A 57,671-nucleotide genomic window follows, 5' to 3' on the forward strand; every position below is an offset into this window, starting at 1 on the left:
GTCGCGTGGCCGATCGCGGTGGCCGCGGGCAGCGCCTGCGCATCGAATTCGCCCAGTCCGCGCGCGCGGCCGACGCAGAAGATGCGGTAACGCTCCGCATCGCCATCGCCGTGCGTGATGCCGTCGAGGTAGTTCCACACGCGCAGCAGGTGCGGGTAGCCGCGTGCGGCGGTGAATGCGCGAAGCCGCGCGTAGGCGGCGGTCGCCGCGGCCTCGATGCCGTGGTCGTGCTCTTCCACTTCAATCGCGCCGAACTGCAACGCGCCGTCTTCGGAACAGGCCACGCCATTCTCGCGGCCGCGCGACACCGGTCCGTGCGCGCGCCAGTGCTCGAACACCGCCGCGCCTTGCGGCTGCAATGCCACGCGCAGGTAACGCGGATCATCGCTGCGCGGCGCATCGCCACCGAAGCCGATCACCGCCAGCGTGTCCTTCGCCGCGAGCAATGCGTCCAGCGGCGCGTCGCTGTAATCGACATGCAGGCGTGCCGGCAACACCAGGGATTCCACCGCGCTCATGGACTTTCCTGTTGCAGCGTGTCGCCACTGAAGTCCTCGCGCGCCGCGCGGCGCTGGCGCAGCCAGCCGCGCACGGCGGCGGGCAAGCGCGTCAGTGCGGTCAGCGCATAGATGACGCGGAATAAACGCAGGCGCCGGATCACGGCGGGATTGTCGAAGACGTCGCCGGCCAGCATCGAGATCACCGCCTGTTCCACCTGCCACGCATTGCGCGGGTTGGCGAACAGGTGCTTCATCACCGGCGTGTTGAAGCGATAGATGAACCACGTGAACCAGCGCAGGCCACGATCCATGCGCCTGGCCATTGCCGCCTGCAGCGTGGCTTCGCGCGCTGGTTCGCGCAGAGCGCCGTCGACGACGTTCGCGGCCTGCTCGGCGCTGTCCATCGCCAGGTACACGCCGGAGGAAAAGATCGGATCGACGAAGGCGTACGCATCGCCCGCCATCACCCAGCCTGAACCGTACATCTTCGTGCAGCTGTAGGCGTAGTTGCCGGTCACGTGCACCGGCGCGACGCGCGTGGCGCCCTGCATGCGCGCGGCGATCTGCGGTTCGGCGAGCAGTGTGTTCATCAGGAAGCCATCGTTCTCGCCGCGCCGCTGCTTCAGGTACGACGGGAAACACACCGCGCCGATGCTCATCACGTCGCGCGGCAGCGGGATCAGCCACATCCAGCCGTGCGCGAAACGCTGCACGGTGATGTTGCCGTTGTCGTCGCCGGGCCGCCGCGAAACGCCATCGAAGTGGCTGAAGATTGCCGCCGACTGGTGCTGCGCGTTCTTGCGCTTCAGCTTGAAACGATTGCCGAAGAAGGTGTCGCGGCCGCTGGCATCGATGACGTAGCGCATCCGCACGTCTATCGCCGCGCCGGTGGCGTCGCGTGCGTGCGCGGCGACCGGCCGGTTGTCGGGGCCGAATTCGACCCGTTCCACCTTCACGCCTTCGCGCGCGTCCACCCCACTGTCGCGGGCATGCGCGAACAGCAACTGGTCGAACTCCGCGCGATGCACCTGGTAGGCATGCGGAAACTTTGCATCCAGCGCGCGTGCGAAGCGGAAGGTGTTGTAGTCCCCGCTGCCGGTCTTTCCCGGCGTCGGGAAATCCGCGCCCGCCTTGTACAGCCCGATCGCCGCGACCTGCTCGAGCACCCCCAGGCGCTGCAGGATCGGCAGGTTCATCGGCAGCAGCGATTCGCCGATGTGGAAGCGCGGGTGGTGGTCTTTTTCCAGCAGCAGCACCTTCCAGCCCTTGCGGGCCAGGAAAGCGGCGGCCGTGGTGCCGGCGGGGCCGCCGCCGATCACCAGCACATCGGTTTCGATCGTGGTGCTGGCGGGCGCTTGCGAAGCGTCGGGTGTGGCGCGGTCGCCGGGCAAATGCGGTTCGGTCATCCCGCAATGATAGTCGGAGGCCGCCGCTCGCACGCTGGCCGTCGGTACGCTTGCGCGGCGGCGCCCGATGCAGGATCGTTGCGGCCCCGTATCGATGCTGTCCGGAAGTCCGATGTCTGAACAAAGCGTGGCCCTGCAGAATGCCGCCGAAGCCGAACTCGCCCAGTTGCTGGTCGAGAGCCTGAACCTCGAAGGCGTGGAGCCCGCCGGCATCGACCCGGAGGCGCGGCTGTTCGGCGAAGGCCTGGGCCTGGATTCGATCGACGCGCTGGAACTGGCGCTGGCGATCTCGAAGAAATACGGCTTCCAGCTGCGTTCGGACAGCGACGAGAACCGTCGCATCTTCGGTTCACTGCGTGCGCTGTCGGCGCATATCGAACAGAACAAGACCGCCTGATGCCGCGCGGCGTCGCATCGGCGCTCAACGCATGAACTCCCGGATGTCCAAATTCGCCGTCGTGGCGCGGGTGTTGTTCGCGCTCGCATATCCGCCCCTGGCGTACTGGGCCACGCGCAATGGCAGCGGCATCGCGGCGGCCCTGGCGATCGGCGATCTGTGCCTGGTGTTTCTGATCGACCCGCTGCTGCGCCTGCGCGGATGGGCTTGGCTGCTCACCGCGTTGCTGGCCCTCGCGCTGTCTGCGCTGGCGCAGACCGAAGTCGCGCAGATCCTGCTGCTGGTGCCGCCGGTGCTGTTCCTCGGCCTGCTGTCGTGGTTGTTCGGCCGCAGCCTGCGCGGGCCGCGCCCGGCACTGATCACCCGAATCGTCAGCGCATTGCATGGCCTGCCGGTGGACCAGCTTCCCGCCGACCTGCTGCGCTACACGCGCCGGCTCACCGCGGCATGGGCCTTGCTGCTGGCAATGCTGGCGCTGGTGAACGGCGTGCTCGCCTTCGCCGAAGTACCGGGCGGCGTGCTCGCGCGGCTCGGCCACGCGCCGGCGTGGGGCATTGCCCGCGAAACTGGTTCGCTGCTCGCCAACCTGGTCAACTATGGCGTGGTCGGCGGCTTCTTCATCGGCGAATACCTGTTGCGCGGACGCATCTTCAAGGATCGGCCGTACCGCCACTTCTTCGACTTCGTGCATCGCATGGGCAAGCTGGGGCCGGCGTTCTGGCGCGACGTGCTGCGCTGAAACGTGCCGTAGGCGCCCGCGTGACGCATGCCCGCCGCGTCCCCTCATAATCCGCGCATGCACTTCGTGATCGAACCCGACCATCCCAGCCTGCCCGGGCATTTTCCGGGTCGACCGCTGGTGCCCGGCGTGGTGCTGCTCGATCGCGTGATTGCGGTGATCGAGGCCACCCACGGCCCACTCGGTCCGTTGCGCCTGCCGCAGGTGAAGTTCATGCAGCCGCTGTTGCCGGGCGAAGACGCGCGTGTCGAACTCGAAGGCGACGTGCCGCGCTGGCGCTTCCGAGTCCTGCGTGGCGAAACGCTGTTGGCCAGTGGCGAAGTGGTCGCCGACCGCGCGGGCGCTCCCGCATGAAACCGGCGACCTGGAAGCAGCGTCCCGAAGGTGGCGGTTTTTTCGCCATCTGGCTGATCCGCACCATCGCGCGTCGCGGCGGACGCATGGCGGCGCGCAGCCTGCTGTGGCCGATCACCTTCTACTTCCTGTTGATGCGCGGACCCGAACGCCGCGCCTCGCTCGCCTGGCTGCAACGCGTGTTGCCGGTGCGGCCGAACCTGCTGCACGCCGCACGGCACATCCACACCTTCGCATCGACCATTCTTGATCGCGTGTTCCTGCTCAGCGGCCAGCTCGAGCGCTTCGATATCGAAGTGCGGGGCCTGTCTGGCCTGGAAGCGCAACTCGATCTCGGTCGCGGCGTGTTGCTGGCGGGCTCGCACCTGGGCAGCTTCGATGCGCTGCGTGCGCTCGCCTCGCGGCGTCCCGACGTCCGCGTGCGCGTGTTGCTGGACAAGGCGCACAACCCGGCGATGCAGCAGTTGCTCGATGCACTCAATCCGCAACTCGCGCGCGACATCATCGACGCGGGACAGCCGGGAACGGCGATCGTGCTGGCGATGAAGGAAGCGCTCGAAAAAGGCGAACTCGTCGCGATGCTGGCCGACCGTGCGCTGCCGCACGAACCCGCGGTGGCGGTGGAGTTCATGGGCGGGACGGCGCGCTTTCCTACCGCGCCCTGGCAGATCGCCGGGGTGCTGGGAGTGCCGGTTACGCTGGTGTTCGGCCTGTACCGTGGCGGCAACCGCTATGAGCTGGTGTTCGAGGCGCTCAGCGATGGCGTTTCCCTGCCGCGTCATGAACGCAGGCAGGCGCTGGCCGGGCTCGTGCAGACTTATGCGGCGCGGCTGCAGCATCATGCGCGGCGCGCGCCGTACAACTGGTTCAACTTCTTCGACTTCTGGCATACCGATGACGCGACTGCCGTCCGCGACGAAAACCCCGGTTCCGACCCCGTGGCTGGCCGCGTCGATGCTGGCCGCGGCAATCCTGGCATCGTTCGCGATGCCGCTGCGCGCCGCGCCTTCTGACGCCGCCAACGATCCGTCGCGCGTCGACAGCGACTGGATCCTGTCGAAGCTGGTACAGCCCGCGCCCGCGCGCACGTCCTTCGTCGAACTGCGCGGCTCGAAGCTGCTGAAGAAGCCGCTGCGCCTGCAGGGCGAATACCTGCGCCCCGATGCCGACACGCTTGTGCGCAAGGTCGCCGCGCCATACGCGGAAACCACGACGATCCGCGCCGGCGAAGTCGAGATCGCACGCGCCGGCAAATCGCCACGCCGCTTCTCGCTGTCGCGCGTGCCGGAAATGGCCGGCTTGCAGTCGAGCTTCGGCGCGTTGCTTTCCGGCGACCGCCGCGCCCTCGAACAGCGCTATGACCTGCACACCCAGGGCACGCGCCAGCGCTGGACGATGACGCTGACGCCGAAGGACGCGGCGATGCGGCAGAAGATCCAGACGATCACTTTGTACGGACGCGGTTCGGAACTGCGCTGCATCGAGACGCAGCCCACGGAAGGTGATGCCCAGCGCACGCTGCTTGCGGGTGCCGCGCGCGCAGCGGAAGGCGTGACCGGTGCGGGCGCCCTGGCGACGTTGTGCTATGGCGGCGCGAAGCCGGTCGCTCCCACGGCGAACGAAGCCGCGACGCAAACGCCCTCTCGTCCATGAGCCGGCGAAGCCGAAGCAAACGCGATCCGAAGCCAGGCGGCAGTCCATCGCGGCATGTGGAGAAAAAAGACGCGGGCCGCACTGCCATGACCGCCGGCAAGCGGCTTGCCCTGGCACTGTTGTGGCTGGCCCTGCTCGCGCTCTCGGGGTGGTTCATCGGCAGCCGCCTCGAACTGAGCGGCGACCTGCGCAAGTTCATGCCGAGCGCCCAGACCCCCGCGCAGAAACTGCTGATCGACGAGCTCGGCGAGGGGCCGGGCTCCCGGTTGCTGCTCGTTGCGCTGTCCGGCAGCGACGCGGAAACACTCGCGGCGCAGTCGGCCGCACTGCGCGAGCGCCTCGCTTCGCAGCCGCTGTTCAAGCTGGTCGCGAACGGCGGTGAAAATGGTTTGGAGGCGATCCCCGAACGCCTGCGTCCGTATCGTTACCTGTTGTCGGACACGCTCGATACGCAGACATTCGATCGCGAATTCTTCGCCGCCGAGCTCGCGCAGCGCGTGCAGGACCTCGGCTCGCCCGCCGCGGGCCTGGTCGAGCCGTTGCTGCCGCGCGATCCGACGCTGGAAACGCTCAAGCTGGCCGAAGCCTGGCAGCCTGCGAGTGCGCCGCAACGCCTGCACGGCGTGTGGTTCGACCGGCGTGGCCGTGAAGCACTGCTTGCGATCGAGACGCAGGCGGCCGGCTTCGATCCGAAGGGACAGCAGGCCGCTGTCGATGCGATCCGCGCCGCCTTCGCTGAAGCAAGCGCGGACACCCCGACGCAACTCACCTTGACCGGCCCGGGTGCGTTCTCGGTGGAGATCGGCGGACGCACCGCGCGCGAGGCAGGCTGGATCGGCACCATCGACAGCCTCATCTTCGCGCTGCTGTTGTGGGTCGCGTACCGCAGCTGGAAGGCGCCGCTGCTCGGCGGCCTGCCGCTGGCGAGCGGCGGGCTCGCCGGCCTCGCGGCGGTGACGCTGCTGTTCGATGGCGTGCATGGCATCACCGTCGCCTTCGGCTTCACGCTCATCGGCGTCGCGCAGGACTATCCGATCCACCTGTTCTCGCACCAGCGCGCCGGACTGTCGCCATGGGCCAGTGCGCGCGCACTGTGGCCGACGCTCGGCACCGGGGTCGCATCGACCTGCATCGCCTACTTCACCTTCCTGGTGTCCGGCGTGGACGGTTTGAAGCAGCTCGCGGTCTTCACCGTCGTCGGCCTGGGCGTGGCCGCGCTGACCACCCGTTTCCTGTTGCCAGGACTGATCGATCCCGCGCCGCGCGATGCCGCGGATTCGTCGCGGCTTGCGCGGTTGTGGCAACAGGTCGCGCGCCTGCCCCGTTTGAATGCAGTGGCTTACCTGGTGCTCGCTGGCATTGCGTCTGCGGTCGCGTACTGGGCTCCAGGCGTTTTCTGGCAGAACGACCTCTCGCGGCTCACGCCCGTTGCGCCGTCGCTGCTCGCGCGCGATGCGCAACTGCGCGGCGAACTCGGTGCGCCCGATGTGCGCTATGTCATCGCCGTCGAATCGCGCGATGCAGAAACGGCACTGCGCTCGCTGGAAAAACTGCAGCCCGCGCTGGAAACCTTGCAGGCGGACGGCGCGATCGGCGGCTTCGATTCGGCCGCGCGCTACCTGCCCAGCCGCGCGACCCAGCGTGCGCGCCAACAGAAGTTGCCCGATCCACGCGCATTGCAGCGGGCGTTCGGCGCCGCGGTGGCGGCGAGCGCGTTCGAGCGCGATGCCTTCGAGGGCTTCATCGAAGATGTCGAAACCGCGCGCACGGCGCCGACGCTTTCGCCGCACGATCTCGAGGGCACGCCGCTCGCGGTCACCGTGGATGGCCTGTTGCTGCAGAGTCGCGATCACGCCACCGCGCTCGTTTCGTTGAGCGCATTGAAGGATCCGGCGACCGTCGCGCGCGTCGCCACGCAGCATGGCGCACGCCTGCTCGACCTGAAGCAGGCTTCGGAATCGCTGGTCGCCGCCTATCGCCAGCGCGTCCTGTGGGCACTGGGATTGGCCTCGCTGCTGCTCGCGGCGACGGTGTGGATCGCCCTGCGCCAGCCGCGCCGCGTGCTGCGCGTGCTCGCGCCGATGGCGCTGACCACGCTGCTGGTGCTCGCCGTGCTGCGCGGCCTAGGCATCGAACTCAACCTCTTCCACCTGGTCGCGCTGATCCTCGCGGCGGGACTCGGCCTCGACTACGCGCTGTTCTTCGACCATGCCGGGGACGATCGCGCCGAGCAGCTGCGCACGCTGCACGCGATCATCGTCTGCAGCCTCACCACGCTGCTGGTGTTCTCGCTGCTGGCGCTGTCGTCGATACCGGTCCTGCGCGCGATCGGCGGCACGGTCGCGCTGGGTGTGCTGTTCAACTTTGCGCTTTCATTGCTGGTCACGCGCCAGCGGGCGCCGGAAGAGATCGCCGCATGATCGGCCGCGACGAAATTCTCTCGCTGATTCCGCACCAGGGCGCGATGTGCCTGTGGGACGAAGTCGTCGAATGGAACGAGGTCTCTATCCGCCTGCGTGCCCGCAACCACCGCGATCCAGCGCATCCGCTGCGCAGTGGCGATCGCCTGCATGCGGTGCACCTGTGCGAATACGGCGCGCAGGCGATGGCGGTTCACGGTGGTCTGCGCGCCCGCAACGATGACGGACGCGCGCTTCCCGGCGTGCTGGTCGCGCTGCGTGGCGTTACCCTGCACGTCGCACGTTTCGATGACCTGCCCGGCGATCTCGAGTGCGAGGCCCACCCGCTCGCCGAAAGCGCGGACAGCCAGCAGTACGCATTCCGCATCAGCCACGAGGGAGAACTCATCGCCGAGGGTCGCGCCGCGGTGATGCTGCAGGGAGAAGGCACATGAGCAAGCGCGCACTGGTCACAGGCGGCAGCGGCGACATTGGCTCCGCGATCTGCAGGCAGCTCGCAGCAGACGGCCTGCATGTGATCGTCCACGCGAACGCCAACCGCGCGCGCGCCGAGGAAGTCGTTTCGGAAATCCGCGCCGCAGGCCATTCGGCCGAGCCGGTCGTGTTCGACGTGACCGACGGCGACCGCACGCGCGCTGTCATCGAGTCGCTGCTCGAATCCGCGCCGATCCAGGTCGTCGTAAACAACGCCGGCATCCACGACGACGCACCGCTCGCCGGCATGAGCGAGGCGCAGTGGAAGCGCGTGATCGACGTGTCCCTGCACGGCTTCTTCCATGTCACCCAACCACTGCTGCTGCCGATGGCGCGCACGCGCTGGGGACGCATCGTCAGCATCTCCAGCGTGGCCGGCGTGCTCGGCAATCGCGGACAGGCGAACTACGCGGCGGCGAAGTCGGCGTTGCACGGCGCAACGAAGTCGCTGGCACGCGAGATGGGATCACGCGGGATTACCGCGAACGTCATTGCTCCAGGAGCGATCGCAGGACACATGACGGACGCTGCGTTCAGTGCGGAAACAATCCGGCAGATCGTGCCGGCCGGACGCATGGGCACGCCCGAGGAAGTGGCGGCATTGGCCGCTTTCCTGTGCTCGGATGCCGCGGGTTACATCAATGGCCAGGTGATCGGAATCGATGGCGGCATGAGCTAGGTGCGGGCGGTAGTGCCGAGCGCTTAAGCTTTCCTCGCCCGCCGATGACCGGCGGCTCAAAAGGGGAAAAACCTGATGGCTCGACTGCTTCGCTTCGCGTTGCTGCTGCTTGTGCTGTGCTCGCCGGCCGTGCTCGCAAAATCCAAACTCATGACCCCTGCCGCAGAGGCGGAACCGAAGCCCGCTGAGGGCAAGGCGCTGGTGGTGTTCATGCGCCCCTCCTTCTACGGCGGCGCGATCTCCTCGAGTATTTACGATGCACCCGATGGCGCTACAACGTTCCTTGGCGTGCTGAAGTACAAGGACAAGGTCGCGGTGCAGATGGAGCCGGGTGTGCACCGTTTGATGGTGATCGCGGAAAACGCGGACTTCCTCGATGCGACGTTCGAAGCGGGAAAGACCTACTACGTGTTGGTCAAGGCGCGTCCGGGCGTCTGGAAGGCGCGCTTCTCGCTGATCCCGGTGCACAACAAGGCCGATGCCGAGTACAGCCTGCAGATGCCTGATTTCGCGGAGTGGACCAAGGCCACCAGCTTCGTCGAGAAGACGGGCGAGGCGGATGCCTGGTACGAGGAGAACAAGGTGAGCGTCGAAGAGAAGAAGACTGACTACCTGGTCAAGTGGAACAAGATGCTTCCGGAAGAGCGCGCCGAGCTGGTGTTGAATGCCGAAGACGGCGTGTGAATTCCTGAGATGATCGATCACGGCGGTTCGCCGCCGGGAACGGCTAGTGGCCCGGGCGCGCGCTCGGGCCACTTTGATGCGACGTTCAGTCCCCGGGGTGGAACATCGCCACACCGGCTGCAATACCGCTTCACCACCGAGGTGCACCATGCGCAGGCTTCTCGTTGCTTTGCTGGTTCTTTTACTCGCGGGCTGTGCCAGCACCCACCACGTGATGCTCGGCCAGACCCGGCCGGCGATCGATCCGGCCCAGGTCAAGGTCTACCAGGTGCCGCCGAAGCGGTACGAGGAAGTCGCCCGCCTGGACGCGAAGAGCGCAGTGGGCTTCGGCACGCAGGGCCAGATCAATGCCGCGATCGACCGGCTCGCGCGCGAAGCGGCCAAGCTCGGAGCGAACGGCGTGATCCTGCTCGGTGTCGACCAGACAGGGTCGCCGGTGAGCCTTGGCGTCGGCGGTGGGACGTACGGGCGCCACAGTGGCGCATCGGTCGGGCTGGGGATTCCGACCGCGCAGCAACGCGCGGAAGGCATTGCGATCTACGTGATCGAGGAATAGTCCGGCGGCAAGTAGTCGATGGGCAGGTAATCGGCAGACCGTGGTTGATGGCGTCCGGTGCTCCAGCTCGCGACGCTTCCGTCACCGCTTTTGTTTTTGCTCGTCATTCCCGCGAAAGCGGGAATCCAGCGACTTTGTTTTTGCCTTGCCTGCAGACCAGCAAGAGCAAAGACACTGGATTCCCGCTTTCGCGGGAATGACGAGCAAAAGAAGCACGAGCAAGAGCAACACGAGCAAGAGCAACGAACGGCTCGAGCCAACCAGCCCTCCAGTGCGTGAACGCCGGAGCGCTACGCGTTCCTGCCCACCGCATCCCGCAACACCGGCGCCGAAGCAAATTCCCCACTCGGATCATGGATCACCGGCGGATTCGCGCGCGTCGTCCGGTATTCGCCCATGATGTTGCCGTAGCCCCACACCTGCTTCACGACGTGCGAGGTGATGCGCCACAGGTCGCGCAGCGGGCGGAAGTGGCTCTTGCGGAACTGCGGCCCTTCGGGCTCCACGCCCTGGTAGCGCGATTCGATCGGCACCGACACGCAGCGCACGCCCAGCTGGCGCGCCGCGGTGATCAGGATCTGCGCTTCGAACACGAAATCCTCGCCCGGCACGTCGCCGAGCCTTGCGACCTTGGCCGGATAGAAGCGCTGCCCGCTCTGCGTATCGGCGACGAGGAAGCCGCAGCCCCAGGAAATGCCCCAGTCGCCGAATTCGTTGGCGAGACGGCGATAGCCCGGCTGCGCGGCGCGCTTGCGCAGGCGCGCGCCGATCACGATGTGGTCGGGGTAGGCGTTGGCGGCATCGATGAGGCGCGGAATATCGGCCGCATCGTGCTGGCCATCGCCGTCCATGGTGATGATCCCGCGTGCGCCACGGCGCAGCGCCTCTGCAAAACCGTCGCGCAGGGCCGCGCCCTTGCCCATGCGCTGCGCATGGCGCAGCACGATCACCGGCAGGCCGGCGATCTGTTCGCCGGTGCCATCGTCGGAACCGTCATCGACCAGGATGACGTTGGGGCATTCCCGCAGCGCGCCTTCGACGACGCCGCGGATGCGCAGCGCCTCGTTGAGGGCGGGAATCACGATGTAGACGTCGTTGCGTTCGATCACCTGCAGATCCTGACGGTCAGTGCACGCCCGGCCCCGGCGCGCAGGATTACGGAGTCTTCACTACCACGCGCGCCGTCGCGGGCGAGTGCATCGAACACCGGCAGCATCTGCGCCATGGCATTGCCGGCCGCTTGCTTCGACAGCACGCCGCCGGAAGATGCCTCGCCACGATCCTCGCCCAGCTCGAGCGCGATCACGGGAGCGCCTTCGCGCGCGTGTCGCGACAGCACCATCGCCGCGCCGAGCAGGCCTTCGCTCGGAACCACCTGCCTCAGTGGGCCAGCCGATGCGCCGTCGTAAGCGGCCAGCAGTACCGCTTCGGCGCCGCTGGCCAACTGGGCCAGTGCTTCGATCAGTGCCTGCGCAAACGTGGCATCGCCTGCGCTGAGGGCTGTCGTGGGCTGCATCGCGCCGGTGCCGATCGTCCAGTAGCCCGCCGCCGCGTTGTGCACGGAATTGTGGAAGCGGGTCGGCGAAATGCTGCGCGGATCGCTCGCGAGCGCGGCGCACATGTAGTCGGTGATCACCAGGTCGCCGCTCGCCGAGGCAAACACCGAAGGCAATGCGATGGGCTCGCGTCCGGCCGCGGTGCAGGCGGCGAGCGCGACTTCCAGCGCGACCGCGACCGGCTCCGGTGCGCGTCGCCGTTCGTTGGGAGCGAGCAGTTGCGGCGACGGACGTGCCGGCGCATCGGCCACCAGTTCGCCACCGTTCGCGTACGCGCGGGCGGCATCCCACGACGGCAGGCCAGGCGCCCAGAAACCGACTCCTTCGATGGTGGCCTGCAACGGCGTCATGCAGGAGCCCGGCCGAATACCAGCGAGCAGTTGTTGCCGCCGAAGCCGAACGAATTGTTCATCGCGTGCGTGATCGGACGTCGCGCATTGTCGAAGCGGATCTGCGGACCGCACGCGGGATCGGGTGTGTCGCTGTTGAGGATGCCGGGCAGCTCGCCGTGTTCGAGCGCAAGCAGGGCGATCACCGATTCGACGATGCCGGCCGCGCCCAGCGTGTGCCCGGTCCAGCCCTTGGTCGAGCTGGCGTGCAGCGTCTCGGGGAACAGCGCCGCGACCGCGAGCGCTTCGACGGAGTCGTTCGCCGGTGTCGCGGTGCCGTGCAGGTTCAGATAACCGACGTCATCGGGTTCGAGGCCTGCGCGCGCCAGCGCATCACGCATGGCCAGTTGCGCGCCGAGCCCCTGCGGATGCGGCGTCGACATGTGGTACGCGTCGCTGGATTCGCCGTAGCCGCGCAGTTGCAGCATGGACGGCGCGTCGGTGGCGCGTTCCAGCAACGCATAACCGCCGGCTTCCCCGAGCGACAGACCGGTGCGCGCGGCGTCGAACGGTCGGCACGGATCGCTCGACACCAGTTGCAAGGAGTTGAAACCGAACAGGACGCTGCCGCAGAGCGTATCGATCCCGCCGACGAGCGCGGCATCGCACAGATTCGCCTCGATCAGGCGCGCGGCCTGCGCGAACACCTTCGCGCTGGATGAACACGCAGTGGCGACTGTCACGCACGGACCACGCAGGCCGGTGGCGGCCTGGACGAAGCCGCCGGGCGAGTGCGGTGCATGGATCATCGGCCGGTGCAGGTCGGCGGGCATCGCGCCGTTTTCGAGCCGCGCGTAGCCTTCCTCGGTGGCACCGATGCTGGCGGTCGAAGTGCCGATCACCACCGCAACGCGTTCAGCTCCGTGGCGCGCGGCGGCAGCGGCGACCGCTTCGCGCATTCCATCCTGCTGCAGCGCGAGCCATGCGAGCCGGTTGTTGCGGCATTCCCATTGCGCGAACTCGGGGGGAAGCGCGGCGTCTTCCAGGCCTTCGACGCGGCCGATCCAGCAATCCAGCGGCTCCTGGCCTGGCGCGAGCACGGGCAGGTCGTTGCGCCGCAGGCCACCGCGGCGTTCACGCAACGCGCGGAACTGCGCCTCGCAGCCGCGGCCGAGCGCGGTGGTGGCGGTGTACGCGCGGATCGCCAGCGGCGCCATCGGCGGCGGGCGGACATGCGACGACATCGGCGACACGCATTGCTCCTTTGTGACAGGGGCCGGAGTATAGCCAGCGGGGGTCCATGGCACGCGCGCCGCGCGGCCCGCCGATTTATCCTTGCGTCACGGGCCCGCAGCAGATCTCCATGAAAACCTCGGCCATGAGCAGCCGGATCGTCCACCGTTTTTCCCTCGCCATCGACCGCGACGTGCTGCATGCCGGCGTGGTCGCGCTGTCGGCGTGCGTGCTGAGCGCTGGGCTGGTGTACGTGGGCTATTTCGTGCACGTGTTGCGCGTCGCGAAGCGCGCCCCTTGCGAGCCGCAGCATGGCGACTGCGTGCTGCTGTTCGGCAAGAACGCGCCGCGCGGCCGCATCGACCGCGACTTCGCTGCGCGGCTGGATCGCGCGGTGTCGCTGTGGCAACACGCGCCGCGACGCAGCCTCGTGCTGCTGGGTGGCGGAGCGCAGGGCGAGCGCAGCGAGGCCGAAGTCGCGCGCGATGCCCTGCACGCGCGCGGGCTGGACCGCGAAGTCGCGATGCAGATGGAATCGCAGTCGCGCGACACGCTGCAGAACCTGCGCAACGCGCGCCTGCTGCTCGGCGAGGGCATGCGCACGCGCGTGACGCTGCTCAGCAACCGTTACCACCTCGCGCGCTGCGCGCTGTTCGCGAACCAGCTCGGCTACGACTGGGAATTGTGCGCGGCCGAAGCGAAGCTCCGGCTCGGCCCCGGCACGCTGTGGCGGCTCGCGGGCGAAGCGGCGTACGTGTGCTGGATCGACCTGGGAACGCGCTGGGCGCGTTTGATCGGCCACCAGCGGATGCTGCAACGGGTAACGTAAAAAAGGGATGGCGACGCGAGTCGCCATCCCTGTTCGAAGCATCCAGGCCGCGCTTACTTCGCCTTGCGCGCCGGCACGAATTCCTCGCGCACCGCCTTCGCCAGCAAGGCCGGCGGCAGCAGGCCCTGGTCGAGCAGGAAGTCGTTGAACGCCTTGCGATCGAACCGGTCGCCCAGCGCGATCTCGGTTTCCGCGCGCAGCTGCATGATCCGCGAATAGCCGTAGAAGTAACTGCCGGCCTGGCCTGGGGACTTCACCGAATAACGATCGACTTCCTGGCGCGCCATCGCCTTCGAGTAGCCGGCCTGTTCGGTCAGCACCTTGAACGCGGTATCGCGGTCGGTCAGTCCGAGGTTGATCATCGGATCGAGCATCGCGCGCGCCGCGCGCAACAGGCGGAACTGCAGGGCGATCAGCTGGCCTTCGAGCGGTTCGTACGGAACCATCTCGGCTTCGGCATACAACGCCCAGCCTTCGACGTTCACCGAATTGAACGCGTACAGCGTGCGCGCCAGCGACACGCCGCGCTCGACCATCGCGGTGAACTGCAGCTCGTGGCCGGGACGGCCCTCGTGCGCGGTGAGCGTCCACGCACCCGCCGGATAGTTGAAGTCGTCGTAGGGGCCGTCGGCGCCCGCGTTCGGATTGCCCAAGGGCAGCACGAAGGTGCCCTGCTGCCCGGTGTTGCCGATCAGCGGCGCCGGCAGGAAGTGCGGCGCGGGCTGCGCGGCGCTTTCGGCCGGCGTTCCCAGGCGCATCTGCATCGGGCGCTGCGGCAGGGAAACGACCTTGTTGGCGGCGATCAGGCGATCGAGCTCCGGCATGACCGTGTTGCGGTAATGCGGCTCGATCTGGTCGTTCTTCAGCTGCGGCTGCTTGAGCTCACGGATCACTTCGACGTAGTTCGTCGACTTCAGGCCCTTCGCCTTCGCCACCAGCGGCGCGAGCTGCTGCATCGCGTTGCGGGTTTCCATGAACTCCAGCTGCGCGCGTTCGATCAGCACGCGCGGGTCGATGTCGATGCCGTAGTTCTTCAACGACAACGCGTACAGCTCCGCGGGCAGCTTGTAATCGGTGCGCGCGGTCGGCAGCACGGTCGACTTCGACCATGCGTTGTAGTCGGCCAGCTGCTTGTCCAGCGCATCGAGTGCGGTGGCGGCTTCGCCATCGAGCTTGTACTTGGCGAAGAGGTCGCGGATCCCCTGCACGTAGGTCTTCGCGTTATCGAGCGACTGCTGCACCTCGATCTGGGTGGGCTGCAGCAGCCCCTTCTCACTACGTTCCTCGTAACGCTGGCGCGCGAGCGTGGTCAGCGGCGTGGTGCCGGGCATCACGCCGACGTAGCGCTGCAGCCGCTGCACCGCCTTGGCGCGACGCTCCTGCGGCGTCTGGTCGGAGAGCAGCGACTGCATGCCCTGGAAGATGGTCTGGCCCGCATCGAGCCACGGACGCGTCAGCTTCTCGTTGACCTGGCTGGCTTCGATCTGGTCGTCCGCGGCGCGCAGCAGGATCGCGATGTCCTGTTTCACGTTCGCGTCGGTTTCACTCGCCGCCTTCGCCTGCAGTTCGGCCTTGGCCTTCGCGGTGGCCTCGCGGAAACGCTTTGCGTAGTTGGGCCCGAAGTCGAACACCTGGTCGTCGAAGCCCGGTACGCCGAAGAACGACACCTGTTCCGGCTGGAACGGCGCCTGCGCCTTGATCAGGATCTGGGTGTATTCGTTGCTCTTCGCTACCCACGACGGGGCGGCGGGGCGAGCCGAAGCCGGCTTCGCCGCAGGTGCCGCCTGCGCGAGCACGGTAGCGGGCGCGAACAGCGCCAGGGACACGGCGAAGAAAAGTGGCGCGAGTGCGGGGGACCTGGTCACGGGATAGCTCCTTGGGTGGACGGCGCAGCATGGGCCGGCTTCATGCGCGAACCATGCGCCGAAGGTCACGGCATGGATCCTTTTATTGCCCGGGACGCAGGCAACGATCGAAGAAATCGGCACTCACCCGCAGCCGGTGCAGCAGGTCAGTGCCGCGCAGCCCATGCTTCGCGCCCGGGTACGTCATCAGTTCGAACGGCTGGCCGCGCTTCTGCAGCGCGCTCATCAGCGCGGTGGAGTTGGAGAACAGCACGTTGTCGTCGGCCATGCCGTGTACGAGCAGGAGCTTCGAGGTGAGGCCGCCGATGTGCTGCAGCACGCGGGCGTCGCGGTAGCCGTCGGTGTTCGCGGCCGGCAGGTTCATATAGCGCTCGGTGTAGTGGGTGTCGTACAGGCCCCAGTCGGTGACCGGCGCGCCGGCGATGCCGCAGGCGTACTGGTCGCTCGCCTTCGCCAGCAGCATCAGCGTCATGTAGCCGCCGTTCGACCAGCCGTGCACGCCGATGCGTTCGCCGTCGACCCACGATTGCGACTTCAGCCACTTCACGCCGGCGAGCTGGTCTTCGACTTCGACGGTGCCCTGCTTGCCATACAACGCGCCACCGAAGGCAGCGCCGCGGCGTGGCGTGCCGCGGTTGTCGATCGAGAAGACGGCGTAACCGTTCTGCGCGAGGTACTGGTTGAACCAGTGGTCTCCGCGCCCCGGCCAGCTGCGCACGACCGTCTGCGAGGCCGGGCCGCCGTAGACGAACACGACCACCGGATAGCGCTTCGAAGGATCGAAGCCGGCCGGCTTGACCAGGCTGTAGTGCAGCGTGGTTTTCCCGTCGGCCGCGGTGAGCGTGCCGAACTCGAGTGGACGCTGCGCGGCGCGGTACTTCGCATAGGGATGCTTCGGGTCGATGATGTCGTTGTCGAGCAGCGTCGCGATCAGCGTGCCGTCGTTGCGGAACAACTGCAGCTGCGGCGGCGTGTCCGGCGTCGACCAGTTGTCGACGTAGACGCTGGCGTTGCCGGCGAACGTGGCCTTGTGCGTGCCGTCCGGCTTCGACAGGCGCTCGATTCCGCTCAGCGTAGGCGAAGCCGAAGTCGAAGGGGGAAGCGCAACGCGATACACCTGCACGTCCAGCGGCGAGTCCTTGCCCGCGGCGAAGTAGACGAAGCCACTGGTTTCATCCACCGCGAGGACGTTGTCGACCGGCCAGTTCCCCGAAGTCAGCGCATTCGCATGGCCCTTCGCGTCGACGACATACAGGTGCTCGAAGCCGCTGCGTTCCGACGACCACAGCAGGCGGCCGTCCTTGAGGAAACGCAGGTTGTTGTGCAGCGGCACCCACGTCGTGCCCGTTTCGGTGATGAGGGTGCGCTGCTTGCCGCTCACCAGGTCGGCTTCGACCAGCTCCAGCTTCTTCTGGTCCCGCGACTGGCGCTGGAAGGTCAGGTGCTGCGGATCGCGCCAGTCGACGCGGGCCAGGTAGATATCGGTATCCGGACCGAGGTCGATCGTGCGCGTGGCCACGGGCGACATGCGTGCCTGAAGGCGCACGCGCGCGGGGCCGTCTTTCGTGTCGATCGCATGTTCGCTCGTCGGCACGGGCTTGCCGATCGGGGCGATGCCGGCCACGTGCAGGGTGATCAGCACGTTGCGGTCGCCGGCGGCGGGATAGCGCTGCTCGACGACTTCGGTGCGATCCGGATAGACCTCGTAGCGCTTCTGCACCGGCACCGGCGATTCGTCGATGCGGGTGAAGGCGATTGCCGAATCATCCGGCGCCCACCAGTAACCGGTGTGGCGATCCATTTCCTCGTCGGCGACGAATTCCGCCACGCCATTGCCGATGGTGTCGCTGCCGTCGCGGGTGAGCTGGGCCTGCTTGCCGGAAGCCAGGTCGATCACCCACAGGTTGCGCTCGCGGATGAAGCTGACGAAGCCGCCCTCCGGCGAGATCTTCGGATCGGTTGCGAAACCTTCGCCATTGGTGAGCTTGCGCACCGCGTCCTTGCCGCTCTTGCCGAGGTCGTACAGGTACAGCTCGCCACCGAGCGGGAACAGCAGCGCCTTTCCATCGGGCGACCACTGGTATTCGATGATGCCGCTCAGCGACGCGGTGCGCGCGCGTTCACGGCGCGCCTTCTCGGCATCGCTCAGCACTTCCTCGCCGGGCAGCACGACGTTGCTGTCGACCAGCATCTGCGTCCTGCCGCTGGCGACGTCGTACGCCCACAGGTCGAGGCGATTCTTGTTGTCGCTCTTGCCGCGCAGGAAAGTGACGCGGCTGCCATCCGGGGAGATCGCGGGCTTCTCGAGGCTCGGCCCGGAGAGCGGCGCATCGCCCGCGATCGCTTCGAGCGTGAGCTTGCTGGCGGTGGTGGAGGGCAATTGGGCTTGGGCGCTCATGGCGAATGTGACGGCGACGAGGAAAGCGGGCCAGCGCATGGGCGCATGCTCCGGTGAGTGGATAGGATGCCGATTGTAGGGTTGCTTTTGCCTTGTCTCGTCATTCCCGCGAAGTGCTTCACCACAGCCGGTGGCTGGTCAGGCAGGAAGCGCTTTTCCACAGCGCGAGGCGCTGGTCATCCAATGACTTCGCTCTCCCGACGACGCCTGCTTTTGCATGAGTGACGAGCCAGAGCAACCATCGCAACGCGAGGACTTCCCCATGCAATGGATGATTTACGGCGCCACCGGCTACACCGGCCGCCTGATCGCCGCCGAAGCCGCCAGGCGCGGCCTGCAACCGGTACTGGCGGGCCGCAACGAAGCCGCGCTGCGCGTGCTGGCCGACGAACTGGGCTTGCGCTGGCGTCAGTTTCCTCTCGACCTGCCTACCGCGGTCGAAGAGGGATTGCGTGGCATTGACCTGGTGTTGCATTGCGCCGGCCCGTTCTCCGCCACCAGCGCGCCGATGCTCGAAGGCTGCCTCGCCAGGCGCACGCATTACCTCGACATCACCGGCGAGATTGACGTCTTCGCGCATTGCCACGCGCAGCATGCACGCGCGCAGGAAGCCGGAATCGTGGTGGCGCCCGGCGTCGGCTTCGACGTAGTGCCCAGTGATTGCCTCGCCGCGCAGTTGCATCGCGACAATCCATGGGCGACCTCGCTGGTGCTCGCGTTCGAAGGCGGCGGCGGGTTCAGCCCGGGCACCGCGAAGACCAGCGTGGAAGGCCTCGGCAGCGGTGGGCGTGTACGCGAAAACGGCGAGCTCAAGCGTGTGCCGCTGGCGTGGAAGACGCGCACCTTCACCCGCGATGGCGCCGACCGCATGGCGATGACGATCCCGTGGGGCGACGTCTACACCGCGTACGTCAGCACCGGCATTCCGGACATCGAGGTCTATACCACCGCCTCCCCGAAAAGCATCGCGCGCATCCGCCGCCTGCGCATGCTAGGACCGCTGCTGCGCATGCAAGTCGTGCAGCGCTGGCTCAAGCGCCGCGTCGAGCGCAGCGTGAAAGGTCCGGATGCGCGGACGCGTGCGGACACGCAGGCGCACTTCTGGGGCGAAGTGCGCGGCAACGGCCGCGCGCAAGTGCGGCGCATGGTCACGCCGAACGGCTATGCGCTGACGGTCGATGCGTCGCTCGGGATCGTGCAGTGCTTCCTCGACAACCCGGCACCGCCTGGCGGGTACTACACGCCTTCGCAGCTGATGGGGCCGGATTACGTGCTGGAATTGCCGGGCGTGGCGATCGTGGGCCCGGTATGAGGCTTGCCACGGACGCTATCTTGCCGCTCGTCATTCCCGCGAAGGCGGGAATCCAGTGACTTGGAGATTGCCGTGGAACTGTCTGTACATGCTTGGCGAGCAAAAGCATCAGTCACCGGATGACCAGCGCTTCGCACTGTGGAAAGGCCCTTCCCGCCTGACCAGCCTCCGGTTGTGGTGAAGCACTTCCCGGGATGACGGGCAAGAAACGCAAACCGGCGCGACTTGGCAGCGTCACCAGCGGCCGCTACCCTGCGGCGTCCCTGAAAAGCAACCGCATCCAATGTCCGACGTCCGTTCCGATGCCCGCCTCAATCCGCTGCCTGCGCTGATCTTCTCCTCGCGCTGGCTGCAGCTGCCGCTGTACCTGGGCCTGATCGTCGCGCAGGGCGTGTATGTCTTCCTGTTCGCCAAGGAGCTGTGGCACCTCATCCACGAGACGCCGCGGCTGAGCGAGCAGGACATCATGCTGATCGTGCTCGGCCTGATCGACGTGGTGATGATCTCGAACCTGTTGATGATGGTGATCGTCGGCGGTTACGAAACCTTCGTCTCGCGCCTGCGCCTGGAAGGCCACCCGGACCAGCCGGAATGGCTGAGCCATGTGAACGCGAGCGTGCTGAAGGTGAAGCTGGCGATGGCGATCATCGGCATCTCCTCGATCCACCTGCTCAAGAGCTTCATCGAAGTCGGCATGGTCGATGGCTTGCCGTTGTGCAGCACTGCCGCCGGCATCGAGGCCGTGAAGCTGATGCAGCCGCTGATCGATGCCGGGCAGAAGCTGAAGGCGTGTACGTCGATCACCACCGCTGGCGTGATGTGGCAGACGATCATCCATGGGCTCTTCATCGTCTCGGCGATCGGCATTGCCTACACCGACAAGCTGATGACCGGTACGACCAGCAAGCGCGAACACGCCCACGCGCACTGAAGCGTTCAGCGGCGCTGCATGATCGCGCGACGCAGCGCAACGGCGCTCGCGCGATCCGAAAACCGCAGTCCGCCGTCGGCGGATCGCGCAAGGCCAAGCGCGGCGTAGCTGGAATCCAGCGACGGAAATTCGCGCGATGCGGCGTACTCCCGGTAGCGGTCGCGGAAACCGGCGCCGCCGGCGATGCGATCCAGCTGGGTGACGAAATCCTCGGGTGCCACTGCGCCGCTACCACGCAGGCAGCAATCCGAATAGCGGGAAAGCACGTCGTCCAGGCTGCTGCCGGCGCGACGCAGCGCGAGGTCCCTCTCGAGCCAGTACGCGGCGCCGGCCCAGTACACCCGCATCGTGCCGCGGCGACCGGGGCTCAGTTCGTCGAGTCGCAGGCCGCTGCCTTCGCGCTGGCCGCGGCCGAAACCGGCGTCGAGACGGCGCCAGACTTCCTCTTCGCCAAGCGATCCGCTGCGGGCACGCAGGACGTTCTGGTAATAGCTCGCCAGGCCTTCCGCGAGCCAACGCCCGTCATCGCCCAGGTAGGGGTGGAACAGGTGCGAAAGTTCATGTACCGCAGTCCAGTCGGCGCGCAGTTCTTCAAGGCTCGCGCCCTTGCGCACGTAGAGCAGCACCGCGACCGATCCGCGACGTGAAGTCTGGCCCCAGGGAACGGGACTGTCGCTGCGCCGGTCGACCTCGCTGATGCGTACGGTCGCCTCTTCGAGCGGGAAACGACCGTACGCGCCCAGGCTTGCCCGCGCCGCTTCGGCGATCCACTCGCGCAGCATGCGCGTGCGCGTTGCGTCGATTTCTGGCGCGATGCTGATCCGGAGCGTGCGACCGCCGGCAGTCAGCATGTCGCCGTCGATCTCCAGTGCATTGGGCGAAGCTTGCACCGATGCAGCAAGCAGGCACGCAGGAACCAGGGCGCGCATTGCCATGAGGGAGGCGGGTCGCAACGATCTGAACATGGGAAGCGGCGTCCGGCAGTGTCCGCGCCACTGTGCCGCCGAAACCGTGAAGGCCGCCTTTCCCGACGGCGTCCTCAACCTGCGTTCTCAATGAGCGACACGCGTGGCCGGTAGAATGCCGGCATGGATGTTTCGCATTTCCTCGACGCGCTGAACCCCGCCCAGCGCGAGGCGGTCAGCGCTCCGCCAGGCCACTATCTCGTTCTCGCCGGTGCCGGTTCCGGCAAGACCCGCGTGCTCACCCACCGCATTGCGTGGCTCAACGAGGTCTTCGGCGTGCCCCCGCACGGCATCCTCGCGGTGACCTTCACCAACAAGGCCTCCGGCGAGATGCGCGCGCGCGCCGAGCACCTGCTGCGCCATGGTGCGCGCGGCATGTGGATCGGTACCTTCCATGGCATCGCGCACCGCCTGCTGCGCCTGCACTGGCAGGAGGCGAAGCTGCCGGAAGGCTTCCAGGTGCTCGACAGCGACGACCAGCTGCGCCTGGTCAAGCGCGTGGTGCAGCAGTTGGAACTCGACGACGCGCGTTTTCCGCCGCGGCAGATCGTGTGGTGGATCAACGCGCAGAAGGACGAAGGCCGGCGTCCGCAGAACATCCAGCCCGACGCACGCGACGAATGGCTGGACGTCATGCACCGCTGCTACGCGCTATACCAGGAGCGTTGCGATCGCGCCGGCCTGGTCGATTTCGCCGAATTGCTGCTGCGCGCGCACGAATTGCTGCGCGACAACCCGGCGCTGCTGGCGCATTACCGCCATCGCTTCCGCGAGATCCTGGTCGACGAATTCCAGGACACCAACGCGATCCAGTACGCCTTCATCCGCGTGCTCGCCGGCGAGAGCGGCCATGTATTCGTGGTCGGCGACGATGACCAGTCGATCTATGGCTGGCGCGGCGCGAAAGTCGAGAACATGCAGCGTTTCCTGCGGGATTTCTCGGATGCGCAGACGATCCGCCTCGAACAGAACTACCGTTCCACCAGCACGATTCTCGAAGCTGCCAATGCGGTGATCGCCCACAACCCGGATCGCCTGGGCAAGAAGCTGTGGACCGACACCGGCCATGGCGATCCGATCGACGTGTATGCCGCGTACAACGAAATGGATGAGGCCCGCTTCGTCGTCGAACGCATCCGCCAGTGGGTGCGCGATGGCGGCGATCACGGCGATGTCGCGATCCTTTACCGCAGCAACGCACAGTCGCGCGCGTACGAAGAAGTGCTGCAGGAAGAGCCGCGGATTCCGTTCCGCGTCTATGGCGGCATGCGCTTCTTCGAACGCGCGGAGATCAAGGACGCGCTGGCTTACATGCGCCTGATCGCCTCGCGCGTGGACGACGCCGCGTTCGAGCGTTCGGTCAACATGCCGCCGCGTGGGATCGGCGATCGCACGCTGGAGGAGGTGCGCAAGCGCGCCCGGGCCGACAGCGTCGCCTTGTGGGAAGCCGCATTGCGCGTCACCCGCGACAACACCTTGCCGGCGCGTTCGCGCAATGCGCTGGCCGGCTTCCTGCTGCTGGTCGACGATCTGTCCAACGAAGTCGAAACGCGCACGCTGCCGGACAAGATCGACCACGTGCTCGTCCGCTCCGGACTGCGCGAGCACTACGCCAACGAGTCGCGCGGGCAGCTCGATTCGCGTACTGACAACCTCGACGAACTCGTGTCCGTCGCCTCGCGCTTCACCGGCGGCGAAGACGAGGAGGAGGCCGCGGCCATGCCGGAACTCGTCGCCTTCCTCAGCTATGCCGCGCTCGAAGCCGGCGAAGGCCAGGCCCAGGCGGGCGAGAACAGCGTGCAGCTGATGACGCTGCACAGCGCGAAGGGGCTGGAGTTCCCGCTGGTGTTCCTCGGCGGGCTGGAAGAAGGCCTGTTTCCGAGCCTGAAATCGTCGGAAGAAGCCGGTCGCGTCGAGGAGGAACGCCGCCTCGCCTACGTCGGCATCACCCGCGCGCGCCAGAAGCTCGTGCTCAGTTACGCGGAAACGCGGCGCATCCACGGCATGGACATGTACGGCACGCCGTCGCGGTTTTTGCGCGAAATCCCTGCTGCACTGCTCCATGAAGTGCGGCCGAAGGTGCAGGTGTCGCGTCCGATGTATTCGTCGCAGCCGCGCCGCGATCTTGGCCATGCAGCGATCGACGTGCCTGCGTTTCGGCTCGGACAGGACGTCGTGCACCCCAGTTACGGCCCGGGCGTGGTCACCGATTTCGTCGGCAGCGGCGCCTATGCGAACGTGCAGGTCAATTTCGAGAGCGCCGGCAGCAAGTGGTTGAAGCTGTCGTCGTCCAACCTGCAACCCGTCTGAAACGGCTGCAGTTGGTCGCCGGCGAGCGCCATCCGTCGCCACGTCCTGAAAAAAACTGAAAAAAGTGCAAAAAGACGCTTGGCGGCGCGGCTTTTGTGCCCTACATTCCGCTTGCCGAGGGGTTTTTCCAGGCATACCTCAAATCAACTCTCCATCCGGGGGACATACAAAAATGGCGAAGAAAAAAGCTGCTCCGAAGAAGGCCGCTGCGAAGCCGGCCGCCGTCAAGCCGATCAAGGAAGTGCTGGGCAAGTCCGGCCTGGTCGCTCACCTGTCCGAAACCACGGGCGTTGCCGCGAAGGACGTGCGTGCGGTCATCGGCGCACTGGAAACGACGGTGCATGCTTCGGTCAGCAAGAAGGGCGCGGGTGCATTCACCCTGCCGGGCCTGCTGAAGATCAACGTGGTGAACGTTCCGGCCAAGCCGAAGCGCAAGGGCATCAACCCGTTCACCAAGGAAGAGCAGTGGTTCGCTGCCAAGCCGGCCACCGTCAAGATCAAGGTCCGCGCGCTGAAGAAGCTCAAGGACGCTGCGGCCTGATCCCCGGATCCTGCTGCCGTGATCGACAAGGCCCGCGAAAGCGGGCCTTGTTGTTTCTGCAGCGGTAGGCGCTTTTTCCGCACGCAGCGCTCGGCGGTGCTGCCCTTCTGCGAATCATTACCGTTTTTTGCTCGTCATTCCGGTCTGCGCGGGAATGACGAAGCGCCTGTCACTCAATAGCGACGCGCCTGCGCAGTGTGCTTTTCCATTTCGTCCCGCATCGGGCAAGGCTCGCCGCCAACCGGATTGTCCGCGCTTACAAACGGGAATCGAATCACGGCCCAACGTTGCCGGTCGACCTCAGTTCCACTGAAAAAGCTTCCACATCACCGGCGACACCGGGCCTTCGCCCTCGCTGCTGTCGAGGCGCCCATCGCCGTTCTTGTCGATGAGGTAGTACGGCGCGCCACGCTTCGGCGTGACCTTCACCACCTGCAGCTGGCCCTGCACGCGGTATTCCTCGACGCGGTCGCCATCGACCACGCGGCTGGTGACGTCGGCGTTCTCCAGGCCGGCGGTGGGGTCGCTGTCCATCGTGGCGCAGCTGGCCAACGCAAGGACAAGCAGGAAGGGGGCAATCGCACGCATGGGGTTCTCCACGGCAAGGAGGAATGGCTGGAGCATACGCGCCTGTGCGTGACACGGCCGCATCGACGGGCCGAGGCGTGCCAAGACGATCGCGACGGCGCCTGCGGAGAGTCGCCGCGTAGAATCGCCGGCATGAAACGACTCGTCCTGATCGATGGTTCCAGCTACCTCTATCGCGCCTTCCACGCGCTGCCGCCACTGAACAACGAGGCGGGTGAGCCCACCGGCGCGCTGTTCGGCGTGGTGAACATGCTGCGTGCGCACCTCAAGGAGCAACCCGATTACATCGCCTTCGTCGTCGATGCACCCGGCCCCACCTTTCGCGACGCGATCTATCCGGAATACAAGGCCAACCGCAAGGCCATGCCCGACGAATTGCGCGCGCAGGTCGAACCGATGTGCGAGATCGTGCAGGCGCTCGGTTTCCGCATCCTGCGCATCGGCGGCGTGGAAGCCGACGACGTGATCGGTACGCTGGCGACACAGGGCGCGGACGACGGTATCGACGTGACCATTTCCACCGGCGACAAGGACTTCGCCCAGCTGGTTCGGCCCGGTATCACCCTGGTGAACACCATGAGCGGCAGCCGCTACGACGGCGAGTCGGCGGTGGTCGAGAAGTTCGGCGTGAAGCCCGACCAGATCGTCGACTTCCTCGCGCTGATGGGTGACAGCATCGACAACATCCCCGGCGTGGAGAAATGCGGGCCGAAGACCGCGGCGAAATGGCTGGGCGAATACGGCACGCTCGAAGGGGTCATCGCGCACGCGGACGAGATCAAGGGAAAGATCGGCGACAACCTGCGTGCCGCGCTACCGCGCCTGCCGCTCAACCGCACGCTGACCACGATCAAGATCGACGTTCCGCTGGATTACCGGCCTGACGACCTGATGCTGCAGCCGCGCGACACCGACGCCCTGCGCCGCCTGTACGCGCGCTACGGCTTCAAGCAGGCGCTGCGCGAACTGGAAGGTCCCGGCGCCACCGGCGATACAGACGCGGAAAAGATCAGCGTGCGCGGCACGGCCGCGGGCTACGCGCGCAGTGCGGCCGTGGCCGAACCGATCGATCCGTCACTGTCGGTGCCGGGGCAGTACGAATGCCTCCTGGACGCGGACAAGCTCCAGGCCTGGGTCGCGAAACTGCAGGCCGCCGAAGCGTTCGCCTTCGACGTCGAAACCGATTCCCTCGACCCGATGCGTGCGCAGCTCGTCGGCATCAGCTTCGCGGTCGAGCCGGGCCACGGTGCCTACCTGCCGCTTGCGCACAGCTATCCCGGCGCGCCGCTGCAGCTTTCGCGCGACGCGGTGCTTGCGGCGCTGAAGCCGCTATTCGCCGATCCGGCCAAACGCAAGATCGCCCAGCACGGCAAGTACGACCTGCACGTGCTGCGCCGCCACGGCGTCGAGGTGCACGGCTACGCCGACGACACGATGCTGGAAAGCTTCGTCTACAACGCGACCGCCACGCGCCACGACATGGATTCGCTGGCCAAGCGCTATCTCGGCTACGACACGGTCAAGTACGAGCAGGTAGCGGGCAAGGGGGCGAAAGCCATTTCCTTCACCCAGGTCGCGCTCGAAGAGGCCACCTGTTACGCCGCCGAGGACGCCGACGTCACCCTGCGCCTGCACCTCGCGCTGGCGCCGAAACTCGCCGCCGAGCCCGCGCTGGAGCGTGTGTACCGCGAGATCGAGATGCCGCTGGTGCCGGTGCTGGAGCGCATCGAAGCCAACGGCGTGCTGATCGATGCCGATGAATTGCGCCGCCAGTCCAACGATCTCGGCAAGCGCATGCTCGCCGCGCAGCAGAAGGCGACCGAGATGGCGGGTCGCAGCTTCAGCCTGGATTCGCCCAAGCAGCTGGGACAGCTCCTGTTCGACGAACTCAAGCTGCCGGCGCTGGTGAAGACGCCCAGTGGCCAGCCTTCCACGAACGAGGAAGCGCTGGAAGCGATCGCCGACCTGCACGAACTGCCGCGCGTGATCCTGGAATACCGCGGCCTCGCCAAGTTGCGCAGCACCTACACCGACAAGCTGCCGGAGATGGTGAACCCGGACACCGGGCGCGTGCATACCAGCTACCACCAGGCCGGTGCCGCGACAGGGCGGCTGGCATCGAACGATCCCAACCTGCAGAACATCCCGATCCGCACCGAGGACGGCCGCCGTATCCGCAATGCGTTCGTTGCGCAGCCGGGACGCAAGATCGTGTCGTTCGACTACTCGCAGATCGAGTTGCGGATCATGGCGCACCTGTCGGGCGACGAAGGCCTGCTGCGTGCGTTCGAATCCGGCGCCGACATCCATCGCGCGACCGCGGCGGAAGTCTTCGGCAAGCCACTGGACGAGGTGAGCGGCAACGAACGCCGCGCGGCGAAGGCGATCAACTTCGGCCTGATGTACGGCATGAGCGCGTTCGGCCTGGCGCGCAACCTCGGCATCGCGCGCGGCGAGGCGCAGGATTACATCGCGCTGTATTTCTCGCGCTATCCCGGCGTTCGCGATTTCATGGAACGCACGCGCCAGCAGGCGCGCGACCGCGGCTATGTCGAAACCGTGTTCGGCCGCCGCCTCTACCTCGACAATATCGGCTCACGCAACGCAGGCCTGCGCGCGGGCGCTGAACGCGCCGCGATCAATGCGCCGATGCAGGGCACGGCCGCCGACATCATCAAGCGGGCGATGGTCGATATCGACAACTGGCTGGAACCGCATCGCAATGACGCGGGTCAAAGCCCGGCGCTGATGGTGCTGCAGGTGCACGATGAACTCGTGTTCGAAGTCGATGGCGGATTCGTCGACACGCTGCTCGCTGAGGTGCCGCAGCGGATGGCGGCCGCCGCGCAGTTGCGGGTGCCGCTGGTAGTCGACAGCGGGGTGGGTGACAACTGGGGCGAGGCCCATTAAAAGAACAAACGCCGCTGGCCGCTCGGTCCGGACCGGCCGGCGAGGACCACCCGTTCGGGTGAGCCGAAGCAAGCCGGACGACGTTCGACGCTGTTCTGGCATGTTCCGCGCCGCTGCATGCCCGGTTCAGCGATATTGACCGAACTTGTCGGAATGAATCCGTCCTGAATCCAACAGATTCTTAACCTTCGCCTTCACGAACTATCCATGCGGAGGATGGTCTTATTGCTCGCGACAGGTGCAATGCCTGTCGCTGATCTCTCCCTCCCCTGGAGTGATCCCAGGAGCGAAGACCCCTCCCCAGGTCCCGCTCCTCCAGCCCCGCCGGCCCCCCCTGCCAGCGGGGCTTTTTATTTTCCGCTTCGCGAAAAATAAAACCCAAAGTTTTGCGTGCGCAAAACTTCGGGCGCCACGCTGCGCTGCCAATCCCCGCGGCTGTCGCCGCGCCCCTTACCAATGGGGCTTTGCTCCGGATGGTTGCAGGTATTGGTGATGCGGCTGCGGAAGGCGTGGGTTGCACTGATTTGCACGAATGCATTTGCACAAATGCACTTGGGCTTCACGCGTTTATATCGCCGCATTGTCGGTTCATTGCCCGCAGGCGAATCACGTGATTGTTGGCATTCCTGCCGCTCGCTTCGTTGTGTGCACTGCGCTGTGCACAGGCGCGCTGCAGGCGGAGTCGATCGCTGCGGCGAACGCATCACCCTGGAAAAAGACAGCTGCTTCACCCTGTTTGGGGAAACTTGCTCGCAAGCATTCCGATGGCTCGCCAGGTTGCCCGGCAGTGAAACGCTCACTGAGGTACGAGGACGCCAAAGTGCTCGACCGCAACGTGTGGTTCGGCGGTGCACGCCTCCTGGCCGACGTGGTGGAGGAATAATGCGCGGCTGGCGAATGGCAATGCTCTGGTGCGCGCTCTGCGGGATGCTTCCGCTCGCACACGCGCAGCAGTCCTCCGCGCATTCGCCCACGGATGGCGAATGGCGCATGCCCGCGCACGATTACGCCAGCACGCGCTATAGCCCGCTCGCCGAGATCCAGCGCGGCAACGTGAAGCAGCTCAAGGTCGAGTTCACCTTCGACACCGGCATCGACCACGGCCAGGAAGCCGCGCCGCTCGTGGTCGGCGACACGATGTACGTGGTGACGCCGTATCCCAACGTGCTGTTCGCGCTCGACCTGTCGCAGTCGGGCAAGCTCAAGTGGAAATACCAGCCCAAGCCCGAGGCCGCCGCGCAGGGCGTTGCCTGCTGCGACGTGGTCAATCGCGGCGCGGTGTACTGGGACGGCGCGGTGATCTACAACACGCTCGACGGCGACACCGTGGCGGTCGATGCCAGCACCGGCAAGGAACGCTGGAAGACGAAACTCGGCAACATCCAGAAAGGCGAGTCGATCACCGCCGCGCCATTGGTGGTGAAGGACAAGGTACTGGTCGGCAATTCCGGCGGCGAGTTCGGCGTGCGCGGCTGGCTCGCCGCGCTCGATGCGGGCAGCGGCAAGTTGCTGTGGAAGATGTATGCGACGGGTCCCGACGCCGATGTCGGCATCGGCCCGAACTTCAAGCCGTTCTATCCCGCCGATCGCGGCAAGGACCTCGGCGTGCGCACGTGGCCGCCGCAGGCGTGGAAGATCGGCGGCGGCACGGCGTGGGGCTGGATTTCCTACGATCCGCAACTCGACCTCGTCTATTACGGCACCGCGAATCCGGGCCCATGGAACGAGGCGCAGCGGCCGGGCGACAACAAATGGACAGCCGGGATCTTTGCGCGCGATCCCGACGACGGCAGCGCCCGCTGGTTCTACCAGTTCAGTCCGCATGACCTCTACGACTACGACGCGATCAACGAGAATCTGCTGCTCGACCTGCGCATCGACGGCCAGCTGCGCAAGACGCTGGTGCGGCCCGAACGCAACGGCTTCGTCTACGTGATGGATCGCGCGACCGGGCAGGTGCTGTCGGCCGATCCGTTCGTGCAGGGGAATTCGATCCTGCGCGTCGACCTGAAGACCGGACGCCCGGTCTACAACCCGGAGAAGAAGACCGAGCAGGGCAAGGTGGTGCGCGGAATCTGTCCCGCCGCGCCCGGCGCGAAGGACTGGAATCCGTCGGCGTTCTCGCCGCGCACCGGCCTGGTCTACATACCGCACATCAACCTGTGCATGGACTGGCTGTCGGTGGAGACCAACTACATCGCCGGCACGCCGTACGTGGGTGCGGAAGTGAAGATGTATGCCGGTCCCGGCGGCCATCGCGGCGTCGTGACGGCGTGGGATCCGATCGCGCGCACGCCGCGCTGGATCATCAAGGAAGACCTGCCGGTGTGGAGCGGCGCGCTCGCGACCGCCGGCGACGTCGTGTTCTACGGAACGATGGACGGCTGGTTCAAGGCGGTGGATGCGCGGACCGGCGCGGAGCTGTGGAAATTCCGCACCGGGTCCGGCGTGATCGGGCAACCCGTGACGTATCGCGGCCCCGACGGCCACCAGTACGTTGCGGTGTTGTCGGGTGTCGGTGGCTGGGCAGGCGCGATCGTCGTGGGCAACCTCGATCCGCGCGACAAGGGCGCTGCGCTCGGCTTCGTCAATGCGACGGCCGACCTGAAAGACAAGACCCAACCGGGCGGGACCCTGTATGTCTTCGCGCTGCCGCACTGAGCGCACTGTCATGGAGCGCGTCGCCATCATTGTGCTGGCGTGCACGATGTTGCTGGCGGCGTGCAATCGCGAACGCCGCGAGTTCGCCGGCAAGCCGCGCGCGGAATCCGGGCCCGAAGCTGCTCAGCTGAGTCCACTGACGCCGGGCGCGGACAAGCCGTTCGTCGCCGATCCGCGCGGCGCAATGTACGAAGCCAACGCATACCACATCAACCAGGGCGGACGTCTGTTCCGCTGGTACAACTGCAACGGTTGCCATGCCTCCGGCGGTGGCGCGATCGGTCCGGCGCTGATGGATGACACCTGGCGCTATGGCGGCCGCATCGACCAGGTCTATTCGACGATCATGCAGGGCCGGCCGAATGGCATGCCGTCGTTCCGCGGCAAGATTCCGCCGCAGCAGGTGTGGCAGCTTGCCGCGTACGTACGTTCGCTGTCGGGCAACGTGCCCAAGGCCGCCGAACCGGGCCGTACCGAAGGCATGGCGGTGACTCAGCAGAACGAACCCAGGCAGCCGCCGCGCAACGCCGAGCCACCGGTGGCGCCGCCATGAAGGCGTGCCATGGCGCCGCCGCATCCCGGACGCTGCTCCTTCTCGGCGCAGGACTGATCGGTGCGTGCAGCCGCGTGCAGTCCACGCTCGATCCCGCCGCGGACCAGTCACGCGCGATCGACGTGATGTGGCAGGTGATGCTGTGGACGTGCGCGCTCATTTACGTCGGCGTGTTGGCCGGACTGGCGATCGCGCTGTTGCGGCGCGATGCCGCCACCGGGCACGGCGCCGAACGACGCATCAGCGCGTTGCTGGTGCTGTGGACCGGCTTCATCGCGGTCGTGCTGGTCGGACTGACCGCGGCGAGTTTTTCCGTCGATCGCCACCTGCTCGCGCGCGATCCGGACGCGCTGCGCGTACGCGTCACGGCGAAGCAATGGTGGTGGCAGGTCGAATACCTCGACCGCGAGCCGTCGAAGCAGTTCATCACCGCCAACGAACTGCACCTGCCGGTGGACCGCATGACCCGCGTCGAACTCTCGGCGGGCGACGTGATCCACAGCCTGTGGATCCCCAACCTCAACGGCAAGACCGATCTCATTCCCGGCCACGACAACCACCTGGCGATCACGCCGCGCCGCGTCGGTCGCTACCGCGGCCAGTGCGCGGAATTCTGCGGCCTGCAACACGCGCACATGGCGCTCGATGTCCGGGTCGACAGCGCGCGCGATTTCGCCGCCTGGCGTGCGCATCAACTCGCGCCTGCGACGCTGCCCGCGCAACCGGAGGCGCAACGCGGCGCCGCGCTGTTCCAGTCTAGCGCCTGCGTGATGTGCCATGCGATCGGCGGTACCGACGCCGGCGGACGCACCGGCCCGGACCTCACCCACTTCGCCAGCCGCCGCACGATTGCCGCGGGCACGCGGCCGTTCACTCGCGGCGATCTCGCCGCATGGCTTTCCGATCCGCAACGGCTGAAACCGGGCAACACGATGCCGGCGGTGGATCTCGAACCCGACGAGCTCAACGCGCTCGTCGCCTACCTGATGACGTTGCAGTGATCCGCCGATGAGCGTGCCGCCCGCCGCTTCCAATCCACGCGCAGCGCAGGACCACGTCGCGCAGGAAGAACGGGCCTGCCTCGCGCGCACCTGGGCGGACCGACCCGGCCTGATCGGCTGGCTTACCACCGTCGACGCCAAGCGCATCGGCCTGCGCTATATCGTCACCGCCCTCGTCTTCTTCGCCTGCGCCGGCGTGCTCGCGTTGCTGATGCGCACGCAGCTGATCCGTCCCGAGAACGGTTTCATCGGCCCGGACCGCTACAACCAGCTGTTCTCGCTGCACGGATCGGCGATGATGTTCCTGTTCGCCGTGCCGATCATGACGGCGATGGGCGTGTACCTCGTGCCGCTGATGCTCGGCGCCCGCACGATCTCGTTCCCGCGCTTGAACGCCTTCGGTTACTGGGTGTACCTGTTCGGCGGGATCACCATCTTCGTTGCCTTCCTGCTCGACATCGGGCCGGAAACGGGCTGGACGTCGTACGTGCCGCTCGCGTCCCCGGACTTCTCGCCCGGAAAGCGCACCGACTTCTGGTCGCAGATGGTGAATTTCACCGAGGTCTCGGCACTGTGCGTGGCCGCCGAGATCGCCACGTCCTTCATGGTGACGCGCGCGCCGGGCATGCGGCTCGACCGCATCCCGCTGTTCGCGTGGGCGCAGATGGTCACCGCCTTCATGGTGATGGTCGCGATGCCGTCCGTGATGATCGCGAGCCAGTTGCTGCAATCCGATCGCCAGTTCGGCACGCAGTTCTTCAACGCGGCCGAAGGCGGCGACCCACTGCTGTGGCAGCACCTGTTCTGGTTCTTCGGGCATCCGGAGGTCTACATCATCTTCATTCCCGCGCTGGGAATGATCTCCAGCATCGTGCAGACCTTCTCGCGACGGCCGATCTTCGCGCACACGACGATGGTGGTGGCGCTGGTGTCGATCGGGTTCCTGTCGTTCGGGTTGTGGGTGCACCACATGTTCGCGACGGGATTGCCGCCGTTGGGCAACAGCTTCTACACCGCGGTGAGCATGATGATCGCGATCCCGTCCGGTGTGCAGATCTTCTGCTGGATCGCCACGCTGTGGCTGGGCAAGCCGCGCTACGCGACGCCGCTGCTGTTCGTACTAGGCTTTTTTGCGTTGTTCGTGCTCGGCGGGCTCACGGGGGTGATGCTGGCGTCGGTGTCGCTGGACCAGCAGTTGCACGACACCTACTTCGTGGTCGCGCACCTGCATTACGTGCTGATCGGCGGCGCCGTGTTCCCGTTCCTCGGCGCCTTCCATTACTGGTTCCCGAAGTTCACCGGCCGGCTCATGAGCGAGCGCGCGGGGAAGTGGAATTTCTGGCTGCTGTTCGCCGGCGTGAACCTCACGTTCTTCCCGATGCACTGGCTCGGCCTCGCCGGCATGCCGCGCCGGATCTACACCTATCCGGCCGGGATGGGCTGGGAGTGGGCGAACATGGTGGCCACCGCCGGAAGCTATCTCGTTGCTGTCGGGGTGTTGCTGTTCGTGGCCAACGCGGTCTGGTCCCTGCGGCGCGGCAAGGCCGCCGGCGACAACCCGTGGGAGGCACCGGAACTGGAGTGGGCCACGTCCTCGCCGCCGCCGCCGTGGAATTTCACGCAGGTGCCGGCCGTGGAAAGCCGTACGCCGCTGTGGAGCCAGGGTGAACCCGCCTGGCTGCGCGGCTTGCGCAGCGACAAGCGCGAGATGCTCCTGACGTCGATCGCCGATGCACAACCGCGGGCGCGCTGGGCCTGTCCCGACCCGAGCATCTGGCCCTTCTTCTCGGCGTTGGCGCTCACGCTCCAGTTCATCTGGACGATCTTCGATCCCTGGGGCTGGGTCTGGCCTTCGATCGCGATCGCGATCGCGATGACGATCTGGTTCTGGCCGAAGAAGTCCGAGCCGAGCATGGAGTAAGCCGCATGCCTCGCCGCGCGACCGACATCGACCTTTCCGAGTTGCCGGACTACCTGTTCGGGCCTGGCGCGATCGGGTTCTGGGGCGGCATCGCTTTCATGCTGATCGAGGGTGTTGGCCTCGTGCTCGTGATCGGCGCGTACTTCTACCTGCTGCCGTACGAGCAGGAATGGCCGCCGGGAGCGCCGCCACCGCCGCTGTTCTGGGCGACCTCCGGTGTGCTCCTTGCGCTTCTGTCGGAGATTCCGAATGTGCTCACGGTGCGTCGGGCCAAGCAGCAATCGAAACCGGGGGTGCAGTTCTGGATCGTGATGACCGCGTTGTTCGGCGTCGCGCTGCTGGTGTTGCGCGGACTGGAGTTCCAGGCCTTCAACGTGCGCTGGGACCAGAACGCCTACGGCTCGATCACCTGGGCGGTGCTGATCATGCACCACGCGGACGTCATCACCGACGTCTACGACACCTTCGTCCTCGCGGCGATGGTCTTTGCCAAACCAGTCGACGGCCGGAAATTCTCCGACGTCAACGACAATGCGGTGTTCTGGCATTTCATCGTGGTGACCTGGGTCGTGGTGTACGCGGTCGTGTACTGGGTGCCGCGATGGCTGTGAAACGCGCGCGCATCGGCTTCCTGCTGCAGCCATGGGCCGGGCTGATCGCCGGCGTGGCCGGCTGGTTCGCGCATCACCAGATCATCGGCGATGCGCTGCACTTCCATTGTCCCGCCGGCAATCCTGCGAGCGCAGTGGTGGTGGGGATCGCGGTGATCGTGTTCGTCGCGCTGGCGGCGTTGTGGAGTCGCGCGGTGTTGCGCGAGGATGCCGTGGCGGTGGTGGAGGAAGGCGAAGCGCCGCCGCGTGGCCCGGCGCCGCGCAGGAAGCGCGCGTCGCCAAGGGACGAAGGCGCCCGCGAAGAGCCTGCACGCGAGCCGCTGCGGCGCAGCGCGGGCAGCCGCGCGTTCGCCGCGCGACTGAGCCTGATGGCGGCGGCGTTGTTCGCACTGCTGGTGGCGGTGCAGACGATGGCGGGCGTGATGCTGCCGGGATGCCCGCCATGAGACGCTGGCGCGCGGATACGACGCTGCTGGTCCTGTGCGCGATGCCCGATGTTGCCTTCGCGCATGGGCCAACGGCATGGCCAGGCTGGACGCTCGATCCCTGGGTGACCCTGCCGCTCGCGCTCAGCCTGCTGTGGTTCAACGCCGGATATGCACGCTTGCGCGCACGCGAACGCAGGCCGGGCACGCACCGGCGCCAGGCACACCTGTTCTGGCTGGGCTGGCTCGTGCTAGCGGCGGCGCTCGTGTCGCCGTTGCACGAAGCGGGCGAGCGTTCGTTCGCCGCGCACATGTTCGAACACGAACTGCTGATGCTCGCCGCGGCGCCGCTGCTGGTGTTGTCCCGGCCGATCGGCATCGCGCTGTGGGCCCTGCCAAATGCGTGGCGCACGCGCTGCGCCACTTTTGGCCATGCGCGCTGGTTCGCCGCGGCCTGGCAGGCGCTCACGCATCCGTTGCCGGCGACGCTGCTGCAGGCGCTCGCACTGTGGCTGTGGCATGCGCCGCGACTGTTCGACCTTGCGCTCGCGCAACCGGGTTGGCATATCGCGCAGCACGTGTCGTTCCTGGCCACGGCCCTGCTGTTCTGGAGCGCGGTCCTGGTCGCGCACCGTGCGCGGCCGGCGCTTGCCATCGGCTGCCTGTTCTTCACCGCGACGATCAGCGGCGCGCTGGGTGTGTTCATGGCGCTGTCGTCCAGTCCCTGGTACGCCGGCTACGCGCGCCTTGGCATGGCGCCGTTCGGATTGACGCCCGCCGAGGACCAGCAGCTGGCCGGCCTGCTGATGTGGATCCCGGGTGGAATCGTGCACGCAGTCGCCGCGCTGGTGCTGCTCGCGCGCAGCCTGCGCGAACGCACGCTGGAGCCGTCGCCATGAAGTGGCTGGTGGGCGCCGTGGCCGTAGTGCTGCTGGCCGGCGCGACGGCGCTGCTGTTGAACATGCGCCAGCGGCATCACGAAATCGAACAGCGCGCCGCATGGCTGACCGGTGGCAGGCCCACGCACGGCCGCGAGCTCTTCGCGCATTACGGCTGCGGCAGCTGCCACACCATTCCCGGCGTGCGTGGTGCCGGCGGGATGGCGGGCCCTTCGCTGCTCCGCTTCGGACAACGCACCTTCATCGCCGGACAGCGACGCAACACGCCGCAGAACCTGATTGCGTGGCTTCAGCACCCGCAACACATCGAGCCCAACACCGCGATGCCCGAGATGGGCGTGACGGACGCCGATGCGCGCGACATCGCCGCCTATCTCTACACGTTGAACTGACGGATGCCGAAGCGACTGTCCCTCCTCGCCGCCTCACGAATCCTGTTCGCTGGTGCGCTATGCATGGCGACTGCCGTGGCGAACGCGGAAACGGTGTACGTGTCGGACGAACAGGCGAACGTCATCCATGTGATCGAGGCACCGCAGTGGCGCGAGGTGAAACAGATCCCGGTGGGCCAGCGTCCGCGTGGGTTGGAATTGAGTACGGACGGCCGCCGGTTGTTCGTCGCAGTGAGCAACGACAATCGCATCGACGTGGTCGATCTCGCGTCGGGGCGCGTGACCGATCACCTGCCTTCGGGTCCGGACCCCGAGCGCTTCGCCCTCTCGCCGGACGGACGCATGCTCTATGTCGCCAACGAGGACGACAACAAGGTCAGCTTCCTCGACATCGCGGCGAAGCGGATCACACATGAAGTGGAAGTCGGCGCGGAGCCCGAAGGCATGGCGGTGAGTCCTGATGGCCACTGGGTGGTCTGCACATCCGAAAGCGCCAGCCTCGTGCACTTCATCGATGCACGCAGCGGAAAGCTGGTGGAAAGTTCGATGGTCGGCACCCGGCCGCGCGAGGCGCGCTTCACCGCGGATGGGCGCGAGTTGTGGGTGTCGTCGGAAGTGCGCGGCACGGTTGCCGTCTTCGCCATGCCGTCGCGCGAACGCCGCGGCGTGATCGACCTCGACGTGGCGGATGCACCGGCGACGGTGCAGGCCATCGGCATCGCCTTCGATCCCGATGGCAGGCGTGCCTTCGTCGCGCTGGGTCGCGGCAATGGCGTCGCCGAGATCGATCGCGGGACGAATCAGTTGCGGCGCGTGCTCCCGGCAGGACAACGCGACTGGAGCATCGCACTGGGCGCGCAAGGCAGGCTGTATGCAGCAAACGGGCTTTCCGGCGACGTCAGCGTGATCGATCGCGACAGTGGACAGCTGCTGGCGACGATCGCAACCGGAGGCAAGCCGTGGGGCGTGGTGGTGAAACCATGAGGGCCGCGATCGTGCTGCCGCTGTTGCTACTCGCCGCAAACGCAGGCGCGCGCGAACTGCGCGTGTGCGCGGATCCGAACAACCTGCCGTACTCCAATGCGCGCGGCGAGGGATTCGAGAACCGGATTATCGCGCTGCTCGCGAAGGACCTGGACGCCAACGTGCGTTACACCTGGTGGGCGCAGCGCCGCGGCTTCCTGCGCAACACGCTGCTGGCGAACGATTGCGACGTCGTGGCGGGCGTGGCGAGCAGCATGGGCATGCTCGGTACTACCGATCCCTATTACCGTTCCACATATATATTCGTCAGCCGCGCCGATCGCCATCTGGGCGTGCATTCGCTCGACGATCCCCGCCTGAAGCAATGGATGATCGGCGTGCAGCTGGTCGGCGACGACGGCGCCAACACGCCGCCCGCGCACGCACTGGCACGACGCGGGATCGCCGGGAACGTGCGCGGCTACACCGTTTACGGTGATTACGCCCAGGCAGCGCCGCAATCGCAGGTGATCGACGCGGTTGCGCGTGGTGACGTCGACGTCGCGATCGTGTGGGGTCCCACCGCGGGCTACTTCGCCGCAAAGCAACCGGTGCAGCTCGCCCTCATGCCGGTCACGCCCTGGCTCGATGGCCCGCTGTGGCCGATGGTGTTCGACACCTCGATGGGCGTGCGCAAGGAGGATCGCGCGTTGCGCCGCGAACTCAATGCGGCCCTGCAGCGGCATGCGACGGAAATCGCCGCGATCCTGGATGCGTACCACGTGCCGCGCGTCGAAACGAACGGGGACCGCGTCTCCCCGGCACCGTAGTCGCAGCTGCGCGCGGCATTCACGCACGGAGCACTACGGTGACGCGAAGCCACAGAGGAGGAACGGCCATGTCGGACCTGCTCGTCCTGTCGATGCCGTGGTACGAGATCGTGCTGCGCGGCGCCCTGGTCTATATCGTGTTGCTGTCCTTCCTGCGCCTGTCGGGCAAGCGCACGGTCGGCCAGTTCACCCCGTTCGACCTGCTGCTGCTCATATTGCTGGGCGACGCGGTGCAGGGCGCGATGATTGCCGAGGAGGAATCGGTGACCGGCGCGGTGATCCTCGTGGCGACGCTGCTGTCGCTCAACTGGCTCGCGGGTTTCCTGTCATCGCGCAGCCAGCGGCTCGATCAGTTGCTGGAAGGCAGTCCGGTGCTGCTGGTACGCAACGGCACGGTGTATGAGAAGGCGCTGCGCCGAACCAATCTCACCCATTCCGAGCTGAAGGAGTCCATGCGCAAGCACGGCTGCATTCGCGTCGAGGACGTGCGGCTCGCGGTGCTGGAGAGCGACGGCGAAATCTCGATCGTGCCGCGCGAGGATCCGAAGAAGTAACCTCATCAGCGCGCGAGTTCCTGCAACCAGTCTCGTGGCCGCAGGTAGTCGGCGAGGCGCGCTTCGGCGCTGCCCGGCTCCGGCGTGTAGCCGTATTCCCAGCGCACCAGCGGCGGCAGGCTCATCAGGATCGATTCGGTACGGCCGCCGCTCTGCAGGCCGAACAGCGTGCCGCGATCGAAGACGAGGTTGAACTCGACATAGCGCCCGCGCCGGTACAGCTGGAACTGGCGCTCGCGTTCGCCGTACGGCGTATCGCGGCGGCGTTCGACGACTGGAAGATACGCATCGAGGAAGCCGTCGCCGATCGAGCGCATGTAGGCGAAGTCGCGCTTGAAATCCTCGTGCAGGTCGTCGAAGAACAAGCCGCCGACGCCGCGCGTTTCGCCACGGTGCTTCAGCAGGAAATACTCGTCGCACCACTTCTTGTGCGCGTCGTAGCGTTGCGCGCCTCCGAACGGCTCACACAGCTCGCGCGCCGTGCGATGCCAGTGCAGCACGTCTTCATCGAAGGGATAGAACGGCGTCAGGTCGAACCCGCCGCCGAACCACCACGCGACGGTTTCGCCATCGCGCATCGCGCGGAAATGGCGCACGTTGGCGTGCGTGGTCGGCAGGTACGGATTGCGCGGATGGAACACCAGCGACATGCCCACCGCGCGCCATGACGCGCCCGCGAGTTCCGGTCGCGCCGCACTCGCGGAGGGCGGCAGCTTCGTGCCAGATACGTCGGAAAAGCCGATGCCGGCCTGCTCGAACACCGCGCCATCGCGCAGGATCCGCGTGCGCCCGCCGCCGCCTTCCGCGCGCGTCCATTTGTCCTCGACGAAACGCGCGCCGCCATCGGCGGTTTCGATCGCGGCGCAAATGCGGTCCTGCAGGTCGGTGAGGTAGTTGCGGACGCTGTCGAAGTCGTTCATGGGCCAAATTGTAGCGCCGCGCCTGCGCGGTGCAGCGGGGGGGCAGGGTAGCCTTGCCCATGTCATGTCGCGTCGTGTCGCTGTTGCTCTTGCTTCTGCTTTTGCTCGTCATTCCCGCGAAGGCGGGAATCCAGTGACTTTGCTTGCCTTGTGCTTTTTGCTTGGTCTTCGTGGTTCGCTCTCCGCCAAAAAACGGAAGTCACTGGATTCCCGCCTTCGCGGGAATGACGAGCGTAAAAAAGCGAACGCCCGGCCAATGCCGGGCGTCGCATGCTGTAGCCGTCAGAGAACGTTACTTCAACGTCCGCTCGAACAACTCCAGGATCCGCCGGTACTCGTCGTACCACGAATCCGGATGCGTGAAGCTGTGCCGCTCCAGCGGATACGGCGCGATTTCCCACTTGTCCTTGCGCAGTTCGACCAGGCGTTGGGTGAGCACCACCGAGTCCTTGAAGAACACGTTGTCGTCGATCATGCCGTGCGCGATCAGCAGGTTGTCCTGCAGCTTGTCGGCATAGTTGATCGGCGAGGAAACGCGATACGCCTCCGGATCGAGCTCGGGCGTGTTGAGGATGTTGCTGGTGTATTCGTGGTTGTACTGCGACCAGTCGGTGACCGGGCGCAGCGCGGCGCCGGCCTTGAACGTGCCCGGCGAACGGAACAGCGCCATGAAGGTCATGAAGCCGCCGTAGGAACCGCCATAGATGCCCGCGCGATCCTTGTTGCCCTGCTTGTTGGCGGCGAGCCAGTCGAGGCCGTCGAGGTAATCCTCGAGTTCCGGATGGCCCATGTTGCGGTAGATCGCGGTGCGCCAGTCGCGGCCGTAGCCTTCCGAGCCGCGATAGTCGAGGTCGAGCACGATGTAGCCCTTCTCGACCAGCAGGTTGTGGAACATCTGCTCGCGGAAGTAGTCGGGCCAGCGGTCGTCGACGTTCTGCAGGTAGCCCGCGCCGTGCACGAACATCACGATCGGGTATTTCCTGCCCGCTTCGGGCTGTTTCGGACCGTAGTACTTGCCCCAGATCGTGCCGGCGCCGTGCTTGCTCGGCACCTGCACGTATTCGGGCAGCATCCATTCGCGCGTCTTGAAGGCTTCCTTGCGCGTGTCGGTGATCTGCTTCGCCGCGCCGCCTTTCGCGCTCAGTACCGACAGCTGCGGCGGCATGTACGCGCGCGAGTGGCGCACGAGCAGCTGCTGGCCATCGGGCGACAGCGAGAAGTCCTCGACGCCGCCCAGGTCGGTGAGTTCGCGCACTTCGCCGCCATTGCGCGGCACCACGCAGACCTCGTAGTCGCCAGGCCACTTGCGGTTGCACAGGAAATAGAACGTGGCGCCATCGCGGGACAGTTGCGGCGCGGAGACTTCCCAGTTGCCGGAAGTCAGCGCACGCGGCTTGCTACCTTCGCCCACGTACAGGTGCGAATAGCCGCTCTGCTCCGACAGCAGCCACAGCTGGCCGTCGGGCGTCCAGCCGAAATCGTTGAAGCCCCAGTTGATCCAGGCGGGATCGGTTAGGCGGTGGCGCGGCTGCAGCTTCGCGCTGGCGAGATCGACGCTGGCGATCCAGCGGTCCTTGTTGTCGATCGCGCGGATCGCCACGGCGACGCTGCGGCCATCATCGGTCCAGCGGATCGACGGTGCGCCGCTGTTGTCGCCGCTGGTCAGCACCTGCACGTCGCGGTTGCCCTTCAGCGGATCCTTCTTCGCGGCCTTGCGCATCGCCGCGAGCGGGTCGTCGGCGATGCCGGGCAGGGTGTCGTACTTCACTTCCGTCGCCTTCGCCGCGGCGAGGTCGACGAGCCACAGTTTCTGCGGCAGCGGCGCATTGCGGCCGACGCGCGTGCGCACGTCCTCGAATTCCTCGTAGCCCGATTCCGTCACGTACCTCGGCATCTTGCCGGCCTGGCCTTCGTCGGCGTCCTTGGCCGTCGTCACCACCAGCATCCAGCGGCCATCGGGCGACATCGCGCTGTCGGCGATGTTCACGTCGGCGCCGAGATACGCCGGAACCGGCGCGCGTGTCGGATCCGCGCTTCGCCATTGCTGGTCCTGCACGCGCGCGGCGTCGCGCCGCGCCTTGTCGTCCTTCAGCGTGCGGATCATTTCGAACTGGCGTTCGCGCAGGTCGTCGGGCTTGGGTGCCGCGCCCGGATCCTTTTCCGCCTTGATCACGGCGGCCTGGCTCACGCCACTGCCGGCGCGCCACTGGTACCAGTCGTTGCCGACGCGGAAGACGAGGTTACCGTCGCGGCTCCACTGCGGCAGCGCCTCGGCGGCATCGGTGCGCGTGACCTGGGTCAGGGCGCCATTGCGCAGGTCGCGCACGAAGACATCGCCGTTGCGCACGAAGGCCATGTGCGTGCGCTGGTTGTCGAACGCCGGGTTCATGCCGTCGAGCTCCGCGCGCGCCGCGCCGTCCATCCTCGAAGCCGAGCCGCCATCGACCGGTTGCCGGTAGGTGTCTCGGATCGTCGCGCCTTCGCGCTTGAGCAGGTATTGCACCTGCCGGCCGTCCCACGACCACCAGGCCTGTTCGACCGGCGGCCCGATCCAGTCGGGATCGGCCATGACCTGGTCGAGCGTGAGCGGCGCCTGTGCGAAGACGGGAGCGCTCAGGAATGAAGTGGCGAGAAGCAGGGCGGGCAACGGAAGACGTGGCATGGGTGGGCGCGCGTGGAAAGACCGGCGGAGGTTAGCAGCCGTGTCCGTGGGGGACCGGGTCAAAGGTCATGGCTGGTGGTGGGCGGCGTGGAAGCGCAGATGGGGCAAAGGCCAGCGTTGGACGCGCGACAACCCCTCGCCCCGCTTGCGGGGAGAGGGACAGCGTTGCGTGTAGCAACGCAGGGTGAGGGGCGGTGCGCAACAGCAAGAGCGCCCCTCATCCGCCCTGCGGGCACCTTCTCCCCGCTGCGCGGAGAGAAGGGGTGAAGCGTCAGGTCGCTAATGCCAGCTAACGCGTTGCGCGCGGTACTTCGCTACGCACCCGATCCCGCGGCACCACCTGCAATTCCAGTGGCGCCAACCCGCGATCCGCCGGCCCATTGAGCCGCGCGCCCGTGCGCGGATCGAAGCGCGACCCGTGGCACGGGCAATCCCAGCTGCTTTCGGCCGAATTCCAGTGCACCACGCAACCCAGGTGCGGACACACCGCCGAGTGCAGGTGCAGTTCGCCGGTGTCGTCGCGCCACGCGGCGATCTTGTGCAGGCCTTCGCGCAGGATCGCCGCTTCGCCCGCGCCAATGCTCGCGTAGCTGTCGACGTCGCCGCCGCTCAGCAGTTCGCCGTAATACGGCACGAAGTTGAGGTTTTCGCGCAGGAATTCATCGGCGGCGCGCAAGGTCTTGCGGTCGGGCGCATACAGCGACGTCCAGGCCGATTCGCGGCCGGCGATCAGTTCGGCGATCAGCATGCCCGCCAGCGTGCCGTGGGTCAGGCCATTGCCGGAATCACCGGTGACGACGTAGACGTTGTCGGCGCGTCCCGGGTTGTGGCCGATGAAGGCGAGCGAATCGACCGGTTCGATGACCTGTCCCGACCACCGGTAACCGACTTCGCCCGCCATCGGGAAATGTTCGCGCACCCAGCGTTCGAGTTCGGCGAAGTGGTGTTCGGGTGTTTCGTCCTGCCCGACCTTGCGGTCTTCGCCGCCGACGATGAGCCAGTCGTTGCCGCGTCCCGGCTCGATGCGGATGTAGTGGTAGGGATCCAGCGTGTCCCACAGCAGCGCGTCGGGCACGGCGTGCTGGGCGATGCGCAGTGCGATCACGTAGGTGCGGTAGGCGGCCTGCTTGGTGTGCAGCGCGAGGCGGTCGTTGAACGGAACGTGCGTGGCGACAACGATCGCATCGCAGTCGATGCGGTCGCCGTCCTGCGTGGTCACGTGCGCGTTCGCACCGCCTTCGACGTCCACCACGGTTGCGCGGTTGAGTCGCCCGTCGAGCCGCTCGATCGTGTTCGCCAGTCCCGCGGTGTAACGCAGCGCGTGGAAGCGCGCCTGGTGGCGGAATCGCAACGCATCCCCGAACACCGACAGTGACCCGGGCGCACCGGGAACACGCTCGCAATCCAGGCCCGCACGAATCGCGGCGTCGTATTCGCGATCGAGGATGCCGGCGCGCTCGTCGCCGCGGCCTTGCACGAGATAACCATCGACGCGACTGAATTCGCAATCGATGCCTTCGGTCGCGCAGATCATCTCGATCGCATCGACGGCCGAAGCATGGCTCTGCGCCGCCTGCCGCGCGCCTTCGTGCCCATGCAGTTTTTCCAGTTCGAAGAAGCGGTCATCGAGCGCGCTGCACAGGTGGCCGGTAGTTCGCGCGGTCTGTCCGCCGCGCAATCCGCGTTCGTCGAGAACGAGTACGTCCTTGCCGGATCGGGCAAGCCGATACGCGGTGGTCAGACCGGCGATGCCGGCACCGACGACGCATACCTGCGCATGCTGCGATCCGGTCAGTGGTGTCAGTTCGGGCGTAGGTGCAGTGTCCATCCACAGCGACACGCTACCCGTGGCTTCTGCGTTCCCGTCGCTATGACTGCGCATGGCCAGCCCTCCGTGCGTTCCGAAACCAGATGGAAGCGTGCGCGACATCCGGTGAATCCCGCGTCCATACGCCGTGAGGCCGCGGTGATACGGCGCTGCGGGCGCCGACAACGGTCGCGTTCCTGCTCCGGTTCCGCACGAGCGCATCTGCTCCTGTTCGCCCGGCGGTTTGCGGCGCAGAATATGCAGCCGCGGCGCACCCCACGTGCCGCGGAGGCGTTGCGTGGATGCATTGCTGCTCTCCCGGATCCAGTTCGGATTCGTCATCTCCTGCCACATCCTGTTTCCGGCCTTCACCATCGGCCTGGCGAGCTGGCTGGCCTTCCTCGAGTTCCGCTGGCTGCGCACGCGCGACGCGGTGTGGCGCGACCTGTATTTCTTCTGGCTGAAGATCTTCGCCGTGTCGTTTGGCATGGGCGTGGTCAGCGGCATCGTCATGAGCTTCCAGTTCGGCACCAACTGGGCGGTGCTGAGCGAGAAGGCCGGCAACATCCTCGGCCCGCTGCTCTCGTATGAAGTGCTGACGGCGTTCTTCCTGGAGGCGACCTTTCTCGGCGTGATGCTGTTCGGCGCCAGGAAGGTGCCGGAGAAGCTGCATTTCCTCGCCACGTGCATGGTCGCGCTGGGCACGCTGATCTCGACGTTCTGGATCATCTCCGCCAACAGCTGGATGCAGACGCCGCAGGGCTACACGCTGACGGCCGACGGGGTGTTCGAACCGGCGAACTGGTGGGCGATCGTCTTCAATCCCTCGTTCCCGTATCGCCTCGCGCACATGGTGCTCGCGGCGTTCATCACCACCTGTTTCGTCATTGGCGGCGTCAGCGCGGGTTACCTGCGCCGTGGGCTGCATGTCGATGCGGGCCGGCGGATGCTGAAGCTCGCGGTCCTGTTCGCGGCGATCGCAGTGCCGGTGCAGGTCTTCGTCGGCGACCAGCATGGCCTCAACGTCGGCGAGCACCAGCCGACCAAGCTCGCGGCGATGGAGGGGCACTGGGAGCAGGGTGCGAAGGGTGAAGGCGTGCCACTGGTCCTGTTCGCGCTGCCGGACCAGAAGGCGGAGCGCAACGATTACGAAATCGCGGTGCCGAAACTCGGCAGCCTGATCCTCACGCATTCGCTGGATGGCGAGATCCAGCCGCTGAAGGCCGTGCCCGCGGACGAGCGGCCGCCGGTCGCGCCGGTGTTCTTCGCCTTCCGCGTGATGGTGGGGCTCGGCCTGCTGATGCTCGCGCTGGTGCTGGTGTCGCTATGGCAGTGGCGGCGCAAGCGGTTGTTCGAGTCGAAGTGGGTGTTGAACGGCTGGCGTGCGATGACGCTGGCCGGCTTCGTGGCCATCCTTTCGGGCTGGTACGTAGTGGAAATCGGCCGCCAGCCCTATGTTGTCTACGGCTTGTTGCGTACTGCAGACGCGGTGACGCCGACGCTCGCAGCCGGCAGCGTGTTGACGTCATTGCTGGTGTTCGCCGCGGTGTATTTCACCGTGTTCGGCGCGGGCATCTGGTACCTGCTCAAGTTGATCCGCAAGGGCCCGCAACCGCACGAGCCGATGCCGGAAAGCGATTCGGGAGAGCGCACGCCCGCGCGGCCACTTTCGATAGGCAATCGCACGCCGGATGATGCGACGGCGGAGAGTGCGCCGTGAGGCGAGCCGGCAAGCGGTACGTGAGCGCGTTTGTTTTTGCTCGTCATTCCCGCGAAGGCGGGAATCCAGTGACTTTGGGGTTCAGGGATGAAGCAACCCGCGGTCTACATCCTCGCCAGCGCACGCAATGGCACTTTGTACGTTGGTGTAACGAGTGATCTTGTTCAGCGGACTTGGCAGCACAAGGAACACCTGGTCGACGGTTTCGCGGAAAAGCACGGTGTCGAATACCTGGTTTGGTTCGAGCTTCACGCCACCATGGACTCGGCGATCACCCGCGAGAAGCAGATCAAGAAGTGGAATAGGGAATGGAAGGTGCGGCTGATTGAAGAAGCCAATCCGTACTGGAATGACCTTTGGTCCCAGATTGTCGGGTAAGAGCAAAGTCGCTGGATTCCCGCCTTCGCGGGAATGACGAGCAAAGGCAACAGCCGCAAAGCAGCAGCGGCAAAGCAGCAGCCACAAAGCAGCAGCGGCAAAGCAGCAACCACAAAGCAGCACTCACAAAAGCAGCACTCACAAAAGCAGCAATCGGATAGAACAGGAAATCCCCAATGGAATACTGGCTTCCCATCATCTGGTTCGGCGTCATCGGCTTTGGCGTGCTGATGTACGTGCTGCTCGACGGCTTCGTGCTCGGGCTCGGCATCCTCGCGCCGTTCGCGGAGGACGAGCACCAGCTCGACCACATGATGAACACGGCCGCGCCGATCTGGGACGGCAACGAAACCTGGCTGGTGCTCGGCGGTGCCGGCCTGCTCGCTGCGTTCCCGAAAGCCTACGCGGTGGTGCTGTCGGCGCTGTACCTGCCGGTGCTGCTGATGCTGATCGCGCTGGTGTTCCGCGGCGTTGCCTTCGAGTTCCGCTTCAAGGCGAATCGCGCGAAGAAGGCCTGGGGCCTGGCCTTCTCGCTCGGCTCGATGTTCGCCGCGTTCGCGCAGGGCGTGATCCTCGGCGCGCTGGTGGAAGGCATGCCGTTGCAGGGCGGCAAGTACATCGGCGGCCAGTTGTTGAACAGCGCATTCGCCTGGTTCAGTCCGTTCTCGATGCTTACGGGCATCGCCGTCGTGTTCGGTTATGCGCTGCTCGGCTCGACCTGGCTGATCCTCAAGACCGAAGGCGGCATGCAGCAGATCGCGCGCACGCTGACGCGGCCGCTGGTGCTGGTCGTCGTTGCGTTCATGGGGCTGGTAAGCGCGTGGCTGCCGTTCCTGGACTCGCGGATCATGGCGCGCTGGTTCGAAGGCGGAAATTTCTGGTGGCTCGCGCCGGTGCCGCTGCTCGCGCTGCTCAACGCGTTCGCGTTGTGGAAGGCCGCGATGCGGCAGGGGCGCGACGCCGCGCCATTCGTGCTGACGCTGTGCTTCTTCGTGCTCGGTTTCGCCGGCCTCGTGCTCGGCATCTGGCCGAACATCGTGCCGCCGTCGATGACGATCTGGGAAGCAGCGTCGCCGCCATCGTCGCAGGGCTTCGTCGCCGTTGGCCTGATCGTGCTGCTGCCGGCGATCCTCGGCTACACGGCATGGTCGTACAGCGTGTTCAAGGGCAAGGTCGCGGCGGACTCCGGCTACCACTGAGTCCTTCGCCGCATCGCGAAAACTCGCGAAAAAAAGCCTGAACACGCGTTTCCCCCGTAGGTGGGGGCGGTTATGCTGTGTGCGTTGTCACGCTGCGAGCCCGCCCCCGAGCGCATGCAAGCCCACGTCTACAAAAGTCTCCGCAAAGCCGACACTTACGTGTACCTCGCTGCCCGCGACGATTTCATGCGCCTGCCCGAACCGCTGCGCGCGCAACTGGGCCGCCTGCAGTTCGTGATGGAAGTGGCGCTGACGCCGGAACGCAGGCTCGCCCGTGAAGATGCCGCCGTGGTGCGCGAGAACCTCGCCATGCGCGGCTTCCACCTGCAATTTCCGCCTACCGTCGAGGATCCGATGACGGAGGATTGGGGCACCGATGCCTGACGCCATTGCGGCGACGCCCGAAGTGCAGTCCGGGACGGAACGAACCCTGGATACGGCGCCGGCCCGCTGGCCGTTGTGGGCAACGCTCGCGGCAGGTGCGCTGCTGACCCTGCTGGCCGGATTCGGCGGTGCGGTCGCGGCGATTGCGGCGATCTTCGCGCAGCCCGCGTTCGCGATCGGGATCGCGCAGCTGCGCGGCCGCCGGATCGCGCCGCGCAGGCTGCTTCGCGAAGGCGGCTGGCTCGCCACGCTGTGGGGCTGTGCATTCCTGGTCGCGCTGGCCGTGGCGTTGTGGCCGTTGTCGGCGCTGCTCGAAGGCGGCTCGCTGATGGCCGCCCTGGGCGTGAGCCTGGTGGCGGGCGTGCTGCTGCTCGGCGTGTGGCGCTTGTGGCCGCTCTGGCACGGGCAGGAAACCGAAGGCGGCCGGCTCACGCGCCACTGGAACGAACTGGGCGAACTCGATGCCGGCGCCTGGCGTGGGCTCGGCGTCGCCGCGATCGTGGTCGGAATGCTGGGCGCGATCATGCTGCTGGCATGGCCCGGATTGCTCGGGGGCATTGCGCGCTGGGTACTGGCCGCATTGCTGGTGCCGGTAGCGCCGTTGCTGCACTGGTTGCTGCAGCGGGTTGCGCCTGCCGATGCGCTACCTGAAGCCGACATCGCATTCGAAACCGACGCCGGAGCCGCCACCGAACTGCCGCTGTCCGGCATCCCGCTGGAGGCCGAGCTCCATGCGGCGGCGCGCGCGGGCCGGGTCGAGCAGGCGCTGCAACTGATCGAGGCGGGCGCCGACGTGCACGCGCCGCCGCCGGCCGACGACCGCGATCAGCGCAGCCTCGCCGTGCTCGCCGCGGTATTGCCGGACCTGCGCCTGCTGCGCGCGCTGATCGCGCAGGGAATCGACCTCAATGCCTCGCACGCCGGCATGACGCCGTTGCTCGCGGCGACGCGCGACAGCTGGCACGGCCGTCCGGACGCGGTGATGACCCTGCTCGCCAACGGCGCCGACCCGCGTGCGGTCGACTTCGATGGCAACACCGCGCTGCACCACGCCGCGCGCAGCTCCGATCCGGGTGTCGCCGCGTTGCTGCGCGATGCCGCCGCTGAAGTCGATGCATTGAACGCCGATGGACTTTCGCCGCTTGGCGTCGCCTGCGCCGCGGGCAACTGGCGCCTGGCGAAATTCCTGCTCGAACGCGGCGCGAAACCCGAGCCGCGCGGCGGCCAGCCCGCGCTGCTCGCCGCGGCGGCCACCGAAGAAGACGATCCGGCCGGTGTGCAGTTGCTGCTCAAGCAGAAGGCAAAGGTCGACGCCCGCGACGCGCAGGGCCGCACCGCGCTGCACGAAGCCGCCTTCGCCGGTCATGTCGAGATCGCCCAGGTGCTGCTCGGCGCGGGGGCCGATCCGGCCGCCACCGATCGGCTCGCGCGCACGCCCGTACTCGAGGCGGCGCGGGGTGGACGCCTTGCCGTGCTCGAATGCCTGCTTACGCAATTGTCCGGCTCGTCCAGGAGCGGGGGCGGCGTCAACGAAGCCGCCGCTGTCGACGCGCACGGCCGCGGCGCGCTGATGCTCGCGGCGATGTCCGAGAACGCAACGCCGGCACTGATCGAACGCCTGCTCTCGCTGGGCGTGGATCCGGACACACGCGATTTCGATGACAAGCGCGCGATCGATCGCGCCGCCGAAGCAGGGCGTTGGGCCTTGGTAGCCGCGCTCGATCGCGCCTATCCGGTGCCGTCCGCGGTGAGCGATGCGGCGGAACTCGACGCTCTCCTTCCCGATCGCGCGCCTGCGGCGTTGCTGCGCGAAGGCCTGCACGAACGCCGTGGCGCCGAACTCGGCGGCCTCGCGCAACTGCTCAGCCCGGCCGAACTGGGCGCATTGCTGCACGACAACGGCACCCATGACGGCAGGCCCGGCCCGGGTGCCGAACAGGTCGAGCGCCTGCTCGCGTGGGGCGCGGACCCCGGCGTGCGCGATGGCAATGGCGACACCCCGTTCTTCGCGCTGCTTACGCGCGGTCCGTCGGCGTTGCCCGCCTTGCAGGCGATGCTGCGTCGTGGCGTTTCGCCAGCCGGCGCTGGCGGCCTCGCGCGTTTCCTCGCGGCGTGTTCGGCGAGCGAACAGGCGGCGCGCGGGCTGGAATACTTCGCCCTCGAACTGCTCGAACGCGGTGCCGATCCGTTCGCGGCCTCACCCGCCGGCGATCCACCGCTCGCACTCGCGGTGCGCCTGGGCTGGTCGCGCCTGGTCGACCGCCTGCTCGCTGTCGGCGTGAGCCTGGATGGCCGTGACAGCCACGGCATGAGCGCGCTGCACCTCGCCGCCGCACTCGGTCGCGAGGCAATGCTGAGGAAACTCGTCGCGTACGGCGCCGCCCCCGATCTGTTGGCCGCCGATGGACAGACGCCGTTGGGGGTCGCGTTGTCGTCGGGCCGCCGCGACCTCGCCGACTGGCTTGACTGGCGCGGCTGGCCGCTGCCGCGACGTCCATTGCGTGCGCAGGATGTGCCGGCCGCGGCGATCGTCGGCGATGCCGATGCGGTGCGCCGCCTGCTCGACCTCGGCCTGCCGGTCGATGCCGCCGACAACCAGGGTTGCAGCGCGCTGCTGCGCGCGGCCGGTGGGGGCCACCGCGCGGTCGTCGACCTGCTGCTCGCGCGCGGTGCCGATCCGCAACTCGCCGCCAATTCCGGCGCCACGCCGCTGTCGGCGGCGGTGAGCATGCGCCATGCTGAAGTCGTCGATCGCCTGATCGCGGCCGGCGTATCGCTGGAACAGCGCCTGCCGGGTGATCTCACCGTACTGATGGTCGCGTGCGCGCTCGGCCTGCCCGACATGGCCGCACGCCTGCTCTCGGCCGGGGCCGACGTACACGCTCTCGACGCGCAGGGCCGCACCGCGCTGCATTGCGCGGCGATGTTCGGCTTCACCGCCCGCGAACGCGCGCGCCTGGTAGCGCTGCTCGACACGCTGCTGCTCGCGGGCGCCGAACCCGACCTGCCCGCGGCAGGCGCAACGCCGCTGCTGCTGGTGTTGGGTGCGCGTGCGGAGCCCGGCTCGGCCGCCGATGAGGACGTGCTGATCGCCGGGCTCGACCAGCTGCTCGACCACGACGTGCGCCTCGACGTGCAGGATCCGCGCGGTTTCGGCCCGTTGCACCTCGCCGCATTGCACGGACTGATGCGCGTCGTGCACAAGCTGCTGCGCGCCGGCGCGGACCCCGGCCAGCGCGACACGCTCAACCGCACCCCGCGCGAGATCGCGGTGATGCGCGGCTTCGTCGACATCGCCGCGGAACTGGCGCCGACGCCGGCACCGCCGGGATCGGATGTGTCGATGGCGCGCTTCCTGCGCGATCGTTGATCGCACCCGCTTCGTGGCGCGAAGCAGGCTTTACCCTGCGAAGCAGCGATCAGCTCAGCTCGCTTCCGGTTCCACCGGGCTGCTCGCGGCGATCTCGCCGAGCACGCCCTCGCCCGCATCGGCGGCGAACAGGTCTTCCAGCTCGCGCCGCGCATCCTGCACGGTCTGCAGCAGCGCGTCCTCGTCGTCGTGGACTGCGTACTGCGCGCGCAGCAGGCGTACGTCGTGGTCGTGGAACTTCCTGACGTGATCGCGCGCGGTGTCGGATTCGATGCCGAGTTCGATGAGCACCTTTTCGCCCATCTTCAGACTGGAATAAAACGTCTCGCGGATCACCTTCGCGCCGAGCGCCATCAGGTCCCATGCGTGGCGGCGGTCGCGTGCACGTGCATAGACGGTGGCTTCCGGATACAGGCGGCGGATGGTTTCGACGGTACGCGTGGAGCGCTCCTGGTCATCGATGGCGATCACGAACACCTTCACGTGCCGCGCGCCGGCCGAGCGCAGGAGTTCGGGTTTCGCGGGATCGCCGTAATAGATCAGGTTGCCGAAGCGACGTGAGAAGTCGACCTGTTCGATATTGTTCTCGATCGCGATGAAGGGCGTGCGGTGCGCGGCCAGCAGGCGCGCCACCACCTGGCCGAAGCGGCCGAAGCCGGCGATGAGCACCTGCGGGTGACCGTCGGGAATCGCGTCGAAGGCGCGCTTCGCTTTCGCGGGCGGATGCGCGGAGAGCAGGCGCGACACCGCGATGACGAGCACGGGCGTGAGTGCCATCGACACGCCCACCGCGGCGACGAGGCGGTCGCGCAATGCGTTGTCGAACACGCCGGCCTTCACCGCTTCGCCGAAGATCACGAAGGCGAATTCGCCGCCCAGTGCGAGCACCGCCGCCAGCTGCAGGGATTCGCGTTTGTTCAGGCCGCCCGGCCCCAATCCGACTGCGACGAGCAGCAGGAACTTGATCGCCATGAAGCCGAGCACGATCGATGCGATCAGCAGGGGTTCGGCAAGCACGCGCTGCAGGTCGATGCTCATGCCGACGGCCATGAAGAACAGGCCGAGCAGCAGGCCCTTGAACGGATCGACCTGCGATTCCAGTTCGTGCCGGTATTCGGAATCGGCCAGCAGCACGCCGGCGAGGAACGCACCCAGGCCCGCGGACAATCCGGCGAGCTGCATCACCCACGCAGCGCCGAGGACCGTCAGCAGTGCGGCGCCGGTGAATACCTCCGGCATCTGCGTGCGCGCGACGACGCGGAACAGATGGCGCAGCACGATCCGGCCGCCGAGCACCACGACCGCTATCGCGACCACCGCCTTCAGCACCGCGAGTCCGATCGGTTCACTGGCCTGCGCCTGCGCATGGCCGAGCAGCGGAATCGCGGCAAGCAACGGGATCGCCGCGAGATCCTGGAACAGCAGGATCGCGAACGCGAGCCGGCCATGTTCGCTGGTCAGCATCTTGCGTTCGGACAGCAGCTGCAAACCCACCGCCGTCGAAGACAGCGCAAGGCCGCCGCCCGCCACCAGCGCCGTTTTCCAGCCGACACCGTCCTGCAGCGTCGCGTCGCCCAGCAAGGTGGCGCCGAGCATCGCCACCACCATCAGCGCGATTGTCGACAACAGCACCTGCGCGCCGCCGGCGCCGAATACCGGTTTGCGCATTACCCGCAGGCGCGACGGCGAGAGTTCCAGGCCGATGACGAACAGCATCATCACCACGCCGATCTCCGATGCCGTCAGCACGCGGTCGGCGTTGCGGATCACCGCGATGCCGTGCGGCCCCAGCGCGACTCCCGCGGCGAGATAACCCAACACCGCACCCAGGCCGAAGCGCCGGAACACCGGCACCGCGATCACCGCGGCAAGCAGAAAGACCAGGGCAAGTTCCAGACCGCTATCGCCGTGCATTGCGCACCTCCATTGCGGTGATTATGCCGCTGCGGTGCGGTTATGCTCCGCGCGTTGTTACTGACATGGAACGAGGGACGTCATGAACATCCGCAATGGAGTCGCAACTTTCGCCGCTATCGCCGCATTGCTTGCCAGCGCAGGCGTCGCGGCCTTCGGGGGCGGTCCGGCGGCGGTGCGCAAGCAGGTCGAGGCCAGCATGCTGGTCACCGGCAAGATCGACGTGGACAGCGACGGAGCGGTGTCCGGCTTCTCGCTGGACCGGCAGGAAAAACTGCCGCCCGGCGTGGTCGAACTGCTTGGCAAGTCCGTCCCCACCTGGAAATTCGAGCCTGTGCTGATGAATGGCAAGCCGGCCAACGTCAGGACCACGATGAACATCCGCCTGGTCGCCAGGAAGCTTGATGACACCAGCTACAGCATCGAGATACGCAGTGCCGGGTTCGGCAATCCATCCGACAGGACGGCCGAGCGTGCGCGAGGGCAGAAGCTCACGCCACCGGGCTATCCGGAGAGCGCGGTCGCATCCGGCGTGGCCGGCACGGTCTACCTGCTGGTGCGCGCGGCGCGCGATGGCACGGTCACCGACGTGATTGCCGAACAGGTGAACCTGAAGGTGGTTGCGAGCGAAAACGTCATGGAGCAGTGGCGTCGCGTGTTCGAAAAGGCTTCCGTGCGTCAGGCGAAGCGATGGAAGTTCAGCCCGCCGACTGAAGGGGAGAAAGCCAGCGCGGACTATTTCGTGATGCGCGTACCCGTGGTGTTTTCGCTGGACGGTCCGAGCCGGGCCGATGTTTATGGCCGGTGGGAAGCCTATGTCCCCGGCCCACGACATGCCGACCCGTGGGAAGCGGCCACGGAAGGCATCGGTTTCAGCCCCGATACCCTCGCTCCCGGTGATGCCTACCGTGCGGGCTCAGGGCTGAAGTTAGTGACGGAGCTTTCCGGAACCTGAGGAGCGCAAGAGGTCTGCTTCGATCCATTGGCCAGGGCTTGAGCCGCGAACTGCGGCTCGCGGAGCCGGAGCGTATTCACGATCCTGATGGTGCCCGATCCGATCACGCCGGACCCGGACATCCCGGCGGACAACAGAACAATGCATGATGCAGGCCCCGCGCCGCACTCCGGCCACGATCACTTCGCGTCATGCAACCCAACGGCCTGAGCTTCCACCATCCCATCGCCTTCTGGTTCGGCTGCGCGCTGATCGTCGCGGGCGTGTTTTCGCATGCGCCGATGTTCCTGATGGGGCAGTACACGCACTGGCAGATGGTGGGCATGCCGATGGACCACTGGATGCTCATGGGCATGGCGGCGATCCCGATCGGCCTGGGTTTCGCGGCTTACGGGCTGATGCCGCGGCTCGCGCTGATGAAGCGGGCGCTGCATGGCGAAGGGCGCCATCTGCATTTCCATATCGCCGACGGCGTCGGGCTCAACATCGAACACTGGAAGCTGGTCGCCGTGCTCGTCGCGGCGCTGGCGGTGGACGTGATGAAACCGGCGACCCTCGGCTTCGTCATGCCCGGCATGAGTTCGGAATACGGCATCACCAAGCCGACCGCGAGCCTGCTCGCACTGGTCGCGCTCACCGGCACCACGGTGGGCTCGGTATTGTGGGGGCGCGTCGCCGACAGCTTCGGCCGTCGCGCGGCGATCCTGCTGGGCGCGCTGATGTTCATGGGCACGGCGATCTGTGGCGCGATGCCAAGCTTCGGCTGGAACCTGGCGATGTGCTTCCTGATGGGCGCGTCCGCTGGCGGCCTGCTGCCGATCACCTTCACCCTGATGGCCGAAACCGTGCCCGCCGCGCATCGTGGCTGGCTGCTGGTCGCCCTCGGCGGGATCGGCACTTCGGCGGGTTATCTACTCGCCGCGGGCGCAGCGGCCACGCTCGAACCGATGTTCAGCTGGCGCGTGCTGTGGCTGCTCGGCCTGCCGACCGGCGCGATCATCCTCGTGCTGTACCGCTTCATTCCCGAATCGCCGCGCTTCCTGTCGAACATGGGGCTCCAGCACCAGGCGCGCGCGGTGCTGATGAAGTTCACAGGCAAGTCGTTTTCCGGCAACGCGGCCGATGCGATCGAGCCCGACGACCGCGAACATCCGGGCGCGCCGAAGATCGACGATGCCCACCCGGTTATCGGAACGCGTCAGCTGTTGCGCGGCCGCCACGCGCCGATCACCTGGGGCCTGCTCGTGTGCGGCATGGCGTGGGGGCTGGCGAACTTCGGCTTCCTGCTGTGGCTACCGGTCAACCTCACCGAACTCGGCGTCGATCCCAAGCTCGCCAGCCGCCTGCTGGCGAAGTCGGCGATCTACGCGCTGCCCGGCATTGCCGTGGTGATCTGGCTGTACCACCACTGGAGCAGCTTCAAGTCACTGGTGGTGTTCATTGGCTTGACCACGGTGTCGCTGCTCGCGTTCTTCCTGATGGGCGCGTTGCAGCTGCGTTCGGAAGTCCTGACCGTCGCGGCGACGGCGTCGCTGCTGATCAGCATCAGCGGCGTGATCGCGATGCTGATTCCGTACGCCGCCGAGATCTATCCCGTGCACCTGCGCGGCACGGGTTCGGGCGTGATCGCGGCGAGCTCGAAGTTCGGCGGCATCCTCGGCGCGGGCCTGGGCGTGATGGGCTTCTTCAGCCATTTCGCATGGTCGGCGTTGCTGATCGCGGTGCCGATGGCGGTATCCGGCGTGATGCTGCTGCGCAGTGGCATCGAGACGCGTGGGCATCGCCTCGAAGACATCCAGGACGCGCTGTCGCATCCGTAAAAGCGGACTGCTGCCGTTTGCGTAGCGCCGGGCCTTCGGGTGCCTGCTTCCGTGCGCCTTACGCCGCACCGCGCAGTAGCGGCAGAGCGGCGTTACAGATGACCAACGGAAAGAGCCCATCGCGCACGCAATCGTATGCAAAGGCTTCCTGAACGTCCGGGGGATTAGACTCCGGGGACATCCCCACCCCGTCCCACGATGCCCAACCCTGCTTCCCTGCTGGTGATCTTCGGCGCGACCGGCGACCTGGCCCAGCGCATGCTGTTTCCCTCGCTGTACGGCCTCGAGGCCGACGGCCTGTGCACGCCGGCCATGCGCATCCTGGGCACCGGCCGCACCGACATCGATGCCGACGGTTTCCGCGCGCAGATCGGCGACGCGATCCGCCGCAACGTGCCCAGTGGCGAGTGCAACGAAGCCACGCTGCAGGCACTGCTGGACCGCATCGACTACTTCGCCGCGGACACCAACGACGAAGCCTCGTTGCAGCAACTGGGCGAACGCATCCGCGTGCTGCGCGAAGGCGGCGACGTCGTGTACCACCTCAGCACCGCGCCGCGCTTCTATGCGCCGATCTGCGAAGCGCTCGGCCGCATGGACCTTGGGGGCCCCGGCACGCGCGTGCTGCTGGAAAAGCCGATCGGCCACGACCTCGCCAGCGCGATCGCGATCAACGACGGCGTGACCCGCGTCTTCGACGAAGAACGCGTGTTCCGCGTCGACCATTACCTCGGCAAGGAAGGCGTGCAGAACCTGCTCGCCCTGCGCTTCGGCAACGCGCTGTTCGAACCGCTGTGGAACGCGCGCCACATCCAGCACGTGCAGATCACCGTGGCGGAAACCGTCGGCGTCGAAGGCCGCGGCGATTACTACGACCACTCCGGCGCGATGCGCGACATGCTGCAGAACCACATGCTGCAGCTGCTGTGCCTCACTGCCATGGAACCGCCCGCTCGCTTCGAACCGTCCGCGGTACGCAACGAGAAGATCAAGGTGCTGCGTTCGCTGCGCCGCATCGGCCGCGAGGATGTGGTCACCGAAACCGTCGCCGGGCAATACACCTCCGGCGCGGTGGACGGAAAAGTGGTGCCCGGCTACCTCGAGGAACTGGGCCGGGCCAGCCGCACCGAAACCTTCGTCGCGCTGCGCGCGCATGTCGACAACTGGCGCTGGTCGGGCGTGCCGTTCTACCTGCGCACCGGCAAGCGCATGCCCCGCCGCAGCACCGAGATCCACCTGCAGTTCCGCGCCGTGCCGCATTCGATCTTCCCCGGCGCGCTCGCGCAGCCCAACGCGCTCACCATCCGCCTGCAGCCGGAAGAACGCATCGAACTGAAGCTGATGAGCAAGACGCCGGGCCTCGATCGCTCGGGCCTCAAGCTGTCGGAAGTCGAGCTCGACCTCGACATGCACGAGGAATTCGCCACGTTCCGCCGCCGCCCCGCGTACGAACGCCTGTATCTCGATGCGATCGAAGGCAACAACACGCTGTTCGTGCGCCGCGACGAAACCGAAGCCGCGTGGGAATGGATCGACGCGATCTTCGACGGCTGGCGCCACGCCAACATCACGCCCCGGCCGTACCCTGCGGGTACCTGGGGCCCGGCCGCGGCGGTCGCGATGGCCGAACGGCACGGGCACAGCTGGCGTGACTGATGTCCTTCGACCTTGCGCCTGCGGCGCTACGCTCGGGATGAGCGGGGAAGGGACCTTGGCAGGAGTCCGCTGATGGCCTGGACCGAACATGTTTACGTCGATGCCGACGCACTCGCGGCGGCACTCTCGGCGCGCCTGGAAAACATCGTGCGCGAAGCCATCGCGGAACGCGGCCAGGCCATGCTCGTGCTTGCCGGCGGACGCACGCCGTTTCCCGCGTATCGCGCGCTGGCCTCGCGCGACGTCGACTGGAGCCGCGTCGTGCTGATGCCGACCGACGAGCGCTGCGTGCCGCACGACCATCCGGCGTGCAACCTGCGGGAAATGCGGAGTGCATTCGCGCAGGCGGAGGGCGTTCGCTTCGCATCGTTGACGACGGAGGACGGCGACCCCGATCGCTCCGGAACGCAGGCGCGCGCGATGCTTTCCCGACACGCAGCCGACTTC

At 66.8% G+C, this 57,671-nt stretch carries 49 protein-coding genes (2 of these 49 cut by a window edge); 36 read left to right on the plus strand and 13 right to left on the minus strand.

Annotated features, from left to right (window positions below; translation table 11 throughout):
- Both ASD14_RS00945 and ASD14_RS00950 read right to left on the minus strand, forming a co-directional pair.
- Positions 1–518, minus strand: the 5' portion of a protein-coding gene (locus tag ASD14_RS00945) for a hypothetical protein (protein WP_056127581.1). 481 nt of this gene lie to the left of the window's left edge; 518 of the gene's 999 nt are visible here — the first part of the coding sequence; its start codon is at positions 516–518; its stop codon lies off the left edge, out of view.
- Complete coding sequence (locus tag ASD14_RS00950) at positions 515–1,906, minus strand: NAD(P)/FAD-dependent oxidoreductase (protein WP_082538647.1); 1,392 nt, start codon at positions 1,904–1,906, stop codon at positions 515–517. Before ASD14_RS00950 ends, ASD14_RS00945 begins: the two co-directional genes overlap by 4 nt.
- Positions 1,907–2,033: 127 nt before the next feature.
- Here ASD14_RS00950 and ASD14_RS00955 point away from each other — a divergent pair, with 127 nt between their 5' ends.
- From ASD14_RS00955 to ASD14_RS01000, 10 genes are all read left to right on the plus strand, one after another.
- Entirely contained in the window at positions 2,034–2,303 is a 270-nt protein-coding gene (locus ASD14_RS00955) for a phosphopantetheine-binding protein (RefSeq protein ID WP_056128789.1), read from the plus strand.
- A gap of 43 nt (positions 2,304–2,346) precedes the next feature.
- Entirely contained in the window at positions 2,347–3,042 is a 696-nt protein-coding gene (locus ASD14_RS00960; RefSeq protein ID WP_056127584.1) for a hypothetical protein, read from the plus strand.
- 57 nt (positions 3,043–3,099) lie between these two features.
- On the plus strand, positions 3,100–3,396 hold the full coding sequence (locus ASD14_RS00965) for a dehydratase (protein WP_056127587.1): 297 nt from the start codon (positions 3,100–3,102) through the stop codon (positions 3,394–3,396).
- A complete protein-coding gene (locus ASD14_RS00970) occupies positions 3,393–4,409 on the plus strand; it encodes an acyltransferase (RefSeq protein WP_056127591.1) in 1,017 nt (338 codons plus the stop codon). Before ASD14_RS00965 ends, ASD14_RS00970 begins: the two co-directional genes overlap by 4 nt.
- Positions 4,384–5,049, plus strand: coding sequence for a LolA-related protein (locus ASD14_RS00975; protein WP_056128792.1), 666 nt, complete (start codon positions 4,384–4,386; stop codon positions 5,047–5,049). The genes ASD14_RS00970 and ASD14_RS00975 overlap by 26 nt, the downstream gene beginning before the upstream one ends.
- A gap of 86 nt (positions 5,050–5,135) precedes the next feature.
- Complete coding sequence (locus tag ASD14_RS00980) at positions 5,136–7,469, plus strand: MMPL family transporter (RefSeq protein WP_056127593.1); 2,334 nt, start codon at positions 5,136–5,138, stop codon at positions 7,467–7,469.
- Complete coding sequence (locus tag ASD14_RS00985) at positions 7,466–7,903, plus strand: hypothetical protein (RefSeq protein WP_056127597.1); 438 nt, start codon at positions 7,466–7,468, stop codon at positions 7,901–7,903. Before ASD14_RS00980 ends, ASD14_RS00985 begins: the two co-directional genes overlap by 4 nt.
- Entirely contained in the window at positions 7,900–8,622 is a 723-nt protein-coding gene (gene fabG, locus ASD14_RS00990) for a 3-oxoacyl-ACP reductase FabG (RefSeq protein ID WP_056127599.1), read from the plus strand. The genes ASD14_RS00985 and fabG overlap by 4 nt, the downstream gene beginning before the upstream one ends.
- 75 nt (positions 8,623–8,697) lie before the next feature.
- Positions 8,698–9,306: a hypothetical protein gene (locus tag ASD14_RS00995; protein WP_157474939.1), complete on the plus strand. Its 609-nt coding sequence runs from the start codon at positions 8,698–8,700 to the stop codon at positions 9,304–9,306.
- A gap of 148 nt (positions 9,307–9,454) precedes the next feature.
- Positions 9,455–9,862, plus strand: coding sequence for a hypothetical protein (locus tag ASD14_RS01000; RefSeq protein ID WP_056127605.1), 408 nt, complete (start codon positions 9,455–9,457; stop codon positions 9,860–9,862).
- 290 nt (positions 9,863–10,152) lie between these two features.
- Here the strand turns inward: ASD14_RS01000 and ASD14_RS01005 are convergent, their stop codons facing one another.
- Genes ASD14_RS01005 through ASD14_RS01015 form a run of 3 tightly spaced genes read right to left on the minus strand, consistent with a single transcriptional unit; the run spans position 10,153 to position 12,964 of the window.
- Positions 10,153–10,977 carry a glycosyltransferase family 2 protein gene (locus ASD14_RS01005; RefSeq protein ID WP_056127608.1) on the minus strand — a complete coding sequence of 275 codons (825 nt, stop codon included), beginning with the start codon at positions 10,975–10,977 and terminating at the stop codon, positions 10,153–10,155.
- Positions 10,968–11,768 (minus strand): beta-ketoacyl synthase chain length factor, encoded by an 801-nt coding sequence (locus ASD14_RS01010; protein WP_056127611.1) that lies wholly within the window; start codon positions 11,766–11,768, stop codon positions 10,968–10,970. The genes ASD14_RS01005 and ASD14_RS01010 overlap by 10 nt, the downstream gene beginning before the upstream one ends.
- Positions 11,765–12,964 (minus strand): beta-ketoacyl-[acyl-carrier-protein] synthase family protein, encoded by a 1,200-nt coding sequence (locus ASD14_RS01015; protein WP_056128795.1) that lies wholly within the window; start codon positions 12,962–12,964, stop codon positions 11,765–11,767. The genes ASD14_RS01010 and ASD14_RS01015 overlap by 4 nt, the downstream gene beginning before the upstream one ends.
- A gap of 161 nt (positions 12,965–13,125) precedes the next feature.
- On the opposite strand from ASD14_RS01015, the gene ASD14_RS01020 reads away from it, so the two are divergent.
- Positions 13,126–13,809, plus strand: a complete 684-nt coding sequence (locus ASD14_RS01020) for a YdcF family protein (protein WP_235565272.1) — start codon at positions 13,126–13,128, stop codon at positions 13,807–13,809.
- Positions 13,810–13,862: 53 nt separating this feature from the next.
- On the opposite strand, the gene ASD14_RS01025 is transcribed toward ASD14_RS01020, so the two are convergent.
- Together ASD14_RS01025 and ASD14_RS01030 are read right to left on the minus strand one after the other, a co-directional pair.
- Positions 13,863–15,674, minus strand: coding sequence for a DUF885 domain-containing protein (locus ASD14_RS01025; protein WP_056127617.1), 1,812 nt, complete (start codon positions 15,672–15,674; stop codon positions 13,863–13,865).
- Between the two features lie 82 nt (positions 15,675–15,756).
- Positions 15,757–18,072, minus strand: a complete 2,316-nt coding sequence (locus ASD14_RS01030) for a S9 family peptidase (protein WP_157475005.1) — start codon at positions 18,070–18,072, stop codon at positions 15,757–15,759.
- 217 nt (positions 18,073–18,289) lie between these two features.
- On the opposite strand from ASD14_RS01030, the gene ASD14_RS01035 reads away from it, so the two are divergent.
- Together ASD14_RS01035 and ASD14_RS01040 are read left to right on the plus strand one after the other, a co-directional pair.
- Positions 18,290–19,384 (plus strand): saccharopine dehydrogenase NADP-binding domain-containing protein, encoded by a 1,095-nt coding sequence (locus ASD14_RS01035; protein ID WP_056127624.1) that lies wholly within the window; start codon positions 18,290–18,292, stop codon positions 19,382–19,384.
- A gap of 283 nt (positions 19,385–19,667) precedes the next feature.
- Positions 19,668–20,315, plus strand: coding sequence for a TIGR00645 family protein (locus ASD14_RS01040; protein ID WP_056127628.1), 648 nt, complete (start codon positions 19,668–19,670; stop codon positions 20,313–20,315).
- Between the two features lie 5 nt (positions 20,316–20,320).
- Here ASD14_RS01040 and ASD14_RS01045 read toward each other — a convergent pair whose 3' ends face one another.
- Complete coding sequence (locus tag ASD14_RS01045) at positions 20,321–21,250, minus strand: hypothetical protein (RefSeq protein WP_056127632.1); 930 nt, start codon at positions 21,248–21,250, stop codon at positions 20,321–20,323.
- A gap of 153 nt (positions 21,251–21,403) precedes the next feature.
- Here ASD14_RS01045 and uvrD point away from each other — a divergent pair, with 153 nt between their 5' ends.
- Positions 21,404–23,590 (plus strand): DNA helicase II, encoded by a 2,187-nt coding sequence (gene uvrD, locus ASD14_RS01050; RefSeq protein WP_056127635.1) that lies wholly within the window; start codon positions 21,404–21,406, stop codon positions 23,588–23,590.
- Between the two features lie 172 nt (positions 23,591–23,762).
- The gene (locus ASD14_RS01055) at positions 23,763–24,131 is read left to right on the plus strand and encodes an HU family DNA-binding protein (RefSeq protein WP_056127637.1); all 369 of its coding nucleotides are present in this window, start codon (positions 23,763–23,765) and stop codon (positions 24,129–24,131) included.
- 300 nt (positions 24,132–24,431) lie between these two features.
- Here ASD14_RS01055 and ASD14_RS01060 read toward each other — a convergent pair whose 3' ends face one another.
- On the minus strand, positions 24,432–24,719 hold the full coding sequence (locus ASD14_RS01060; RefSeq protein WP_056127640.1) for a DUF2782 domain-containing protein: 288 nt from the start codon (positions 24,717–24,719) through the stop codon (positions 24,432–24,434).
- 132 nt (positions 24,720–24,851) lie between these two features.
- Between ASD14_RS01060 and polA the strand changes: the two genes are divergently transcribed.
- The 12 genes from polA to ASD14_RS01120 all read left to right on the plus strand — a co-directional run bounded on the left by polA (position 24,852) and on the right by ASD14_RS01120 (position 38,439).
- On the plus strand, positions 24,852–27,629 hold the full coding sequence (gene polA, locus ASD14_RS01065; protein ID WP_056127642.1) for a DNA polymerase I: 2,778 nt from the start codon (positions 24,852–24,854) through the stop codon (positions 27,627–27,629).
- 882 nt (positions 27,630–28,511) lie between these two features.
- Positions 28,512–30,290: a methanol/ethanol family PQQ-dependent dehydrogenase gene (locus tag ASD14_RS01070; protein WP_056127644.1), complete on the plus strand. Its 1,779-nt coding sequence runs from the start codon at positions 28,512–28,514 to the stop codon at positions 30,288–30,290.
- Between the two features lie 10 nt (positions 30,291–30,300).
- Positions 30,301–30,843 carry a c-type cytochrome gene (locus ASD14_RS01075; RefSeq protein ID WP_056127646.1) on the plus strand — a complete coding sequence of 181 codons (543 nt, stop codon included), beginning with the start codon at positions 30,301–30,303 and terminating at the stop codon, positions 30,841–30,843.
- Positions 30,840–31,844, plus strand: coding sequence for a cytochrome c oxidase subunit II (locus tag ASD14_RS01080; RefSeq protein ID WP_056127648.1), 1,005 nt, complete (start codon positions 30,840–30,842; stop codon positions 31,842–31,844). The genes ASD14_RS01075 and ASD14_RS01080 overlap by 4 nt, the downstream gene beginning before the upstream one ends.
- A 7-nt stretch (positions 31,845–31,851) precedes the next feature.
- A complete protein-coding gene (gene ctaD, locus ASD14_RS01085; protein ID WP_056127651.1) occupies positions 31,852–33,765 on the plus strand; it encodes a cytochrome c oxidase subunit I in 1,914 nt (637 codons plus the stop codon).
- A 5-nt stretch (positions 33,766–33,770) separates the two neighbouring features.
- Positions 33,771–34,376 carry a hypothetical protein gene (locus tag ASD14_RS01090; protein WP_056127654.1) on the plus strand — a complete coding sequence of 202 codons (606 nt, stop codon included), beginning with the start codon at positions 33,771–33,773 and terminating at the stop codon, positions 34,374–34,376.
- The gene (locus ASD14_RS01095) at positions 34,367–34,822 is read left to right on the plus strand and encodes a hypothetical protein (RefSeq protein ID WP_056127657.1); all 456 of its coding nucleotides are present in this window, start codon (positions 34,367–34,369) and stop codon (positions 34,820–34,822) included. The genes ASD14_RS01090 and ASD14_RS01095 overlap by 10 nt, the downstream gene beginning before the upstream one ends.
- Positions 34,819–35,700: a cytochrome c oxidase assembly protein gene (locus ASD14_RS01100; RefSeq protein WP_082538702.1), complete on the plus strand. Its 882-nt coding sequence runs from the start codon at positions 34,819–34,821 to the stop codon at positions 35,698–35,700. The genes ASD14_RS01095 and ASD14_RS01100 overlap by 4 nt, the downstream gene beginning before the upstream one ends.
- Positions 35,697–36,092: a c-type cytochrome gene (locus ASD14_RS01105; protein WP_157474945.1), complete on the plus strand. Its 396-nt coding sequence runs from the start codon at positions 35,697–35,699 to the stop codon at positions 36,090–36,092. The genes ASD14_RS01100 and ASD14_RS01105 overlap by 4 nt, the downstream gene beginning before the upstream one ends.
- A gap of 63 nt (positions 36,093–36,155) precedes the next feature.
- Positions 36,156–37,076, plus strand: coding sequence for a PQQ-dependent catabolism-associated beta-propeller protein (locus ASD14_RS01110; RefSeq protein ID WP_056127660.1), 921 nt, complete (start codon positions 36,156–36,158; stop codon positions 37,074–37,076).
- Complete coding sequence (locus ASD14_RS01115) at positions 37,073–37,885, plus strand: substrate-binding domain-containing protein (RefSeq protein WP_056127662.1); 813 nt, start codon at positions 37,073–37,075, stop codon at positions 37,883–37,885. The genes ASD14_RS01110 and ASD14_RS01115 overlap by 4 nt, the downstream gene beginning before the upstream one ends.
- Positions 37,886–37,953: 68 nt before the next feature.
- Positions 37,954–38,439: a YetF domain-containing protein gene (locus tag ASD14_RS01120; protein ID WP_056127665.1), complete on the plus strand. Its 486-nt coding sequence runs from the start codon at positions 37,954–37,956 to the stop codon at positions 38,437–38,439.
- A 5-nt stretch (positions 38,440–38,444) separates the two neighbouring features.
- Here ASD14_RS01120 and hemF read toward each other — a convergent pair whose 3' ends face one another.
- The 3 genes from hemF to ASD14_RS01135 all read right to left on the minus strand — a co-directional run bounded on the left by hemF (position 38,445) and on the right by ASD14_RS01135 (position 43,903).
- The gene (gene hemF / locus ASD14_RS01125) at positions 38,445–39,359 is read right to left on the minus strand and encodes an oxygen-dependent coproporphyrinogen oxidase (RefSeq protein WP_056127667.1); all 915 of its coding nucleotides are present in this window, start codon (positions 39,357–39,359) and stop codon (positions 38,445–38,447) included.
- Between the two features lie 292 nt (positions 39,360–39,651).
- Positions 39,652–42,021 carry a S9 family peptidase gene (locus tag ASD14_RS01130; RefSeq protein ID WP_056127670.1) on the minus strand — a complete coding sequence of 790 codons (2,370 nt, stop codon included), beginning with the start codon at positions 42,019–42,021 and terminating at the stop codon, positions 39,652–39,654.
- A gap of 289 nt (positions 42,022–42,310) precedes the next feature.
- On the minus strand, positions 42,311–43,903 hold the full coding sequence (locus tag ASD14_RS01135; protein ID WP_056127673.1) for an FAD-dependent oxidoreductase: 1,593 nt from the start codon (positions 43,901–43,903) through the stop codon (positions 42,311–42,313).
- A gap of 223 nt (positions 43,904–44,126) precedes the next feature.
- Between ASD14_RS01135 and ASD14_RS01140 the strand changes: the two genes are divergently transcribed.
- The 5 genes from ASD14_RS01140 to ASD14_RS01160 all read left to right on the plus strand — a co-directional run bounded on the left by ASD14_RS01140 (position 44,127) and on the right by ASD14_RS01160 (position 50,879).
- Positions 44,127–45,548, plus strand: coding sequence for a cytochrome ubiquinol oxidase subunit I (locus tag ASD14_RS01140; protein ID WP_056127679.1), 1,422 nt, complete (start codon positions 44,127–44,129; stop codon positions 45,546–45,548).
- A gap of 87 nt (positions 45,549–45,635) precedes the next feature.
- Positions 45,636–45,926 (plus strand): GIY-YIG nuclease family protein, encoded by a 291-nt coding sequence (locus ASD14_RS01145; protein ID WP_056127682.1) that lies wholly within the window; start codon positions 45,636–45,638, stop codon positions 45,924–45,926.
- 176 nt (positions 45,927–46,102) lie between these two features.
- The gene (cydB, locus tag ASD14_RS01150; protein WP_056127685.1) at positions 46,103–47,125 is read left to right on the plus strand and encodes a cytochrome d ubiquinol oxidase subunit II; all 1,023 of its coding nucleotides are present in this window, start codon (positions 46,103–46,105) and stop codon (positions 47,123–47,125) included.
- 114 nt (positions 47,126–47,239) lie between these two features.
- Positions 47,240–47,509, plus strand: a complete 270-nt coding sequence (locus ASD14_RS01155) for a YcgL domain-containing protein (RefSeq protein ID WP_056128804.1) — start codon at positions 47,240–47,242, stop codon at positions 47,507–47,509.
- Positions 47,502–50,879, plus strand: coding sequence for an ankyrin repeat domain-containing protein (locus ASD14_RS01160; RefSeq protein WP_082538650.1), 3,378 nt, complete (start codon positions 47,502–47,504; stop codon positions 50,877–50,879). The genes ASD14_RS01155 and ASD14_RS01160 overlap by 8 nt, the downstream gene beginning before the upstream one ends.
- A gap of 54 nt (positions 50,880–50,933) precedes the next feature.
- Here the strand turns inward: ASD14_RS01160 and ASD14_RS01165 are convergent, their stop codons facing one another.
- Complete coding sequence (locus tag ASD14_RS01165; RefSeq protein WP_056127686.1) at positions 50,934–52,793, minus strand: monovalent cation:proton antiporter-2 (CPA2) family protein; 1,860 nt, start codon at positions 52,791–52,793, stop codon at positions 50,934–50,936.
- A gap of 175 nt (positions 52,794–52,968) precedes the next feature.
- Here ASD14_RS01165 and ASD14_RS01170 point away from each other — a divergent pair, with 175 nt between their 5' ends.
- The 4 genes from ASD14_RS01170 to pgl all read left to right on the plus strand — a co-directional run.
- Entirely contained in the window at positions 52,969–53,748 is a 780-nt protein-coding gene (locus tag ASD14_RS01170; protein ID WP_235565273.1) for an energy transducer TonB, read from the plus strand.
- 191 nt (positions 53,749–53,939) lie between these two features.
- Positions 53,940–55,568 carry an MFS transporter gene (locus tag ASD14_RS01175; RefSeq protein WP_056127693.1) on the plus strand — a complete coding sequence of 543 codons (1,629 nt, stop codon included), beginning with the start codon at positions 53,940–53,942 and terminating at the stop codon, positions 55,566–55,568.
- Between the two features lie 198 nt (positions 55,569–55,766).
- Complete coding sequence (zwf, locus tag ASD14_RS01180; RefSeq protein WP_056127695.1) at positions 55,767–57,224, plus strand: glucose-6-phosphate dehydrogenase; 1,458 nt, start codon at positions 55,767–55,769, stop codon at positions 57,222–57,224.
- Between the two features lie 72 nt (positions 57,225–57,296).
- A protein-coding gene (pgl, locus tag ASD14_RS01185) for a 6-phosphogluconolactonase (RefSeq protein ID WP_056127699.1) crosses the window boundary here: on the plus strand, positions 57,297–57,671 show its 5' portion. It continues 330 nt past the right edge of the window; the window shows 375 of its 705 coding nt (coding positions 1–375); it begins with the start codon at positions 57,297–57,299; its stop codon lies off the right edge, out of view.

Source organism: Lysobacter sp. Root494 (genome assembly GCF_001427225.1).
Taxonomy (GTDB): Bacteria; Pseudomonadota; Gammaproteobacteria; order Xanthomonadales; family Xanthomonadaceae; genus Agrilutibacter.

Coding starts and splice junctions, on each gene's coding strand:
- ASD14_RS01135 (WP_056127673.1), bottom strand. CDS start 43,903: ATGCGCAGTCATAGCGACGGGAACGCAGAAGCCACGGGTAGCGTGTCG.
- ASD14_RS01035 (WP_056127624.1), top strand. CDS start 18,290: ATGAGTGACGAGCCAGAGCAACCATCGCAACGCGAGGACTTCCCCATG.
- ASD14_RS01075 (WP_056127646.1), top strand. CDS start 30,301: ATGGAGCGCGTCGCCATCATTGTGCTGGCGTGCACGATGTTGCTGGCG.
- ASD14_RS01000 (WP_056127605.1), top strand. CDS start 9,455: ATGCGCAGGCTTCTCGTTGCTTTGCTGGTTCTTTTACTCGCGGGCTGT.
- polA (WP_056127642.1), top strand. CDS start 24,852: ATGAAACGACTCGTCCTGATCGATGGTTCCAGCTACCTCTATCGCGCC.
- ASD14_RS00965 (WP_056127587.1), top strand. CDS start 3,100: ATGCACTTCGTGATCGAACCCGACCATCCCAGCCTGCCCGGGCATTTT.
- cydB (WP_056127685.1), top strand. CDS start 46,103: ATGGAATACTGGCTTCCCATCATCTGGTTCGGCGTCATCGGCTTTGGC.
- uvrD (WP_056127635.1), top strand. CDS start 21,404: ATGGATGTTTCGCATTTCCTCGACGCGCTGAACCCCGCCCAGCGCGAG.
- ASD14_RS01175 (WP_056127693.1), top strand. CDS start 53,940: ATGCAACCCAACGGCCTGAGCTTCCACCATCCCATCGCCTTCTGGTTC.
- ASD14_RS00980 (WP_056127593.1), top strand. CDS start 5,136: ATGACCGCCGGCAAGCGGCTTGCCCTGGCACTGTTGTGGCTGGCCCTG.
- hemF (WP_056127667.1), bottom strand. CDS start 39,359: ATGAACGACTTCGACAGCGTCCGCAACTACCTCACCGACCTGCAGGAC.
- ASD14_RS01100 (WP_082538702.1), top strand. CDS start 34,819: ATGAGACGCTGGCGCGCGGATACGACGCTGCTGGTCCTGTGCGCGATG.
- ASD14_RS01015 (WP_056128795.1), bottom strand. CDS start 12,964: ATGGCGCCGCTGGCGATCCGCGCGTACACCGCCACCACCGCGCTCGGC.
- ctaD (WP_056127651.1), top strand. CDS start 31,852: ATGAGCGTGCCGCCCGCCGCTTCCAATCCACGCGCAGCGCAGGACCAC.
- ASD14_RS00970 (WP_056127591.1), top strand. CDS start 3,393: ATGAAACCGGCGACCTGGAAGCAGCGTCCCGAAGGTGGCGGTTTTTTC.
- ASD14_RS00985 (WP_056127597.1), top strand. CDS start 7,466: ATGATCGGCCGCGACGAAATTCTCTCGCTGATTCCGCACCAGGGCGCG.
- ASD14_RS01165 (WP_056127686.1), bottom strand. CDS start 52,793: ATGCACGGCGATAGCGGTCTGGAACTTGCCCTGGTCTTTCTGCTTGCC.
- ASD14_RS01130 (WP_056127670.1), bottom strand. CDS start 42,021: ATGCCACGTCTTCCGTTGCCCGCCCTGCTTCTCGCCACTTCATTCCTG.
- ASD14_RS01115 (WP_056127662.1), top strand. CDS start 37,073: ATGAGGGCCGCGATCGTGCTGCCGCTGTTGCTACTCGCCGCAAACGCA.
- ASD14_RS01110 (WP_056127660.1), top strand. CDS start 36,156: ATGGCGACTGCCGTGGCGAACGCGGAAACGGTGTACGTGTCGGACGAA.
- ASD14_RS00995 (WP_157474939.1), top strand. CDS start 8,698: ATGGCTCGACTGCTTCGCTTCGCGTTGCTGCTGCTTGTGCTGTGCTCG.
- ASD14_RS01095 (WP_056127657.1), top strand. CDS start 34,367: ATGGCTGTGAAACGCGCGCGCATCGGCTTCCTGCTGCAGCCATGGGCC.
- ASD14_RS01070 (WP_056127644.1), top strand. CDS start 28,512: ATGCGCGGCTGGCGAATGGCAATGCTCTGGTGCGCGCTCTGCGGGATG.
- zwf (WP_056127695.1), top strand. CDS start 55,767: ATGCCCAACCCTGCTTCCCTGCTGGTGATCTTCGGCGCGACCGGCGAC.
- ASD14_RS01030 (WP_157475005.1), bottom strand. CDS start 18,072: ATGAGCGCCCAAGCCCAATTGCCCTCCACCACCGCCAGCAAGCTCACG.
- ASD14_RS00960 (WP_056127584.1), top strand. CDS start 2,347: ATGTCCAAATTCGCCGTCGTGGCGCGGGTGTTGTTCGCGCTCGCATAT.
- ASD14_RS01055 (WP_056127637.1), top strand. CDS start 23,763: ATGGCGAAGAAAAAAGCTGCTCCGAAGAAGGCCGCTGCGAAGCCGGCC.
- ASD14_RS01155 (WP_056128804.1), top strand. CDS start 47,240: ATGCAAGCCCACGTCTACAAAAGTCTCCGCAAAGCCGACACTTACGTG.
- ASD14_RS01090 (WP_056127654.1), top strand. CDS start 33,771: ATGCCTCGCCGCGCGACCGACATCGACCTTTCCGAGTTGCCGGACTAC.
- ASD14_RS01105 (WP_157474945.1), top strand. CDS start 35,697: ATGAAGTGGCTGGTGGGCGCCGTGGCCGTAGTGCTGCTGGCCGGCGCG.
- ASD14_RS01020 (WP_235565272.1), top strand. CDS start 13,126: ATGAGCAGCCGGATCGTCCACCGTTTTTCCCTCGCCATCGACCGCGAC.
- ASD14_RS00950 (WP_082538647.1), bottom strand. CDS start 1,906: ATGACCGAACCGCATTTGCCCGGCGACCGCGCCACACCCGACGCTTCG.
- ASD14_RS01010 (WP_056127611.1), bottom strand. CDS start 11,768: ATGACGCCGTTGCAGGCCACCATCGAAGGAGTCGGTTTCTGGGCGCCT.
- ASD14_RS01045 (WP_056127632.1), bottom strand. CDS start 21,250: ATGGCAATGCGCGCCCTGGTTCCTGCGTGCCTGCTTGCTGCATCGGTG.
- ASD14_RS01040 (WP_056127628.1), top strand. CDS start 19,668: ATGTCCGACGTCCGTTCCGATGCCCGCCTCAATCCGCTGCCTGCGCTG.
- fabG (WP_056127599.1), top strand. CDS start 7,900: ATGAGCAAGCGCGCACTGGTCACAGGCGGCAGCGGCGACATTGGCTCC.
- ASD14_RS01080 (WP_056127648.1), top strand. CDS start 30,840: ATGAAGGCGTGCCATGGCGCCGCCGCATCCCGGACGCTGCTCCTTCTC.
- ASD14_RS01160 (WP_082538650.1), top strand. CDS start 47,502: ATGCCTGACGCCATTGCGGCGACGCCCGAAGTGCAGTCCGGGACGGAA.
- ASD14_RS00975 (WP_056128792.1), top strand. CDS start 4,384: ATGCCGCTGCGCGCCGCGCCTTCTGACGCCGCCAACGATCCGTCGCGC.
- ASD14_RS01145 (WP_056127682.1), top strand. CDS start 45,636: ATGAAGCAACCCGCGGTCTACATCCTCGCCAGCGCACGCAATGGCACT.
- ASD14_RS01120 (WP_056127665.1), top strand. CDS start 37,954: ATGTCGGACCTGCTCGTCCTGTCGATGCCGTGGTACGAGATCGTGCTG.
- ASD14_RS01060 (WP_056127640.1), bottom strand. CDS start 24,719: ATGCGTGCGATTGCCCCCTTCCTGCTTGTCCTTGCGTTGGCCAGCTGC.